Consider the following 46024-nt stretch of genomic DNA (forward strand, 5'->3'; position numbering starts at 1 on the left):
GGGGGAAGCGGGAGGGGGGGGGGGGGGGGGGGGGGGGGGAAGGGGGGGGCCCCCCCCCCCCCCCCCCCTCCCCCCCTCCCCCCCCCACTCCCCGTCGCGGTCCGCGCGTTCAGCGGACGCGGTGCCCGAACGCGTCCTCGCGCGTGTAATAGCGGTAGAAGAACGTGGCGAAGGTGCAGCCCGCGACGATCAGCGACATCAGCACGGACCGCCAGACCGAGTGGCCCGTCTGGATGTAGAGGAAACCGAACGCGATGCCGGCGAACCCCGTCCACAGCAACGCGTGCACCTCCCGCGCCATCCGCGGCGCCAGCGTCAGCAGGGCCATGCACGCCACCGCGAACACCAGCGCGCTGATCCACCCGATCAGCAGGTTCCCGCCGGTGATGCCGCCGCCCTGGCGGGCGTCGGCCGCGACCCAGTAGCCGTAGACGAGGCCCAGGACGACCGGGACGGCGATGTGGGCGACGCGATGGGTGCGCGCGTCGAAGACGTCGGGCGGACGGGTGCGCCCCTCGGACGTCCTGGCCCCGATCGCCCGCCTGTCGCCGGTGCGGGGCGTGCCGGGGCGGGGCATGCCGCCGGGCGCGGGTGCCGCTTGAACCATGGGAGCACTCCTCTCTCTCCTCGCCCCCGCTCTCCAGAGCACACCTGGGGGCATGGCCTGGCAAGTCGGCCAGACCGGTGACGGGTGCCCGGATGCGGCCGTTTGTCTCCCGTGTTTCGCTGGGAGACGCCGAGAAACAGGAGGGCTGCCCGCCGTGACGGAGATCGAGTACGGCCGGCGGCGCAGACCGCTGCGCGTACGCGGCCGGAGCCTCGCCTGGGTGCCACCCCTGCTGCTGTTCGCCGGGATCGTGCTGCTGGACTTCAACACCACCGAACGCTTCCGGATCATCACCTGGATCGTGCTGGTCCCGGGCACGGCCGCCGCCATCTGCGGGGTGTGGACGACGGGCGCCTTCGCCGCGCTGGCCGTGGTGACGTACGTCGTCGTCGACAGCGCCTGGCCCGACCAGTACCAGGCCGGCCTCGGCGACTTCGTCCTGGTCGCCCTCGGCGGCCTGCTGGCCACCGTGGCCTGCGCCGTGCGGATCCGCAAGGAGAAGCAGACCCTGCACATCCAGGACATCGCCGAGACCATCCGTCGCACCGTGCTGCGCCCGCTGCCGCCGCGCTGGGGCGGCCTCGAGCACGCCGGGGTGTACCTGGCGGCCGATGTCGACGCCCGCGTCGGCGGGGACTTCTACGACATCCAGCCCGGCCCGCACGGCACCCGCCTCCTCGTCGGCGACGTGCAGGGCAAGGGGCTCGCGGCGGTGGAGACCGCCGCCGCGCTGCTCGGCACCTTCCGCGAGGCCGGCTACCACGAGAGCGACCTCGCGACCGTCGCCGAACGCCTGGAGACCCGGATGCTGCGGCACCGCTCGCACACCTGCGCGCTCGGCCGGGACGACGGCGACCGTTTCGCCACCGCGGTGCTGGTCGGCTTCCCCGAGGACACCCTCGACGCCGTCGAGATGGTCAACTTCGGTCACGAGGCCCCGCTCGCCGTCGGGCCGCGCGGAGTCCGCGCGCTGCCGAGCGGCGACGGGCTGCCGCTGGGCCTCGGCGACCTCGTGGAGAGCCCGCCGCCCGTGCGCCGGGTGCCGTTGGCGGCCGACGAGACCCTGCTGCTGGTCACCGACGGCGTGACCGAGGCCCGCGACCGCGCGGCCGGTTTCTATCCGCTGGCCCGGGACATCGCCCGCGCCCTCGCCGCCGACGAGCACGCCGCCGAGCCCCGGCGCCTGGTCCGCCGGGTCCGCGACGGTGTGCTCCGGCACAGCGGTGGCCGGCTGGGCGACGACACCACGGTGTTCGCCGTACGGCGGATACCGCAGGCGGGGCGCGAAGACCCCGAACTGGGACGTTTGCGGTTCTGAGACGCGGGTTCGCAGCCGCAGCGGTTACGGTGCTGGCTGGAGAGCCGATCAGGGTGATCAGGGCCGACAGGGGCGACAGGGGAGGACCGATGCCGGGAACCGTGCTGCTGCTCGCGGCCTCGCCGGTGGGCCGGGGGCGCCTGGTGGACGCGGCCGGTGTGCTGCCGGTGCTGGCCGCCGTGGCCCCCGCCGTGCTGTCCGGTACCGACACCGCCAACGTGGTGGAACTCGCCGACCCGCTCGAACCACAGGCCGTGCTGACCCGCTTGCGCGCCGCCGCGGCCGCGCCCGGGCCGCTGACCGTGTACATCGCGGGGCAGCTCCAGCTGGACCGCCGGCAACGGCTGCCGCATCTCGCGCTGGCCCGCACCACGCCGGCCACGGTCCGCTACACCGGGCTGCCCTGGCACTGGGTACGGGAGGAGTTGCGGCTGCGCTCCGCCGCGGACACGGCGCTCGTGGTGGACCTGCACGCGGAGGGCGAGGCCTGGCGGTACGTCGCCGAGCGCGGGCTGGACTGCGGGCCCAACAGCGCCGTCTACGGTCGTGTGGCGGCGGCGGGCGGACGGCGGGGGGTGGCCGAGCCGGCGTACATGAAGGCGGTGGCGACGCTGCTGAGGAGCGGGTACCGGCCACCGCTTCCCGCGCTGCACGAGCAGGCGTCGGCCCGGATCGCGGAGTCGAGTGCCGGGCGTGACCTGGTGCTGGCGCTGCCCGGGGGCTTTGCCGCCAGACCCCCGTTCTCCGCCCCCAGACCCCCGTTCGCCCACCCGCCCGCCACCCCTCTCGCGCGCAGGGAAAGCCGGGCCGACACCCCGCCCGGCACTGCCCAGGACCCCCACACCGCCATCAGTACCGCCGTTCGGGCCGGGCGGCACGGGGATGCCGACGGGCTGGCCGGCCGGTGGGAGCAGCTTGCCGTGGATGCTCATGGTCCCGCCTCCGACGAGGCCCTGCACTGGGCCGAAGTCCGCGCCGATCTCGCGATGTTCGCGGGGGATCCGGTGCGCAGCTGCCGGGCCTGGCTGGCCGTCGCGCAGACCCGGCTGAGCGCGGGACAGGCGGCGGACTCCCCTGCCGTGGAGGCGGCCGTGGACCGGGCCCACCATCAGTGGGGGCGTATCAAGGACCCGGCTCCGGCACGTGAACTCGGGCCCGCGCTCGCCGAGTTGCGGCTGCGCGTGCCGGGCCGCCGCCAGGGCGCGCTGGAGAACGTACGGCGGCAGCTGCGGCAGTTGCAGGCGGCTCCGTAGCCGCCTGGCGCCGCTGAACTTCCTTGCTCATGCCGCCGGCAGCATGGCCAGGGCCCCGGAGACGAGCGTGCGGACGCCCGGGGCGATGGTGGCCGGGTCGGGTGCGAAGTGCGGGCTGTGGTTGCTCGGTACGGCCGCGAACTTCTCCGGCACGGTGTCACCGGGGGCCTGCTCCCACACCTCGGCGGGGGTGGTGGTGACGAACCAGTACGCGTACGGGATCGAGCCGAGCGCCAGCTCGGGGAAGTCCTCGCTGCCCATCGCCGGGCCCGGGTCGAACACCGTGCCCGCGCCGAAGACCTCCCCGTGCACGGCGGCCACCGCGGCGTCGGTGGCCGCGTCGTTCACGGTGACCGGGAAGGTGTTGCCGACGGTCACCTCCGGCTCGCGCGGGCAGCCGGCGGCCAGGCACTCGCCGAGCGCGATGCGCCGGATCGCGGCCAGCATCCGCTGCCGTACCCCTTCGGACTGGCTGCGCAGGTTCAGCGAGACGCGCGCCTCGGACGGGATGATGTTGTGCCGGGTGCCGGCCTCGATCCGGCCCACCGTCAGCACCGCGGACTCGCCCGCCGCCAGTTCCCGCGACACCACCGTCTGCAGCCGGGTGACCAGGTAGGCGGCCGTCACCACCGGGTCCACGGTCGCCTCCGGGCGCGAGCCGTGGCCGCCGCGGCCGTGCACCACGATGTCGACGTCCGTGGACGCCGACATGATCAGGCCCGGGGCGTGCGGATACAGGCCCGCCGGGCCGGGAGCGGGGGGGTGTTTCAGCAGGACACCCGGGTGGGCGAAACCCCCCCGCCCGCCCCCCCCACCCGCGGTGTCGCATTTTTGGGACACAACACGAGCCATTGACGGGCGGGGAGGCCACGGACCCCTGGTGCGGGACGCGGTCCCCCCCCCGACCCCCCCCCCGGGGCGGCCGAACCGCTCGTACAGCCCGTCCGCGACCATGCGCGCCGCGCCCTGCCCGGTCTCCTCGGCCGGCTGGCCCACCACCAGCAGGGTGCCCCGCCAGGTCTCCCGTCCGGCGGCCAGCGCCGCTGCGGCACCGGTGAGCCAGGTGACGTGCAGATCGTGCCCGCAGGCGTGCATCGCCCCGTCCGTCCGGGAGGCGTACGGCAGCCCGGTCGCCTCCTGGACCGGCAGCGCGTCCATGTCGGCGCGCAGCAGCACGGTCGGGCCGTCCCCGTTGCGCAGCCGGCCCACGACGCCGGTGCCGCCGACGCCCTCGGTCGTCTCGTACCCGGCCCGCTTCAGCCGTTCGGCGAGCTTGCCGGCGGTGCGGTGTTCGCGGAGGGAGAGTTCGGGGTGGCGGTGCAGATCGCGGTAGAGGTCCTCCAGGTCCGTCACCGGGAGGTCGGAGGTCAGGTCCAGGGCGGTGCGGGCGGCGGTGGAGATCATGGGGGAAGGCTAGGCACCACCTCGCCGAAACGTAACGGCACACACGTTCGAGTGAACTTCCGAGTCGCCGCGTGGCTTCCCCGCTTACGCTGGGAGCGTCGTGCTGAGCGAAGGAGGTCTGCCATGGCGACGGCTGGGGCCGAGCCGGCCTGACCGTCCCGCTCCCCGTCCCCTTGGGCTTCGGCCCGGACACCGCCGGGTTCTGAGTCCGGTCAGTGGTGCGCGTGCTGGGCCGCCGCCGGTGCGGGAGCGGTGACCGCCGCCCGGGCCGGGCCCGCGTTCGCCGCCGTGATCAGGGCTGCCACGGCGATCACGGCCGCGGCCACCGCCCTGCGTGCGGTGGGGGTTCCGTAGGGTGCGGATGTGCGTCCGAACACGGTGACCTCGCAACACGACAGTGGCGTATTAAACAGGTTTAACTCGCTGTTTAACCTAGGGGCTGTACAACCCGAACGGCAAGGGGTGGCCGGGGAGTTGGGGGACGGGGAATGCTGGAGCGGGACGATCCGCAGGTCATCGGGCGGCGCGTGCAGCGGCTGCGCACCGAGCGCGGGCTGACCCAGCGGCAGCTGGCGGAGCCCGCCTACACGCCCGCCTACATCTCCACCCTGGAGGCGGGCCGGGTGCGCGCCTCCGACGAGGCGTTGCGGCACATCGCCGGCCGGCTCGGCGTGGCCTTCGAGGAACTGGCCGCCGGCAGGCCGACCCACCTCGCCACCGACCTCCGGATGCGGCTCACCGAGGCCCAGCGGGTCCTCGCCGACGGCAGGGCCGAGGAGGCCGCCGTCCAGTACGCGGCGCTGCGCGCGGAGGCGGAGGGGCACGGGCTCGGCCGCGAACAGGCCACCGCGCTGCTTGGCCTTGGCGAATGCGCGCTGGAGACGGGCGAGTTGGCGGGAGCGCGGGAGTTCTTCGAACGCGCCGAGGAGCGCCTCGCGGACCAGTCGCTCCCGGTGCGCGTGCCGGCCCTCCGCGGCCGCGCGGTCGCGCACTACCTCGCCGGTGAACTGCGGTACGCCGTCTACCTCCTGGAGTCCACCCTCGACGAACTGAACCGCGGCGGACTGCACGACCCCGACGCCCTGCTCCTGCTCTACGCCAGCGTCATCGGCCCCTACATGGACATGGGCGCGCACGCCCGCGCCGCGCAGGCCGCCGAGTTCGCCCTCGCGCTCGCGCCGCGGGCCGCCGACCCCGCGCTGATCGCCCGGATGCACCGTTCGGTGGCGCGCACGCTCATCGCCGAGGGCCGGGTCGCCGAGGCAGACGCCTCCCTCGCCAAGGCAGCGGAGCTGTACGGCCAGCTGCGTCTGCGCACCGAACTGGCGAACTGCCACTGGATGCGCGGCTACGTCCGCGCGCAGAACGGCGAACTGGAGCTCGCCGAGGCCGAGTTGCGGCAGGCGCACACCATGCTCGCGCGCAGCAGGGCCGCCCTCTACCGCAGCCAGGCCGCCGTCGAACTGGCCGACGTGCTGCACCGCCGCGGCAAGTCCGCCGAGGCCGCCGACCTCCTCCGGGGCGTCCTCGGCGACTTCTCCTCCGAACGCGGCGCGGTGCACGCCGCCGCGGCCCACCGCCTGCTCGGCATCATCGCCGAGGACGCCCGGGACACCGAGGCCGCCGAGGAGCACTACGTCCGCGCGCTCAGCCTGCTGGAACGCGCCGGTGCCGCGGGCGACCTGGCCGACCTGTGCCGTCTCCTCGGCGATCTGCTGCGCCGCACGGGCCGTATCGACGCGGCCCTGGACGCCTACCGCACCGGCCTCGGCCACCGCACCACCCCGGGCACCACCACCCTGGGCCCGGCCCCGGCACAGCCGCCGTTGTGACCCGTGGCGCAACGCCGACCCTCACCCCCGCACCGGGGCCGCCGCCGCGGCCCCGAAGACGTCCGACCGGACCCCGGCCGCCAGATCGCCGGCCGAAGCCGGCAGGTGGGCCGGTCTGGCCGGGTGGCCCTTGGCGGCCGGGTGCTCGGCGAACAGGGCGGTGGTCAGGGAGAGCAGGGGCGTGTACGCCGACTGCCACAGGGTCCGGGTGCCGGGGCCCGTGCCCGCCCCGCCGGTGAACGTCGGCAGGGGACGCGCGGCGGCGTAGTGCGCCGTGGTCACGGCCGTGCCGGGGTCCATGACCCGGTGGTGGTCCGGGTGGGCCGTGTAGAGGGTGCGGCCGCCCCGGGTGATCCGCTGCACCATGTACGGCGTGGCGTAGACCCCGTGCGCCGCCGTCGACGCGTACGCCGCGGCCACGGTCAGTGGTGTCGGCGCCGGGGTGCCCGCCAGCCCGGCCAGCGGGGCGCCGAGCCGCACCCCGCCGAACGGGCGCAGGGCCGTGCCGGCCTCCACCGCGCCGGACAGGGCATCGTTGAAGGGCTGGTGGGCGTAGTCCGTACCGCCGTACAGGACACGGACGGCTCCGTCGCCGGGGACCGTGGCGATCACGGCGGCGTGCAGCCGGGTGTCCTTCGGCAGGCCCATGGCCCCCGTGCGTTCGCGGACGCGTTCCGAGACCGCGTACTGCGTGCTCAGGTCGAAGGTCGTGCGGATCGTGTAGCCGCCGCGTGCCAGCTGGTCCTGCGAGATGCCCAGGCGGCGGGCGGCCTCCGTGGCGGCCGCGTCGATCAGGTACTGGCGCTGGCCGTCCGTGTCGCCGGGCGGGTAGAAGCGGAAGGCCGGGAAGGCGGCCGAGGAGCGCTGCGCGGCCGTGATGCCGCCGGAGGAACGCATCGCGTCCAGGACCCAGCGCCAGCGCTTCTGGAGGGTCGCGGTGACCTTCGCGTCCGAGCCCGCCCGCTCGTAGTACGTCGGCCGGTTGATGACGGCCGCGAGCGCCGCGCCCTGCGACACCGTGAGCCGGTGGGCGTCCACGCCGAAGTAGTTCCGCGCGGCCGACTCGATGCCCGCCGCGCCGCGCCCGAAGTACACGGTGTTGAGGTAGCCCTCCAGGATCGCGTCCTTGGAGCGGGTGCGGTCCAGCTTGACGGCGATCAGCGCCTCGCGGGCCTTGCGGGTCAGCGACTGCTCGGGGCTGAGCAGGGCGTTCTTCACATACTGCTGGGTGATCGTCGAGCCGCCCTGGCGTTCCCCGCCGGACAGCGTGGACAGCGCCGCGCGGACGATCGCACTGGGCGAGACACCCGAGTCCGTGCGGAAGGAACGATTCTCCGCCGCGATCACCGCCTCCTGGACATGCCGGGGCACCTGCCGGAGGGCCACGTCCTGCCGGTCCACCGGCCCGCGCCGGCCCAGGTACTCCCCCTCCGCGTCCAGGAAGACCGTGCTCTGGCTCACCGTCTCCGGGTGCGGGGCGGGTACGGCCGTCAGCAGGTACGCCACCCAGACCGTGCCGACGAGCGCGAGGACCAGGGCGAGCAGCCCGGCCAGGATGCGCCGGACCCAGCGGCCCCGGCGGCGGCGCAGATGCACGAGAAGACGCTTCACGAGCCCACCCCGCCCCGCGCCAGGACCCTGCCGTCCGCGTCGTACACCGTGACCCGGGTGACCAGCGGCGTCCGCTTGTCCCGGGGGACGACGAACGGCGCTGTCGCGTACCAGACGTCCCACCCGGGGGAGCCCGCCAGCGTGAGCACGGTCCCCCGGACACGGCCCGACGCCGTCTCCACCTCGACGCGGGCGGCCGCTCCGCCGCCGCGGTGGACGCCGGCCAGCAGCAGCCGCCCGTCCAGCACCTCCAGCCGGAGGGTGACCGTCGGCGTGTCCGAGGAGAGCCCCGCGACCGGCAGGACCTCGCCCCCGCCCTTCGGTGCCGACCAGTGCGCCCCGTCCTTCGTCAGCCACAACTCCGCCCCGGACAGCGGCCGTACGCGCTCGCCGGCCGCCACCACCCGCACGGCCCCGGCCGGCCCGGTCCCGGCGGACGTCGCGGACCCGGGCGAGGACCGGCCCGCCAGCCGCAGGCCGGCGTAGCCGAGCGGACCCAGCACCAGCAGACAGCCGGCCAGCAGCGCCGTGATCCGGCGCCGGCGGCGCCGCGCCCGGCCCTCGCGCTCGATGGCCGCGAGCGGCACGGGCGTGCGGGGCGCCGCGTCGCGGACGGAGGCGAAGGCGTCGCTCAACTCGCCGTGCGGTGCGATGGGCTGGCCCCGTTTCATGCGGCCCCCAGGGCCTTCAGGCCCCGTCGTTCGTACCACTTCACCGCTCCGACCGACCAGCCGAGCGTCTCGGCGACCTCCAGCCGGCCCACGTCCTCTCCCAGCCGCAGGACCAGCACCACCCGCTGGCGGGCGGGCAGGGCGGCGAGGGAGCGGGCGAGCGGGACGCCCGGGCCGGGCCGGGTGCCACGCGGCCGTCGGCGCAGGGGGCCGCGCAGGTGGCGGCGCACCAGCAGCCGTCGTACGTAGAAGTCGGCGTCGTTGCCCGGGATGCGCCGCCAGCGGGCGTACGCGTCGGACAGGGCGGCGCGCGCCAGGGCGTCGGCCTCGGCCGGGTCGCCGGTCAGCAGCTGGGCCGTGCGCAGCAGACGCGGCCAGGCCACGGCGGCATAGCCGCCGAACTCGGGCCGGCGGCCGGAACGGTGGGTGCGACGGCGGCTGGCTCTGGTCGTCATCGGTTCCCCTTGCGATGTGCTTCCATGTGCGGCGTACGGGACCTGTACGCACCGCGAAGCGGTCCGGGTTGCACGGTGGTTCGGGGAAGTTGGGGCACCAATGGCGGGGGCGGCATGACCGAGGACGAGTTCGACGCGTTCTACGCCGCCGCGTTCCCCCGGCTGACCGGCCAGCTCTACGCCTTCACCGGGGATCACGGCGAGGCGCAGGACGTCGTGCAGGAGGCCTTCGTACGGGCCTGGGACCGGCGGCGCGACTTCCTCGCCGACGGGGCGCCCGAGGCATGGGTCAGGACCGTCGCGATGCGACTCGCCGTCAGCCGGTGGCGACGGGCCCGGCGGTGGCTGGAACTGGTGCGGCGCACCCCGCCGCCGGAGTACGTCCCCGGCCCCGACCCCGAGCACGCCGCGCTCGTCAGCGCGCTGCGCACACTGCCCGAGGCCCAGCGCAGGGCCGTCGTCCTGCACCATCTGTGCGACCTGAGCGTGGAGCAAGTAGCCTCGGAAACCGGGGCCCCGGTGGGGACCGTCAAGGCCCGCCTGTCCCGTGGCCGCGCGGCACTGGCGCGGGTGCTGGCCCCGGGCGAGGGGGAGAGGGAGGGCGACCGTGTCGGATGACCGCGGCTACGACGCCGGCCGCGACGGCACCGGCCACCCGGCCGGACTGTCCGGTGCCCTGCACACGGTGGCCGGAAGACACCAGTTGTCACCGCCCGTCCCGGGCGCGGAGATCCGCCGCCTCGCCGTACGACGAGGCCGTCGCCGGCGTACGGCCGTCGCACTCGCCGGGGTCGCGACCGCGGCGGCCGTCGCCTTCACGCTGACCGCCGGCCTGGGCCACGACTCCGGATCCGGCGACCGCACCACCCCGGCCACCGGCCCCCGCCCGCGCTCCGAGCCGGCCCCCGCCACGAGCGCGGCCGCCGCCGACGCCGTCGTCGACCTCACCACGATGTCGATGCGTGTCGACGGCCGCATCCTGCCGGTCGCGCCCGGCGTGCCGGACCGGCCCACGCCCACCGGCCGGTTCACGGTCGCCGGCAAGTTCCCGGTCCGTGTGCTGAGGACGCCGGAGGGCCCCAGCAGCGGCGGCGGTGGCAGCGGCGGGGCGGAGCTGAAGGTTCCGTGGGCGATCGAACTGGTCTCCGCCGACACGCACGAGGTCACCTTCGTCATGGCCCTCACCTACGAGCCGAAGGCGCCCGGCAACTACGCCGCGACCAGCGGCTGGATCGGCCTGCGCGCGGCCGACGCGAAGTGGCTGTACGCGCGGCTGGACAAAGGGGCGGTGGTGCTGGTGACGGGGCGGAGACCGCCCGCCACTCCCTCCGCGTCGGCACCGTCCTAGCACTCACACCTGCGCATGACCCTGTCTGCGGACGTCCGCCAGGCGCAGCGCGCCGACCTGGACGGCGGCCTGGGTCGCGTCGTTCGGTACGTCGCCGAGGCCGCCGTTGGTGAGGGTGAACGCGTCCTCGCCGACCCGGACGGCGGCCACGTCCAGTGTGAGCCGGGCCTCCTGCCCGTCGGACGTCATGGCGGCGACGCTGACCCGCAGGCCCTGGCGGGCGTCCCCGATCTCCGGCAGCGGGGCGTCGGTGACCTGGACGTCCTCGACGGTCCCGAGTTCCGTGGTGGCCGTGAACCGCGCGCACCGGGCCGGCATCGTCGCGAGCCATTGCAGGGCCGCGTCGACGTCGGAGGGTCGGCGGGCGGCGATCTGGTAGCGGATCTGGGCGTCGGTGTCGGTGTCGTCCAGGCCGATGGCGGCCCGGGCGGGGCCGCCGAGGAGTTCGTCGGCGTAGAGGGCGTCCAGCAGCGGCTGGCAGTCGCCGGCCTCGGTGGTGGCCTTCAGCAGCGCGTCCCGCCAGGTGGCCGCACCGCTGGTCGGCGCCCAGGGGGCGCCGAGGTCGGTGTCGGTGATGAGCGCGGCCTGTGCCTGCTCGTCGGTGAGCGTGGAGCCGTCGGCCCGCGCGGACGGCTTCGGGGCCGGGGCCTGCTTGTCGACCGTCGGGAGGGGCTGGGGCGCGGTCGCCGGCTGCTTCAGAGCGAGGGCCGCGCAGCCGCCCAGGGCGAGGAGACCGGCGACGGTGAGCCAGAACGGCAGGCCGCGGGGGCGTATCGCGTCGATCATGGAGAGGTGCCTCCTGGGCTGCGGGCCGGTGGGGTGCCTGCTCTCACGGCACCACCGCCCCGCCCGCCCCACCAGCGCTCCGGTCCGTCCGGGTGAGCGGCCGGCTCGGCTGCCCACCGGAAACGGCTCGACCTGTGGCTCCCCGGGCTGCTACGGTCGGCCGTATGCAGCGCGCCCAGCAGTGCCCGAAGAGCACGACGACGCCGGAGACCGTCCCGGCGCGCTGACACCTGACCAGCATCGAAGCCCCGGGGCGAACGCCCCGGGGCTTCTGGCGTGCCACGCGGGTGTTCGCCTCTTCCACCGAGGAGGAACCCCATGAACGAGCTGCTGCCCGACCACCGCCGTCTCGGCCGGGAACTGGACCTGTTCGACACCGACCCGCTGATGGGGGCCGGCCTGCCGTACTGGCTGCCGGACGGCGCGGTCGTACGGCACACCCTGGAGGAGTACGTCCGCGAGGCCGAACGCCGCGCCGGGTACCGGCACGTGTACTCGCCCGTGCTCGGCAAGCGGGAGCTGTACGAGATCTCCGGGCACTGGGACCACTACAGCGACGACATGTACCCGCCGATGAGGCTGGGCGCCGACGAGTCCGAAGAGGTGGTGCTGCGTCCGAGCCTGTGCCCCCACCACGCCCTGATCTACCGCTCCCGCTCCCACAGCTACCGTGAACTGCCGTACCGGATCGCCGAGCTGGGCGGCATGCACCGCGCCGAGCGCTCCGGTGTGCTCGGCGGTCTGACCCGGGTGCGGGCCATCCAGCTCAACGACGCGCACATCTTCTGCACCCTGGAGCAGGCGGTCCAGGAGGCCCGCGGCGCGCTGGAGCTGATCGCCCGCGCCTACGCCGACCTCGGCATCGAGGCCGTACGCCACCGCCTGTCGCTGCCCGGCGAGGGCGGCAAGTACGTCGCCGACCCGGAGCTGTGGCGGCGGGCCACCGATCTGCTGCGGGAGGTGCTGGACGCGTCCGGTCTGGTCTACGAGGAGGCGGAGGGCGAGGCCGCCTTCTACGGGCCGAAGATCGACGTACAGATCGCCGACCCGGCCGGCCGCGAGTCCACCCTGTCCACCGTGCAGATCGACTTCCACCAGCCGGCCCGCTTCGACCTGCACTACATCGGTCCCGACGGTGCGAAACACCGCCCGGTGATGGTGCACCGCAGCGTCATCGGCAGCGTCGAGCGGGCCGTCGCCCACCTCGTCGAGGCGCACGCCGGCGCCTTCCCGGCCTGGCTGGCCCCCATCCAGCTGGTGGTGCTGCCGGTCGGGCAGGAGCAGGAGGAGAGGGCGGCGGCGGTCGTACGCGAGGCCCGGGAGCTGGGTCTGCGGGCCGAGTTCGCCGGTCCCGCCGAGGGCACCCTGGGAGCCCGGATCCGCGCCGCACGCCTGGTGCCCTACCAGGCGGTGATCGGCGCCCGGGAGGCCGAGGCGGGGCTGGCCGCCGTACGCCTGCGTGACGGGCGCCGCCCCGGCGGGCTGCCGGTGCCGGACCTGCTGGCCCGGATCGCCGCCCGGGTGGCCGTGCGCGGCACCGCGCTGTGGGACTGACCGGACAGACCTAGGGTTTGAGGGTCGGTACGACGAAGGAGTCCGCTGTGACCGGTCAGCCCATCCCCGTGATCATCGACTGTGACACCGGCGTCGACGACGCCCTGGCCCTGCTGCTCGCCGTGCGCCACCCCGGCCTCGACCTGCGCGCGGTGACCTGCGTCGCCGGGAACACGGACGTCGACGGCGTGGTGCGCAACACCCTGACCGTGCTGGAGCAGGCGGGCGCCCCGGACATCCCGGTGGGCCGGGGCGCCGAGCGCCCGCTGATCGAGCCCGCCCGCTCGGCCCGGCACGTGCACGGCGCGGACGGCATGGGCGACCTGGGCCTGCCCGCGCCGGAACGCGGCGCGTCCGAGCTGGACGCGGTAGCCCTCCTGCGCCGCGAGATCCTGGCGTCCCCGCGCCCGGTCACCCTCATCCCCACCGCACCGCTCACCAACATCGCCCTGCTGCTGCGCACCCACCCGGAGGTGACCCGCAACATCGAGCGGATCGTCTTCATGGGCGGCGCGGTGTCCGTCGGGAACGCCACACCGGTCGCGGAGTTCAACGTCTGGCACGACCCGGAGGCGGCGGCGATCCTGCTCACGGCCGGGGTGCCGATCACCATGTACGGCCTGGACGTCTTCATGCAGGTGGTCGTGGACGCCCCGGACGTCCACCGGCTGCGTAGGAGCGGCGATCCCGGTACCCGGCTGGCCGGTGAACTCCTCGCGCACCGGCCGACCACGCAGGGCGAGGCCCCGGAGGCGGAGGAGGCGGGCGGCCTCGGTGACGCGGGCGCGGTGTGCGTGGTCGCCGACCCGGCCGGTATCACCACCCGGCTCCTGCCCGTCGAGGTCTGCCTGGCCCCCGGCCCGGGGCGGGGGCAGACGATCGTCGACCGCCGCCCCCGCCCCGGCGAGTCCGAGATCCACGAGGGAAGGCGCCAACAGGCCCTCGTGGACGTGGCCTTGCAGGTCGACGTGGACCGTTACGTGAAGCTGTACCTGGAGACGGTGGAACGGCCGTGAGTCCGTGGACGAACCCCGCCGCCTCCTGATGAAGGTTCCCTTTCCGGGCAATGTGGACAGATTTCCACTGTCGTCCTTCCCGAAGGGATCCCGTATGGCAGACCTCTCGTCCAAGAACCCCGACTGGTGGCGCCAGGCCGTCATCTACCAGGTCTACCCCCGCAGCTTCGCCGACGCGGACGGCGACGGCCTCGGTGATCTGCGCGGCGTCACCCAGCGCCTGGACCACGTCGCCGCCCTCGGCGCCGACGCCCTGTGGCTGAGCCCCTTCTACCCCTCGGAACTGGCCGACGGCGGCTACGACGTCGCCGACCACCGGGACGTCGACCCCCGCCTCGGCACCCTGGACGACTTCGACGCCCTGGTCGAGGAGGCCCACCGGGCCGGCCTGAAGGTCGTCGTCGACCTCGTCCCCAACCACACCTCGCACCTGCACCCGTGGTTCCAGGAGGCCCTGTGCTCCGCCCCCGCGTCCCCGGCCCGTGACCGGTACGTCTTCCGCCCCGGCCGGGGCGCGCACGGCGAACACCCGCCCACCGACTGGCAGTCCGTCTTCGGCGGCAGTGCCTGGCAGCGGACCTGGGACGGCGAGTGGTACCTCCACCTCTTCGCCCCGCAGCAGCCCGACCTCAACTGGGACAACGAGGAGGTCCGCGCCGACTTCCGCACCACCCTGCGCTTCTGGTGCGACCGGGGCGTCGACGGCTTCCGTGTCGACGTCGCCCACGGACTCGCCAAGGACCTCACCGAGCCGCTGCGGGACGTCGGGGACGTCGGCGCCACCGGCGAGACGGCCCTGCCCCTCGTCCCGCCGGGCAGCCACCCGTACTGGGACCGGGACGAGGTCCACGAGATCTACCGCGACTGGCGCAAGATCCTCGACGCCTACAGCCCGCCGCGCACCGCCGTCGCCGAGGCCTGGGTCCCCGGCACCCGCCGCGCCCTGTACGCGGGCCCGGACGAACTCGGCCAGGCCTTCAACTTCGAGTACCTGGAGACCCGCTGGGACGCGGAGGAGCTGCGCGAGGTCATCACCGGATCGCTGGCCACCGCCCGGGCCGCCGGCGCGTCCGCCACCTGGGTGCTGTCCAACCACGACGTCGTACGGCACGCCTCCCGGCTGATGCTGCCGCCGGGCACCGACCCGGCCGCCTGGCTGCTGTCCGGCGGCACCGCGCCCGCGATCGACACCGCGGCGGGCCTGCGCCGGGCCCGCGCCGCGACCCTCCTGATGCTGGCGCTGCCCGGCTCGTCGTACCTCTACCAGGGCGAGGAACTCGGGCTGCCCGAGGTCGCCGATCTGCCCGCCGAGGTCCTGCAGGACCCGATCTGGGAGCAGACCGGCCATGTCCGCAAGGGCCGGGACGGCTGCCGGGTGCCGCTGCCGTGGACGACGAGCGGACCGTCGTACGGCTTCGGGCGCGGCGGGGCCTGGCTGCCGCAGCCGGTGTCCTTCGCGTCGTACGCCGTCGAGGCGCAGACCGGGACGGAGGGCTCGACCCTGGAGCTGTACCGCACCGCCCTGCGTCTGCGCCGCAAGCTGGTGGAGGGCGAGCGGCTGACCTGGACGCCGGACGCCCCCGCCAAAGTCCTGGACTTCAGCCGCTCGGAGGCCTGGCGCTGCGTCACCAACCTCGGCGCGCAAGCGGTGCCGCTGCCCCCGGGGGAGGTGTTGCTGACCAGCACGCCGCTGCCCGGCACCCGGACCCTGCCCCCGGACACGACCGTCTGGCTGGCCTAGCCCACCGTCGGGCTCGGGCTCGCTCCCGAGCCGGTGATGCCGTTGATGTCGACGGGCGTGGACGTCGGGTTCGGCGGCGGAGTGAGGACCACCTCCGGCTGGCCCGGGGCCGGGGGTGGCGGGGTCAGGTCGGAGGCGGGCAGCTTCGGCGGGGTGGTCTGCTGGAACAGGGTCTGGTCGAAGTCGACCAGGCCCGTCTTCTCCATCACCGTCATGTGGTCCAGAACCGTGTTGTTCGCCTGGTCGGCGAGGGCGCGCACCAGCGAGTTCTTGGTGGTGGACCGGATCTTCGAGATGGTGTTGAAGATCGCGCCGTGCGTCATCCGCAGGATGTTGGCGAAGTCGCTGTCGAACTTCTTCCCGCTGTCCGCCTTCAGCTGGCTGACGAAGCCCTGCTGCTGTGGGCTGGCCAGGTCGGGCAGCGTGATGTTCAGCATCGGCGCGATCTTGCGGCAGGTGATGTCCAGCGCCGCGTGCCCGTCGACCAGGTGCTTGCTGGCCGTGATGACTCCCGGCGTGGTGCCCTTCTGCAGCCCCATCTGGCCCACCGGGTACTCCCACAGACCGGCCGCCCGCACCTTCACCACGAAGTCCCGGTCCTGCTCGGTGAGCGGACCCCACTGGGTGTTGGCGATGACGCGGTCCTGAGCGGCGGTGACCGTGTTCAGCCCGAGCATGCTCGGGTAGGCCAGGGCCACGAGGGTCATGGCCATCGCACCGCCCACGAAGAGAGTTCCCGTCGCGTTCCGCGAAAAGCGCACCGTGCCTCCTGCCCGGTCGGGGGTCCCGCCCGCGGTGACGGCGCGGGCGGTTCGGACGCACAGCAGTACGGATGCGGAAGCCGTTCGTATCGGTGCGGCGGGTAAAGATTTCTGTATCCGCGGCAGGTAAAGAAGAGTTGACCATTCCTCGGGAGAGGCGAGACGAAACGCTGGCATAGATTCGCCGCATGCCCCCACAGCCACCGCCCCGCATGCCCGCGGCCCTCCCCGTACTCCCCTACCGCAAGCCCACCAAGGGGCGCGACTACTGGGTCCTGGACGACGCCCTGCCCGACGTGGACGCCGTACGGGAGCGGTGCCTTGCCAAGGACGACTGGGTCAAGGGCTACCCGTACACCTCCGAGACCTGGCCCGGGCTGCGCGCCATGCCCGGCCTCGAACCCGGTGAACTCGCCCGCATCGAGGGCCTGGTGAAGAAGGCCACCGGCGCGAAGGAGCTGTGGGTGCAGCAGGCGCCCGGCGGCGGCACCCTGAACCACAACTGCGTCCAGGTGGTCGGCGAGGGCGAGAGCGAGCCCCGCCCGCACACCGACTCCCGCGCACTGTGCCGGTACGCGGCCGTCCTCTACCTCAACCCGCACGTCCCCAAGGACTGCGGTACCGCCTTCTACCGCCAGTCGCTGCCCGGCGGGCGGCTCGGCGGCAACATCGTCCAGGCCCCGCACAACAACCTCGTCGAGGCCCTGGGCACCCGGTTCGTGCCGGGCGACCACTTCGAGGAGGACGTCCGCGTCCCGCACAGGTACAACCGTCTGCTCCTCTACAACGCCAACCTCGTGCACAGCGCGACCGGTTACCACGGCACCACGCTGGAGGAGAAACGGATGACGGCGGTGTTCTTCTGGATGGCCTGACCGGGTAGGTCCCTGGGGTGCCGGCTGACAGGACCACCGAGGGGAGCCGGGGTTGAGGCGCATCGAGGACCTGGTGCACGGACTGCTGCGGGACGTCGACATCTCGGCCTGGCAGGACGTCGCGCCCGAGCAGTTCGGCGACCGGCCCGAACTGCTCGCGGGATATCTGGAGGAGGCGCCTTTCGACGCCGCGGCGAGGGCCCTGAAGTTCGCCCGGAGCGCCGGGACGCTCTCCTACGACGAGATCGGCTTCCGCTCGCTGAGCGTGACGCCGTTCCAGGGGCCGGTGCCGTTCAAGGGCTTCGCCCAGGCGCGGGCGGACGCCCGGCGACGGGAGCGGTGGCGCGCGTCCGAGCTGCTCGAAACCCTGTTGGAGCAGCAGCCGAAACTCAGACACCGCCCCCTGGACGTGCCGGACGGGCACTGGAACTTCGAGACGGGCGACACCCTCTTCCATCTCGTCCGCAAGGCCGAGGACGGTGAGCCGCAGGACGGCATCGTGTGGTCGTTCCCGCTCAGCGCGCCGCCGCGCATGCTGCTGGACGGAGCGCAGGACCGTGACATGCCGGAGCTGCTGAGCCAGTACGCGCGGTACGAGCCGGCCGGCGGCCGGCGGACGAACTGGTTACCGCTGCCTGTCCTGATCGGCGCCGGCCGTTTCCTGCGGTGCCAGGAGTGGCGTGCGTCGCTGGTCCCCGAGACCCGGCCGGGCCACTACTACTGCTTCCTCTCGCACCGCTGGCTCACGCCCACCGCACCGGACCCCGACGGCGTTCAGGCACAGCTGGCCGCCTGGCAGCTGGTGTCGGCCCTGTGCGAGGCGGTCTACGTGGCGGCGGAGCGCGGCCTGCACACCCCGAGGAAGCACAGCGAGTGGGTCAACGGCCCCGTCGGCGCCTCGGGATCCGACCTGGCCGAGTCCCTGCTCGTCAACGTACTGCGGAAGGCGCTGGACCCGGACGCCCTGGCCGACGTGCACGCGGAGGTGCTGCCGCTCCAGGAGGTCACCGCGGACAACGGCGTGCGGATGGCGCGCTCGGACCCCGGCCTCGCCCGCCTGCGCGCGCTGGTCGGCGCCCGCCCGCTGCTCAGCGGCCTGCTCGCACGGGTCCACGTCTGGTACGACTACAGCTGCGTCCCGCAGTCGCCGCGCACCGCCGAGGAGCAGCTGGAGTTCGAGTTCGCGATGGGACACTTCGGTCTGCTGCAGGCACTGGGCCGGACCGCCGTTCTGCTCGACGACGCCGATGACTATCTGAGCCGGGCGTGGTGCACGCTGGAAGTGCTGACGGCCGACATGCTGCAGAACTTCGACGTGTTGGTGGGGGCCCATCGTCCGACCGTGGTGCAGGGCCGGACCGAACACCATCTGAACATGCTCCTGGAGGACCGGCCGCACGTGGTGTGGCGCGCGGTGCTGGACACCGAGGTGTTCCGGGTCCAGCCGCCTGCCGACTGTCTGCGCAGGCTGGAGGTGGCGGCGACCGACGCCGCGGACCTGCCGGCCATCTACCGGGGGCTGCGTGGGCTGGGCGCCCCGAGAAAGATCCACATCGACGACAGCGAGGTGGTCACCGGCACGTTCCCGCTCCCCGTGGTCGAGCACGGACGCACGATCCTGCTGCCCGCCACCACCGCCAGGGATGTCGAGCAGCCGGAGCCGACCCGGACGACGACGCTGGACTGGACGGGCGCGACCTCGGTGGACTGGATCCCCGACGCGGAGCCGCTCGCGACGCAGTCGCACATCGTCCTCGGACGCAGCCGGTGGCGCAGCTCCTGCCACGTGGCGGTCGTCGGGGCCTGCGAGGGCGAGGCGGTGCTCCACGCCAACTGGGCCGTGGCCCGTGCAGAGGAGCTGCAGCACACGGTGGGAATGCCGGTCGGGTCGGTGAGCTGGCTGGCCACCGACGTGGCGCCGGTCGGTCACTTCGCGCAGGGAACGCTGGGTACGGCCGCGGTGGACGCGCCGTTGTGGGTCCTGGTCGCCGCCGTCATCCGCTTCGTGCGCTGCCCGGTGGTGTCGGGGCTGGTCAACACGCTGCGCGCGGCGGGGTTGCCGTTCGTGACGCTGGCGATCGACGTGCCGGAGGACAACGTCATGCACTTCGCTTCGACAGAAGGCGGAAGCGGAGGAGACGGAAAGGGGAAGGGGAAGGGGAAGGGCGCCGACACCGGAACCGTGGTCCGGGTGGCGGCCCGGCGGACCCCGGCCACCGTGTGGCGGGGCGGGCTCTTCCGGGCCCAGGTGCTCCAGGCGCTGCACGCCTCGGCCTCCGGAGCCGCCCGGTGAACGACGACCGGCTGTTCCTCCGCGACCGTCTCTTCACCGCTGTTCTGCGCGGTGAGGAACGCGTGCTCGCCGACCTGTGCCGGACCCACGCGGACGTGGTCGTCGAGCAGTTCGGCGAGTGGGCCAAGGTGCCGCGGGAGATCCGCGCGGACCAGGGACAGGTCGCCACCTGGGGCCGGATCCTGGTCACGATCGCCGAAGTCATGCAGGACCTCGGACACCCCCAGCCGATGGAGAGGCTCATCCCACGGGGGGTGGCCCACCCGGTCAACAAATGGACGTACCTGTTCAAGAGGGCCCAGGGGTATCACGAGGACGGCGAGTTCGCCGCCGCCTCAGCGGTCCTGCATGAGCTGCTGGCGGACCTGGAAGGCGCTTGGGGACCGTTCGTGGACGACCTGCGGGCCAAGTCCTACGGGATGCTCGGCGCCAACGCGATGCGGACCGGCACCCTTGAGGAAGCGGCTCGGTACACCGAGCGGGCCCTCCAGTGCTGTGTCGAGGCAGGCGACCGCGAAGGGCAGTGGATCTACGCCGAGAACCTCGACGCGTTGTACGCGGCCCGGGAGATCGGGCTCGGCACCCCTCTGGGCCGGCAGCTGACGCGGTACCGGGAACGCATCGCCTACGCACAGGACCTCAGCGACAGCCGACGGCACGTGGCGAGCAACGACGTGCTGCGTGAGCTGCTCGACGCACCCGACGGGGCCCGGGCCGGCGATCAGGCCGGCAGGCGCTACCTGGGCAAGATCTACGGACTGCTCGGCCTGAACCACTTCCGGCTCGGTGACCTCGCCGAGGCCCGGCGGTTCACCGAGCTGGCCCTCGAGGAGTGCCGCAGCCGTCATGACCTCGTGGGCGAGCGCATCTACGCGGCCAACCTGGAAGGCATCGGACGATGAGCCGGGGCGGGTCGCCGGCAGGCGGGTGTCACAGGACCAGCAGCAGGGCGGCCACCGCCGTACAGCCCGCGCACACGGCGAGTGCCACGCCCACACAGCGCCGCCGCAGCTCCTGGTAGCGCTGCTCGTACTCGGCGCGCAGCGACACGCACCGGGCGGCGACCCGTTCCAGGTCCGCCCGGGCCCGCTGCAGGCTGTCGGCGACGTACCGCCGCTCGATCTCCTCGCGCTGCCCGCTCGTCAGCCACTCCAGGGGCCCGGTGAACTGCCGTGCACGCTGCTCCGCCTCGGCGATCCGGGCCTGCCAGAGCAGGTACCCCTCCACCTCGTTGGCCAGCGCGCCGTCGGCCCCCCGCCCGGGCGGTCCGTTCACCCCTGTCCCCGGTCGGTCCTCGCCGGGAGCTGGACCTCTTGCTCACTCACCGCGATGTCGGGGTGGTGCAGGTCGAACGCCGGGGACTCGCTGCGGATCCGCGGCAGGGTGACGAAGTTGTGCCGGGGCGGCGGGCAGGAGGTCGCCCACTCCAGCGAACGGCCGTAACCCCACGGGTCGTCGGTGCCCACCGGCAGGCCGTACCTGGCCGTCTTCCAGACGTTGTAGAGGAACGGCAGCATCGACAGGCCGAGCACGAACGAGCCGATCGTGGAGACCGTGTTCAGGGCGGTGAAGCCGTCGGCGGCCAGGTAGTCGGCGTAGCGGCGCGGCATGCCCTCGGCGCCCAGCCAGTGCTGGATCAGGAACGTGGTGTGGAAGCCGACGAACAGCAGCCAGAAGCACATCTTCCCGAGCCGCTCGTCGAGCAGCTTGCCGGTGAACTTCGGCCACCAGAAGTGGAATCCGGCGAACATGGCGAAGACGACCGTGCCGAAGACCACGTAGTGGAAGTGGGCCACCACGAAGTACGAGTCGGAGACGTGGAAGTCCATCGGCGGCGAGGCCAGGATGACACCGGTCAGGCCGCCGAAGAGGAACGTCACCAGGAAGCCCGCGGCCCAGAGCATCGGCGTCTCGAAGGACACCGAGCCCTTCCACATGGTGCCGATCCAGTTGAAGAACTTCACCCCGGTCGGTACGGCGATGAGGAACGTCATGAAGGAGAAGAACGGCAGCAGGACACCGCCGGTGACGTACATGTGGTGCGCCCACACCGTCACGGACAGACCGGCGATCGCGATGGTCGCGGCGACGAGTCCCATGTAGCCGAAGATCGGCTTGCGGGAGAAGACCGGGATGATCTCGGTGACGATGCCGAAGAACGGCAGGGCGATGATGTACACCTCCGGGTGCCCGAAGAACCAGAAGAGGTGCTGCCACAGCAGCACACCGCCGTTGGCCGCGTCGAAGACATGGGCGCCGAACTGGCGGTCCGCCTCCAGGGCGAACAGCGCGGCGGCCAGCACCGGGAAGGCCAGCAGGACCAGGACGGCGGTCAGCAGCACGTTCCACACGAAGATCGGCATGCGGAACATGGTCAGACCGGGGGCGCGCATGCAGATGATCGTGGTGATGAAGTTGACCGAGCCGAGGATGGTGCCGAACCCGGAGAAGGCCAGCCCCATGATCCACAGGTCGCCGCCGATGCCCGGGCTGCGGACCGCGTCGGTCAGCGGGGAGTAGGCGAACCAGCCGAAGTCGGCCGCCCCGTCCGGGGTGAGGAAGCCGCCGACCGCGATGAGCGAGCCGAACAGGTACAGCCAGTAGGCGAACATGTTCAGCCGCGGGAACGCCACGTCCGGCGCGCCGATCTGCAGCGGCATGATCCAGTTCGTGAAGCCCGCGAACAGCGGCGTCGCGAACATCAGCAGCATCACGGTGCCGTGCATCGTGAACAGCTGGTTGAACTGCTCGTTCGAGATGATCTGCAGCCCCGGCCGGGCCAGCTCGGCGCGCATGATCAGCGCCATCACGCCGCCGGCCAGGAAGAACGCGAAGGACGTCCCCAGATAGAGCGTGCCGATCGTCTTGTGGTCGGTGGTCGTCAGCCACTTCACCACGACGCTGCCGGGCCGCCTGCCCCTGACCGGCACCTCGCTCTCGTACGCCTCCTCCGGCGCGGCGGCACCATGGGGTTCGTTGAGGATGCTCACTGGTCGTCTGTCTCCTGATGCTCGCGGTCCGCGCACGCCCTGACATCGGCTACTCGCCATCCTTGCTGCGCGGCGGCGCGCTCGACGCCCCGAGCGGCCGACGCGCGGCCGATCGCGTGACGGATGCACACGGACGGCGCAACGGCGCCCACGCTGGTGGCCTGCGGCTTCGGTACGACAAGATGGGGCGGTGACCGAACAGAGGGATCAGTCGGCTGCCCGTACGCTCGCGTACCGGCCGGTTCAGGTGACCGGGCAGCTCACTGTCGGGGGACTGCTGCTCGCCGGGCTCGCCTGGGTCGTACGGGGGGTGTGGGAGATCCGGCTCGCCATGGCCGGGGAGCCTGCCGCCGGCCCGCCGGACCAGGGCGACGGGGTGCACCGGCAGCTCACCTCGCTGGAGAACTCGTATCAGCTGGTGACGTCGGCCGGCGGGGTGCTGGTCTTCCTCTGCGCCATGCTCTACCTGTCCTGGCTGCTCAGGCTGCGGGACAACGCGCGGACGCTGTCGGGGGACACGCCGAAGTACGCGGGGATCTGGGTTTTCCTCGGGTGGATCGTGCCGGTGGTCAACCTGTGGTTCCCGCGGGGGATCGTCGTCGACGCGTTCCGCAGCAGCGCGCCCGGGCGGAAGCTTCCCGGCTCCGTCAACGTGTGGTGGGTGCTGTGGCTGGTCGGGATGCTCAGCGGGGTGGGGATCGTGTACCGCGACTCCACGGACCAGATCATCGAGCGTGCCTACACCGAGGGGTGGCCGCTGCTGCTGTCCGACTCGGCCGTCGTGGCCGCCGCCGTCGCCGGGGCCTTCGCCGTCCACGCCGTGACCGCCGCACAGGTGGAGCGGATCCGCGCGGGGTGGACGGCCGGCACCCAGGTGCCCGAGGCCGTGTAGCGGCCGGGCCCGGAGCTGCGGTACGCATGGGTGGTATGAGCTGTATCGCCATCGTGGGTGCCGGGCCGGGGCTCGGGGCCGCCGTCGCGCGGCGCTTCGGGCGGGAGGGGTTCGAGGTCGCTCTCTTCGCCCGGGACCGGGGGCGGCTCGACGAGCTGGTGGAGAACCTCGGCGGCAGCGGGATCGGCGCGCGGGGGTTCGCCGCCGACGTGCGCAGGCCCGAGGAGCTGGCCGCGGCCCTGGAGCGGGCGGCGGGCGAGGTGGGGACCATCGAGGTGCTGCAGTACAGCCCGGTGCCGCACCGGGACTTCATGCGGCCCGTGCTGGAGACCGGGCCCCACGATCTGGTCGGACCCGTCGAGTTCTCGGTGTACGGGCCCGTCGCCGCCGTGCAACAGGTACTGCCGGGCATGCGGCGGCTGGGGCGCGGGACGATTCTGTTCGTCAACGGCGGCACCGCCGTCGTGCCGCACACCGAGCGGGCCGGGACGTCCATCGCGTTCGCCGCCGAGACCGCGTACGGTCATCTGCTGCACGAACGGCTCGCGGGGGAGGGGATCCACGTCGCGCAGCTGGTGATCCCGGGGGCGATCACTCCGGGACACGCGCGCAAGGACCCGGCCGTGCTCGCGGAGACGCTGTGGGGCATGCACCGGGATCGTCAGGGGTTCCGGCACTTCGCCGACGACCTCGACAGCTGACTGGGCACCGTCAACCTGCGGGGCGAGCGTTTGTAGGCCAATATGGTCATATTGGCCGTATTGCTCTCGACAAGGGGGCCTCCATGGCTGTCGAAATCCCTGCGCTCATCAAGCCGTCCCGGCTCAGAAGCCGGGGAGGGCTGCTGGGCGAGTGTCTCGCCGAGTTCCTCGGGACCTTCGTGCTCATCTCCTTCGGCTGCGGTGTGGTCGCGATGGCGGTCGCCGCGCTGCCCGGTTCGGGCCGTGCCGCGACGCCCACCACGATCTTCCTCGCGGCCGGTGACTGGCTGCTGATCACCTGGGGCTGGGCGTTCGCCGTCGTCTTCGGCGTCTACGTCGCCGGCGGCGTGAGCGGTGCCCATCTGAACCCGGCGGTGACGCTGGCCATGGCGGCGCGCCGCGGATTCTCCTGGGCCAAGGTCCTGCCGTACTGGTTCTCGCAGGTCGTGGGCGCGCTCACCGGCGCGGCCCTCGTCTACTTCGTCTACCACCAGGCGATCCACGCCTTCGACGCCGCCGCGCCGGGCCCGAAGGTGAACGGGCACACCAACGCCACCTTCTCCATCTTCGCCACCTTCCCGGCCCCGTACTTCCACGGCGGCATCTGGGGGCCGCTGGTCGACCAGATCGTCGGTACGGCCTTCCTGCTCATGCTGATCGCCGCCGTCATCGACGTGCGCAACCAGGCCGTGAAGGCCAACCTCGGGCCGCTGGTCGTGGGCTTCGTCGTCGCCGCCATCGGCATGTCCTACGGCGCCAACGCCGGCTACGCCATCAACCCGGCCCGTGACTTCGGGCCGCGCCTGTTCACCTACGCGGCGGGCTGGAACAGCCTGGCGTTCCCCGGCAGTGTGCCCGGCTCGTTCAGCGCCTACTGGTGGATCCCGGTCCTCGGGCCGCTGATCGGCGGTGTCGTCGGCATCCTGGTGTACGACCTCTTCGTCGGCGACGTCCTGCTCGTCCGGGCGGAGATGCAGGAGCTGCCGGAGCCGGGCCGGTCGACTCCGGTGCGCACCACCGACGAGGAGTAGGCGGCCGGGTGCAGTGCCGGGCGCCGGCCGTCAGGTGCCGGATGCGCCGGGGGTGTCCGGTGCGTCGGCACCGGTGCTCGCGGACCGGCGGGCCGTCGCCGCGATGTCCTCCAGCGCCGACAGATGGCGGGTGAGCGCCCTGCGGCCGGTGAGCGTGAGCGCGGCCCAGGTGCGCGGGCGCTTGCCGAGGTAGCCCTTGCGGATGCTGACGTAGCCCGTCTTCTCCAACGCGGAAAGGGTCTTGCTCAGCGTGGAGTCGGAGACCTGGCAGTAGTCCCGCAGCACGCCGAACTCCGCCTCGCCGCACGCCGAGAGGTAGGCGGCGAGGGCCAGCCGGGTCGGGTGGTGCAGTTCGCGGTCCAGCGCGGGCGGTGCGTTGCCGGTGGGGTCGGTCATGCGGGGCGGTCCTGCCGGATCGCGCGCAGGACGTACTCCGCGCCGGAGGCCAGGCCGAAGGCGATGAGCCAGCCGGTCCCCCCGTACGCGACGGCGGCCGGCAGGCTGACGGCGAGGGGGATGAAGGGCACCACCCAGGCGTACCAGGCCGGGCGGCCGGGCCCGCCGTCCCGGTTGAACCAGGGTGTCACCCCACCGTGGTGGGCGCCGAGCCAGATCAGCACGAAGAAGCCGGTCAGACTCGCGATGCCGGTGAGGGTCAGCCAGACCCCCCACTGCGGCTCCCGGTCGGCGATGCCCAACGCGGTGAAGCCGACCGCGAAGGCCAGTCCCTGGCCGATCGCGTACCCGCGGGGCCGGTTCCGTTTGTTCGCCTCGCTCGTGCTGCGCGCCGCGGTGCGGGCGGCGCAGGCGGCGGCGAGCGCGGCCTGCGCACCGCGGGCGTCCATCGGTTCCCCCGTGCTGTCCATGTGCGTACCTCCGGTGAGGGCGGGGAGGGGCGGGTGGTCGGGCCGCCTCTCGGTCATAGCGGTAAGCATGGACAGTACTTTCCACAAATGCAAGTACTTTCGGAGGTGCTTAGGAGAGGGCGGAAACCAGTGGAGCAGGGTCACTTGGGCCGTTACCCCCCCGTCCCGGGCGGCGGTCGTCACAGGGGCCGGGCGGGCCAGTCCAGGAGGCGGGCGCCGATCACCGCTGTCTGCAGCGTGTAGCGGTGGGCCGGGTCGGCCGGGTCGGCGCCGGTGAGTTGGTGGATGCGCTCCAGGCGGTACGTCAGCGCGCGGACGCTGAGGGAGAGGCGGCGGGCGGCCTCCGCGGCGACGCAGCCGGCCTCGAAGTACGCCGTCAGGGTGTCCAGGAGGGGTACGGCTCCGCCGCGGGCCCCGGTGAGCGGGCCCAGGGTGTGCAGGACCAGGTCGGCCATCGCCTGCCGGTCCCGGGCCAGCACGGGGTAGACCAGGAGGTCGGCGGCGCGCAGCAGCGGCTCGGCCAGGCGCAGGCGGTCCGCCATCTCCAGGGCGGTGAGCGCCTCCTCGTACGACTGCACCACCCCGCCGGGCCCGTGCTGCGGGCGGCCGATGGCGACCCGGCCGCCGTCCGTCGCCGCGTACGCCTGCTTGGCGAAGTGGATGAGGATCTCGTCGTCGTCACCGGGCGCGACGCACACCAGCCGGCCGTTCTTGGTGGCGAACAGGATGCTGCGGGTGTCGTACCGGGCGAGGACCGCCGCCTCCACCTGGCGGGCCGGCCCGTTGCCCTCGACGTACGCCGCCGGGCCTTCGGCCACGGCCACCGCGTGCGCCCGGGAGAGCCGCAGGCCGAAGCGTTCGGCGCGTTCGGCCAGCCGGCCCAGGTCACTGCGGCCGTAGAGCAGGTCGTCGATGAACTCGCGGCGGGCCGCCTCCTCGCGGCGCACGGTCAGCCGCTGGGCGCGTTCGTAGCCCTCGGCGAACGCGTCGACCGCCTGCTCCACTGCGGCCAGGGCGGCCAGCGTGCTCTCCGCCGAACCAGGACCGACCGGCCAGGCGCCGCGGGCGGCGGCGAGGTGGGCGACGACCAGGGCACGCAGGCCGTGTCCGGTGTCGGCGGCCTGTTCGCCCAGGGCGCGGCGGCCCTGCAACTCCTCCCGGGTCAGCCGGCGGCCGGTGGCCGCGACATCGGCGAGGGCACGGGCGAAGCCGTCCAGATACTGCTCGGGTATCTCCTGCCGGTCCCGCACCCTGCCCCGTCCCCCCGTGGATCTTGACGCGCCGGTGACGCTTTCTTAGCGCATGTCCGGCATGCAGAACCTAGTGAACACTGCCGGAAGTCGGCAATGCGCGGACGGGTGTTCCCCTCGCACCATTGCCGCAGGGGAGCACTACGGGGGGTTCCGGTGCCGGGCATCCACGGGTGTCCGGCACCGGAACTGTTACGAGGGGCTCCGATCCGTCGTCTCAGGCAAGGACGTGTGGCATGGAAGCCCTCGGCGTGCTCGTCGCCGTCTGTCTCGTCGCCGTGGTGCTCGCGGTGTTCGCGTTCTCCCGGCTGTACCGCAAGGTGGACCAGAGCCAGGCCCTGATCGTGTCGAAGACGCGCCAGGTGGACGTGTCCTTCACCGGCCAGGTCGTGCTGCCGATCCTGCACAAGGCCGAGGTCATGGACATCTCGGTGAAGACCATCGAGATCAGCCGCTCGGGGCGGGACGGACTGATCTGCCGGGACAACATCCGCGCCGACATCCGGATCCTGTTCTTCGTGAAGGTCAACAAGACCGTCCCGGACGTCATCAAGGTCGCCCAGACCGTCGGCACCGAGCGCGCCAGCCACCAGGACACGCTCCAGGAGCTGTTCCACGCGAAGTTCTCCGAGGCGCTGAAGACCGTCGGCAAGCAGATGGACTTCACCGACCTCTACACCAAGCGCGAGGAACTCCGGTACCACATCATCGAGTTGATCGGCATCGACCTCAACGGCTACCACCTCGAGGACGCGGCGATCGACTACCTGGAGCAGACCCCGCTCTCCCAGATGGACCCGGCCAACGTCCTCGACGCCGAGGGCATCCGCAAGATCACCGAGCTGACGGCGGTCGAGCACGTGCGCACCAACGAGGCCAGGCGCAACGAGCAGAAGGAGATCACCCGCCAGGACGTCGACGCCCGCGAGGCCATCCTGGAACTGGAGCGCCGCCAGGCGGACGCCGAGATCAAGCAGAAGCGGGAGATCGAGACCTCCCGGGCCCGCGAGGAGGCCGAGACCGCCCGCGTGGTGGAGGAGGAACGGCTGCGCGCGCAGGGCGCCTTCCTGCGGACCGAGGAACAGCTCGGTGTGCAGCGCGAGAACCAGGCCCGCGAGATCGCGGTCGCCGCGAAGAACCGCGAGCGGGTCATCGCCGTCGAGAACGAGCGGATCGAGAAGGACCGGCTCCTCGAGGTCATCGCGCGGGAGCGGGAGACCCAGCTGACCAGGATCGCCGCCGACAAGGAGGTCGAGGCGGAGAAGCGGGAGATCGCCGAGGTCGTCCGGGAGCGGGTCGCGGTGGACCGTACGGTCGCCGAGCAGGAGGAGTCCATCAAGAAGCTCCGCGTGGTGGAGGAGGCCGAGCGCGAGCGGCAGGCCCTCGTCATCGCCGCCGAGGCGGAGGCGCAGGAGAAGCTGGTCAAGGACATCAAGGCCGCCGAGGCCGCCGAGCAGGCCGCCACGCACCGGGCCGCCGAGGAACTCACCCTGGCGGAAGCGCGGTTGAAGACCGCCGACATGGACGCCCGGGCCAAGCTGCGGCTCGCCGAGGGCGTCCAGGCCGAGGCCGCCGCCGAGGGGCTCGCCGCCGTACAGGTCCGCGACAAGGAGGCCGAGGTCACGGTGAAGGCCGGCCGCGCGGAGGCGGAGGCCACCGAGGCACGGCTGCGGGCCGAGGCCGAGGGCACGCAGGCCAAGGCGCTCGCCGAGGCGGAGGGCGCGCGGGCGAAGGGTCTCGCGGAGGCCGAGGGCGCGCGGGCGGCGGCGGAGGCCACCGAGGCGCGGCTCAAGGCGGAGGCGGAGGGCACCCGGGCGAAGGGGCTGGCCGAGGCGGAGGGTGCGAAGGCGAGGGCGCTGGCCGAGGCCACCGCCATCGGCGAGAAGCTGAAGGCGGAGGCCGCGGGTCTGACCGAGAAGGCCGCCGCGATGGCAGCGCTGGACGAGGCCTCGCGCGGGCACGAGGAGTACCGGCTGCGGCTGCAGGCGGAGAAGGAGATCCGGCTGGCCGGCCTGGAGACCCAGCGGCAGGTGGCCGAGGCGCAGGCGACGGTGCTGGCGACCGGTCTGGAGAACGCCGACATCGACATCGTCGGCGGGGAGTCCGTCTTCTTCGACCGCCTGGTGTCCTCCATCTCCCTCGGCAAGGGCGTGGACGGCTTCGTCGAGAACTCCCGCACCGCACAGGCGCTGGCGAAGCCCTGGCTGGACGGCACGGGCAGCTTCACCGACGACCTCTCCCGCGTCCTCGGCTCGCTCGGCTCGGCGGACGTGCGGAACCTGACGGTGTCGGCGCTGCTGGCGAAGCAGATCAGGACCGGCGGCCCGCAGGCGGGGCAGCTCCAGAAGCTCCTCGACCGGGCGAGCGAGCTGGGCCTTTCGGACACACCGGTGACGGCCCTGAACGGGAGCGGTACGGCGAGCTGACAAGCAGCGCCGCTCGTAGCCGCACAGTCCACGAAGGGAAACCCCACCGCCATGGCAACCGACGGTGCCGTAGACGCCGGTACCTACGAGGTCCTCCGTGACCGGCTCGCCGCGCAGGCGACCGAGCTCGCCCGGCGGGCGGAGGCGCTCAACGCCCGCCGTGTCGAGGAGTTCGGCTCGGCGCGGCTGGACCTCGCGGTCACCGCCCGCCTCCGCACCGAGCACGCGTCCACGCCGAGCGACATCGTGGCCGTGGGGAACACCCTGCTCCTCGGCGGAACCGGCGGAACCGGCGGAACCGGCGGAACCGGCGGAACCGGCGGGGTCACGGACGTGCTGGCGCTGTACGACCGTGACGGGCAGCGGGTGCCCGAGGACGCCGTACCGGGGCTGCTCGACGACCCCGCGTTCGTACGGGAGTTCACCGCCCTGCACCGCTACTACCGGCAGGCCCGGCTGCTGCGGCTGCGCCGCCTCGACAGCCGGCTGCTGGCGGTGTTCCGCACCGGGGAGAAGGCCGAGGACGTCCGCGTCCTGCGCTGGAGCGTCGCCGACGACGGCCGGGTGCGGTTCCTCGACGCGCGCGGCGACCGCGACGACGTCTTCCCGCCGGCCCAGGACGTGACCTGGACGGAGACGACGCGCGAGGACCACGTGCTGGGGCGTGCGCCGTACGTCGCCGTCCCCGGTGGCCTCGGCGTGGCGACCGTCGGCGGGAACCTGACCCTGCGCGGCCCGGACGGCGACGAGCTGTTCACGGAACCCGTGCAGGAGCCGCTGCAGGCGCTCGCGGACGCGGCCGTCGCACACGCCCAGGCAGGCCCGCTGACGCTGCTGCGGGTGCGGCCGTACAAGGAGGACGCCGACCGGTACCTGGTCTTCGACACGCTGTCCCGCACGGTGGTGCGGCTCGACGGGATCGGGCAGGCGTGCCGGCGGCTGCCGGAGGACCAGGGCATCGTCTTCCCGGGCGGCTACTGCCTGGCCGGGGGTACGCACAAGACGTACGAACTCGACGCCCGGGGACTGGAGTTCGAGCGGGAGGTGCGCGCGCCGAACGGCGAGGACGTGCTGTACGCCTTCCGGTCCCGCACCGAGGGCCGCACGCTGCTGTTGTCGTACAACACCCTGCGCAAGGAGGTCGCCACCCCGCTGCCGTGCCGGGGCTGGGCGCTGTTCGAGGACGGCGCGCTCGCCGTGCTGCGTGGCGGGGGCGAGGAGCCCGCGCACACGCACCCCGTCCAGTGGTGGACCTCGCCGTACGTCTCCGACACCCACGCGGCCGCCCTGCGCACCGGCACCGGCGCGCTCGCCCGGGTCGGCAACGCGGACCTCGTGCGCGGGCTCGCCGACTGTCTGTCCGTGGCCGGGCTGGTCGCCGACGGCATCGGGACCAGCGAGGGCTACCGGGCGCTGGCCGCAGCCTGTGTGCGGGCCGCCGACACCCACCACTGGTTCGCCGAGCCCGGACTCGGCGACCTGGCAGGCCCGTTGACGGCGGTCCGGGGCACCGCCGAGCAGGTGCTGGCCGAGTTCGAGACCGTACGGGAACTGACCCGTCAGGCGGCCGAGGCGCTGGACGAGGCCGCCGAACGGATCGCCGCCGTCGTGCGCCGGCTGCGCGGCGAGGCGCCGCGCGAGGCCGCCGCGTGGGTGCGCGGACTGACCGAACTGAGGCAGGCGCACGGGCACGTGCTGACGCTGCGGGAGCTGCGGTACGTCGATGCCGCCCGGGTGGCGGCGCTGGCCGCCGAGGCCGAGTCCGACCTCGTGGCCTTCGGCCGGCGTGCGGTGACGTACCTGGCGCGTGCGGACGCCTTCACCGGACAGCAGGAGGAGGTCGAGCGGCTCGTCACCGAGGCGGCCGGGATCGAGACGGTCGCCGCGGCCGGGCCCGTCGCCGACCGGCTCGACGAACTCGCCGCCGGGCTGCGCACGGTCACCGAGGTCGTCACCGGCCTCGACATCGCCGACGCCACCGTCCGTACGGCCGTCCTGGAACGGATCGCCGAGGTGCTGGGCGGGGTCAACCGGGCCCGCGCCACCCTCGACGGCCGCCGCCGCGTCCTCCAGGGGCGGGAGGGCCGGGCCGAGTTCGCCGCCGAGACCGCGCTGCTCGCCCAGGCCGTCACCGCCGCGCTCGCCGTGTCCGGCACGCCGGAGGAGTGCGACGACCAGCTCGCCGCCGTCCTCGCCCGGGTGGAGGACCTGGACGGCCGGTTCGCCGAGTACGACGACTTCCTCACCGAACTCGCCGACCGGCGCGCCGAGATCCACGAGGCGTTCGCCGCCCGCAAGCAGTCCCTGGCCGACGCCCGCGCCCGCCGCGCCGAACAGCTCGCCGTCTCCGCCGGCCGGATGCTGGACACCGTCGGACGGCGTGCGGCCACGCTCGCCGACACCGATGCCGTCACCACCTACTTCGCCTCCGACCCGCTGGTCGCCAAGGTCCGCCGCACCGCCGACGAGCTGCGCGCCCTCGGCGACAGCGTGCGCGCCGAGGAACTCGACGGGCGGCTGAAGGCGGCCCGCCAGGAGGCCGCCCGCGCCCTGCGCGACCGTGCCGACCTGTACACCGAGGACGGCCGCACGCTCCTGCTCGGCGGCCACCGCTTCGCCGTCAACACCCAGCCGCTCGACCTCACCCTCGTCCCGCACGGCGACGGTCTCGCCTTCGCGGTCACGGGCACGGACTACCGCGCCCCGGTCACCGACCCCGGCTTCGCCGCGCACCGCCCCTGCTGGGACCGTCAGCTGCCCTCCGAGTCACCCGAGGTCTACCGCGCCGAGCACCTCGCCGCCCGCCTGCTCGCCGAGCACGGCCCGGCCGCCCTCGCCGCCGCCGACGACCTGCCGGGCCTGGTCCGCCGGGCGGCGCAGGAGGCGTACGACGAGGGCTACGAGCGCGGGGTCCACGACCACGACGCGACGGCCGTGCTCCGTGCCCTGCTGCCCCTGTACGAGGACGCCGGCACCCTGCGCCACGAGCCCGCCGCCCGTGCCGCCGCCCAGCTGTTCTGGGCGCACGGCACCACTGGGGAGGCCCGGACCGCGTGGGCCCGGCGGGCGGTGTCGCTGGCCCGCGCCCGGGACGCCTTCGGTGCCGTACCGGCCATCGGGGAGCTGGAGCGGGAGCTGGCCGGGGCGATCGATGCCTGGGACGCCGAGGCGGCGGGCGGGCCGGCCGCCGCCTACCTCTTCGAGGAGCTGACCCGTGGCCCGGAGGGCTTTGTCCTCGGCGCCACGGCGCGCACCCTGCTGGAGAAGTTCCGGCACACGGACGGGAGTTACCGGGCCGATCTGGAGGGGCTGACGGACCTCGCCGCGCGCCGGCAGGTGGTGCACGCCTGGCTCGCCGCGTACGCCGCCGCCACCGGCACCGAGGCCGGACCGGGCGAACTGGCCGAGGCGGTCGCCGCCGAACTCTGCCCCGCCCTGCCCCGCTACGACGGCGACGCCCCGCTCACCGCGACGGCGGAGGGCCTGCTGGGCACGCACCCGCGCGTCCTCGACGGCCGACTGCGCCTGCGCATCGACGAGTTCCTGGCCCGTACCGCCCGCTTCACGGCCGAGGACGTGCCCGCCTTCCGCGCCTACCAGCGCCACCGTGCGGCCCTCGTGGCCACCGAACGCGACCGGCTCGGCCTGGACGACCACCGGCCGCGCGTCATGTCGGCGTTCGTCCGCAACGGCCTCGTCGACGAGGTCTACCTCCCTCTGATCGGCGACAGCCTGGCCCGCCAGCTGGGCACCACCGGCGCGTCCAAGCGCACCGACACCGGCGGCCTGCTCCTGCTGATCTCCCCGCCCGGCTACGGCAAGACGACCCTGATGGAGTACGTCGCCGACCGGCTCGGCCTGATGCTGGTCAGGGTCAGCGGCCCGGCGCTCGGCCACACCGTCACCTCGCTGGACCCGGCCGACGCACCGAACGCCACCGCACGCCGTGAGATCGAGAAGGTCAACTTCGCGCTGGCGGCGGGCAACAACACCCTGCTGTACCTGGACGACATCCAGCACACCTCCCCCGAACTGCTGCAGAAGTTCATCCCGCTGTGCGACGCCACCCGGCGTGTGGACGGGGTGTGGGACGGCGAGCCGCGCACCTACGACCTGCGCGGCAAGCGGTTCGCCGTGTGCATGGCCGGCAACCCCTACACCGAGTCCGGCGAACGCTTCCGCATCCCCGACATGCTCGCCAACCGGGCCGACGTGTGGAACCTCGGCGACGTCCTCACCGGCAAGGAGGACGTCTTCGCGCTCAGCTTCGTCGAGAACGCCCTGACCGCCAACCCGGTGCTCTCCCCGCTCGCCGCCCGTGACCGCGCCGACCTGGACCTGCTGGTCCGGCTGGCCGCCGCCGACCCCACGGCCCGCCCCGACCGGCTGGCCCGGCCGATGCCGGCGGCCGAACTGGACGGCGTCCTCGCGGTGTTGCGGCATGCGCTGGCGGTCCGCGACACGGTCCTCGAGGTCAACCGGGCCTACATCGCCTCCGCCGCCCAGTCGGCGGCCACCCGCACCGAACCGCCCTTCCGCCTCCAGGGTTCCTACCGCGACATGAACCGGATCGCCCAGCGGCTGCGGCCGGTCATGAACGACGCCGAACGCGAGGCGGTCGTCGACGACCACTACACCGCCGAGGCCCAGACCCTGACCACGGGCGCCGAGGCCAACCTGCTGAAACTGGCCGAACTGCGCGGCACGCTCGACGCCGGACAGGCCGCCCGCTGGGCCGCGGTGAAGACCGCGCACGCACGCGCCCGTGCGCTCGGCGGGCCCGGGGAGGATCCCGTGAGCCGGGCGGTGGCCGCGCTGGGACTGCTCGCGGACCGGATCGCGGCGGTGGAGTCGGCCATCGAGCGCGTGCGGGAGCGTTGAGGGGGAGCGTCCGCGGGGGCGGGTGCGTTGCGTCGCGGCCGGTCAGAAGTCGATGTTCGAGTGCTGGAACCCTTCGCCCAGGGCGTGGATCGCGACCACCCACATCAGCAGCGTCCCCAGGAGCGCACCGGCCGCCGCCCACACCGCGGCCCGGCGCCGGAGCAGCCCACCGGTGGCGCCGAGGACGACCGCACCGCAGACCGGTCCGCCGACGAGCACCAGACCCCAGTTCACCGCCGACATCACGCGCTCCCGCTGCCCCCGGCAGGCGGTCGCCCGGCCGAGGCAGTCGAGGGACTCATGGCTGAAGCGGTACCACGCGTACAGCAGGGGCAGCAGCAGGAACGCGGTCGCCATCAGCAGCGCGACGACCGGGCCACGGTCGGGCGGGCGCGCGGGGGAGGTCTCGGAAGCAGGGTTCATCCCGCGATCGTGGCCGGGCGCCTGCGCGGCGCGCATCCGTTGTCGTACTCACCTCGTTCCGCGCCGGTACGGACGTGCCGTCAGCAGCCGGTGTTCGGGAGCAGGGGGACGAACTGGACGCGGCTGCGGTCGTCGGCGTCCAGGACGCGGTCGTAGTCGACGCGGTCGACGCGGTACCAGACGTCGTTCTGTCCGCGGTCGCCGTTCACGTCGTCCAGGCGGACGCACCAGCGCTCCGGGCGGAGCTCCCTGCGGTAGGTCTCGGTGCCGTGCGCCACCTTGTGACAGGTCTGGTCGTGCTCGGTGGTGTACCAGGTGCGGGTACGGCGGTGGCCGCCGGAGCCGGAGGCCGAGGAGTGGCTGACCCGGTGGGTGCTCGTGGTGCAGCGTCTGACCAGGTGCGGGCGGGTGGCCCGGGTGGTCCTCCGGGTGACGTGGCGGACCGTGTCCTTGAGGCCGCGGACGGGATGCGGGCTCGCGGAGGGCGACGCCTTGTCGCCGCCGCCGCAGGCGGTGAGTGTGGCCAGCAGGACCGCCGCCACCGCGGTCACGGTCAGTCTCAGGTGTGTGCCGAACATGGTTCTCCCCCGCTCATCGGAGGCGCAGCGTAGCCGATCAGTGGAGGCACGGGGTTCAGCCGAGGCACACCAGCACCAGGCAGAGCCGGCCGGACGAGGTCGACGCCGGGTCCGCGGGGGACGCGGAGGAACCGCTGCCGGTGGTGTTGGCGGGGGCCGGCTGTGCGGTCGTACCGGAGCCGCTGGAGCCGCCGGAGCCGCCGGACGTGCCGCCGGTCGTGGTGGAGGTGCCGCCGCTCGTGCCGGACGAGGACGGTGCCGTGTGCTGCGGCTGCGGGGCCGCCGGTGCGGCCGCGTGCGGGGCCACGGCGGTGCTGTGCGTGCGGGCGGCCTGCTGTGCCGTGTGCGGCGTGGCCGCGAGGATCTGCTGGTGCGGCGCGTGCACGGCGGCCGTGCGTGCCGTCGGGGCGGCGGGCGTGTGCCGGTGCTGCGCGGGGGCGGCCGGTGCCGGCGTGGACGCCGGGCGGCTGGGCGCGGCCGACGGCTCGTCGGTGAGGCCCATGCTGCGGTTGTCCGGTGCGCTGGCCGCCTGGGCCCGGTCACCGGAGCCGCGGTCCAGCGAGGCGAGCGTCAGGCCGCCGCCGACCAGCGCGACGGCCGTCGCGACCACGGCCCGGCGCTGGCTCTTCTTCCAGCGGGCCCGCTGCCGGCGCCTGGCGGCGCGGCCCTGCGGGGCGGGCGGGGCGTCCGTGACATCGGCGGACGGCGCGTCGGTGAGCTCGGCGGGCGGCGCGTCCGTGGCGCCGGCGGCCGGTGCTTGGGTGGCAGCGGCGGCCGGTGCGAGGGGCGCTGTCCCGGGGTCGAACCAGTCCTGGCCGGCGGGGCCCTCGGTGCCGAGGCGGCTGGTGCCGAGGCCGTCGGTACCGGGCGGGGCTATGTCGGGGGCGTAGGCACCGCACCCGGGACAGACCAGGGCACCGTTGAGGTGCCGGCGGCACGAGGAGCAATAGTCCATGTGTGGTCTTCCTGAGTCCAGGGGTGCGGGCGATCAGTCACGCTAACGAGCCTTTCGAAAGGCTGTGTGTAGCCCGTGTGGCACTCCTGCACAGATTCGTGGGGTTCTTTTCCCGTGTCCGCGGCGCTCCAGTCCAGACAGGGCCTGCAGCGGACGCACGGTGCCGCGGGACGTCCCGGCCGGGACGCCGCCTACGACCGGGTGGCCGTCCCGCAGGTCGTGTCGCCGGCGTTCCGGTTGCCGGAGTCGATCGGCGCGCTCCGGTCGTACGGGTCGACGGCCGGGCCGTCGTCCGGGCTCGCCGACGCGCCCTCGGCCCCGGACTCGGGGTTCAGATATCCGGTGTACGTGCCGCAGCCGCCGTTGGTGGTGTCCACCTTGTACGACAGGAGCGAGAACGTCCCCTGCTCGGTGACCACCTTCGACGGGTCGTCCCAGCTCATGACGATCTCGCGGCGCACGATGGTGCGTTCGACGTCGTCGCTCCCCGCCGCGGCGCGCACGACCGGATAGACGAACGTGACATCGGCCGTCACCTCGACCGCGCCCCGCTCGCCCTCCCGGTACGTGAGCCGCCCCCGGGTCTTGACCACGTCCCCGACGAGCCGGACCTTCGCCCTGTCGAACCGGCTGAACAGCAGCAGCGGGTCGTCCTTGCGGCTGGGCGTGCGGAACGCGGTCGCCAGGTAGGCCCGGACGTCCTGCTGATGGGGGTTGATCAGCGCGATCGCCTTCTCCGGCCGCTTCCCCTCCAGCACACCGCGGTCCAGGCCGGCCGCGACGAGGAAGTCCCGGCTGCGGGTGAGTGCCTGCGCGACCTGTGCCCTGCTCATCCAGCCGGTCGCCCGTGCCGCGGGCACGCCGATCCCCGCTGCCCCGTCACCCCAGCGAGCCGCCGGTGATCCCCTGAACGGCTGCTCCGGAGTGGGCCGTTGGGTTGCCGCCGCGGTCGGCGGCGGCTGGTCCGGGCGCCTGGACTCCACGGCGAGCGGCGCACCACCGCCGTCCTTGCCGCCGCCCCCGAACCATCCGGTCACCCGCGCCGGGTTCAGCGCCACGGCCAGCACTCCTGCCGCGACCAGCAGACCGACCACGTACCGGGCCTTGCCGCCGCGCCGCCGAGGCGGTTCATGGCTCCGCCACGCGTCCGGCCGGCCGGGTTCCTCCTGCAGCCGCCGCGTCACCATCCGGGCCCTTGCGGACGGCTCCTTGGGCGCGTCCTGGGCCCCGGCCCCGGCCTCCCGCAGGAAGCGCTCCCACTCCTCGTCCGATATGGACTCCCCGCCCTTGCCCATGACGAACCCCCGCCCCTCGCGCCGCTCATCCGCCCCGCATCATCACACAGCCCGGTCCGCCGGCCGGCGCCGCCTGTGCTTGGCGGGCCGACCGCGACCGATGAGGTGACGCCGGATCAGATCAGCCTGTACGGCGGCGGCTGGGCGTGCGGTGAGCCCACGGCGCCGGGAAGGGCGGGCCGGTCCGGGCTAGGATCCCGTCCATGGCCCTGACCGCGAACGACGTGGACCGGTTCGAGGCCTCCAGGCCGCGCCTGGAGGCCATCGCCTACCGCCTGCTCGGCTCGGCGAGCGAAGCCGAGGACGCCGTGCAGGACACGTTCCTGCGCTGGCAGGCGGCCGACGCCGAGCGCGTCGAGGTCCCCGAGGCGTGGCTGACGAAGGTGCTCACCAACCTGTGCCTGAACCAGCTCACCTCGGCCCGCGCGCGGCGCGAGACCTACGTGGGCCAGTGGCTCCCCGAGCCGCTGCTCGCCGGGGACCCGATGCTCGGCCCGGCCGACACCGCCGAACAGCGCGAATCGGTGTCGTACGCGGTCATGGCCGTGCTGGAGCGCCTGTCCCCGGGCGAGCGGGCCGTCTACGTCCTGCGGGAGGCCTTCGCCTACTCGCACCGGGAGATCGCCGAGATCCTCGACCTCACCGAGGCCGCCAGCCAGCAGATCTTCCACCGCGCCAAGAAGCACGTCGCGGACGGCAGGGCCCGCGCCGAGATCGATGGGGCCGCCGCCCGGCGGATCATCGACGAGTTCCTCGCGGCCGCCACCAGCGGCCGGACCGAGCCGCTCGTACGGCTGCTCACCCAGGACGCCGTCTCGATCGGCGACGGCGGCGGCAAGGTCCCGGCCCGCGCGAAGGCGTTCGAGGGCGCGCTCGCGGTCGCGAAGTTCATGCGCGGCCTGTTCAAGCCGAGCAAGGCCAAGCACGACCTGGTCGGCGGCTCACCCGAGATCCATGCCGCGACCGCCAACGGCGGTCCCGCCCTCGTCGCGGTCCTCGACGGCCGGGTCATCGGCGTCATGTGCCTGGAGATCACCCCCGAGGGCATCGCCGCGTTCCGCAACCAGGTCAACCCCGACAAGCTCGAACGCGCGACCCGGCGATGGGCGGCCACCGACCATGGCGCCCCCCTGATCCGCATGTGAGGTGCTTCACACCGCGCTCCTGTCAGGAAACGGCGGGCCGTCCGGTTCAAGGGGCGACCGTCAGACCGGAGCGCCCAGAAGGAGCAAGGAGATGCAGCACCGCATCATCGTCCTCGGAGCCGGATACACCGGAGCCATCGCGGCCGGCCGCCTCGCCAGGCGGCTGCACCGTGACGACGTCGCCATCACCCTCGTCAACGCCGAACCCGACTTCGTCGAGCGGGTCCGCATGCACCAGCTCGCGGTGGGCCACTCCCTCACGCCCCGGCCCTTCAGCGAGATGTTCGCGGGCACGGGTGTCGAACTGAGGACGGCGAAGGTCACCGGCGTCGACGTGGACCGCAGGCTTGTCACCGTCACCGACGTGAACGGCACCGGGGAGCGGGCGGCGGAACTGCCGTACGACACCCTCGTGTACGCGCTCGGCAGTGGCTGGAACGACCAGGGCGTGCCCGGCACCACCGAGCACGCCCACGAGATCGCCGGCCGCCCCGGAGCGCTGCGGCTGCGCGAACGGCTGGCCCGTCTGGACGCCGGGGCGCCCGTGGTCGTGGTCGGCGGCGGCCTCACCGGCCTGGAGGCCGCGACCGAAATCGCCGAGGCCCGCCCGGACCTCGGTGTCGCCCTCGCCACCCGCGCGGGCCTCGGCGACTGGCTCTCGCCCAAGGGCCGCCGGCACCTGCGGAAGGTCTTCGGCAGGCTCGGCATCACCGTGCACGAGCACACCACCGTCACCGCCGTCGAGGCCGACCGCGTCACCACGGCCGACGGCGGCTCCGTCCCGGCCGCGGTCACCGTGTGGACCACCGGCTTCGCCGTCCACCCGATTGCGCGGGCCACCGCCCTGGAGGTCACCGGCACGGGCCAGATCGTGGTCGACCGGACCATGCGCTCGCTCTCGCACCCGGACGTGTACGCCATCGGCGACGCGGCCATGGTGACGGGCCCCGGCGGCAAGCCGCTGCGCATGTCGTGCGCCTCGGGTGTCCCCACCGCATGGCAGGCGGCCGACGCCATCGCGGCCCGTCTGACCGGCGGCACGCCGCCGCGGGTGCCGCTGCGCTACTTCAACCAGTGCATCTCGCTGGGCCGCAGGGAAGGCCTGATCCAGTACGTCACCGCCGACGACCGCGCCGTACGGGCCGCCCTGACGGGACGCCTCGCCGCCCTCTACAAGGAACTGGTCTGCAAGGGCGCGGCCTGGGGCGTCGCCAACCCGACGATGGGACTGCCGGCCCGACGTCACCGCGTCGTGGGGCAGCCGTCCCGGACACCCGCGCAGGCCGAGGCCACGGCCTGAGCGGCCACCTCGGCACCAGGGACGCGGCGGGCAGGTCCTGGGCCGCCGCTGTGGGCGGCCCAGGCGGCGCGGTCACCTCGTGACCGTCACCTGGAGCGGGGTCAGGTCGGGCTCCGGCGCGGGGCGGTTGCCGCCGGCGGACTGTGGCTGCGTGGCCGGGCTCTGCGGGGCGGCTCCCTTGTAGTACGGGGTGTAGGCGTAGTGGTTGCCCACGCCGATGGCCGCACCGATCGCCGGGATGACGGACGCGCCGACCGAGCCGGTGCCGCCGAAGACGGCCACGTGGTGCACGCTCGCCGACATCCGCATCAGGTACCGCTTGGTGTCGTACGACAGTGAGGTGGCGTCGGTCCACAGCAGCGGACCGTAGGTGGTCATCGCCGACGACGCGGAGACACCGTCACGCCAGTTGCCCACGGAGGCCACCGCGGCGTTCGACGGCAGTGACCACCACAGGGCGGCGAGCTGTGTGGCGTTCGTCTGCGGGCTGCCGCCGGCGACCCGGTAGTAGCTGTACCTGCTGGGCCAGTGCGGCATCCGGCCGGCGTTGTACGCCTTGGTCAGCGCCGACTCGGCGTCCGTCCCCACGGTGATGATCCGTGTGGTGGCCGGGCTGTACCTGTCGAGGTAGCCGTAGACGGACGCGGTCATCGTCGAGCCGTCGGTCAGCAGCACGACCGCGTTCCCCGCACCGCCCGACGAGCCCGCGGCGGAACTGGCGGCCAGGGCGTTGTGGTAGTCGGTGCCGGTGGCCAGGAAGACGTACTTCGGGGTGCTGGTGACCGCCTTGGCCACGGCCACCGAGGTGGAGTAGCGCGAGACGTCGGACAGCCGCTTGGCGACGTACCCGAGCGAGGTCACCTTGGACGCCACCGCGCTGCCGAGGACCTTGGTGCCGCCGACCAGGTAGACCGTCTTCCCCTTCGGCAGCATGCGCTTCAGCTCGGTCTGCACCGAGGAGTCCAGGCCCGTGCCGGAGGTCATCAGCACCGGCCCGCGCTTCTTGCCGGCCAGCGAGGCGGCGGTGGTGGCGTACGCCGGGTCCGACTTGCTGATGACGACGGCCGCGCCCGCGTTCGACAGGCCGGGCGTGGACGTGCCGACCGTGTTCCAGGTCCACCGGGACGAGGCGATGTCGGTGTCGTAGCTGTCGGAGCCATAGACCCGGGAGATCGCGTCGTCCCTGAGCGGCTGCCAGGCCACGTCGGTGCCGCTCGCCTGGGGCACCTTCGCCACCGTGCCCGTGCCGAGGTCGAGGATCCGCAGCTGCGGGCCGCTGGGGCCGTTGTCGGGGCTGCCGGTGACGTACACGTCGTACGCGATCCGGTTGCCCTGCGGTGACCAGGCGGGCCGGTTGTGGGCGTAGTCGCCCTGCGTGACCTGGGTCGGCCCGGTGCCGTCGGTCTTCACGGTGAGGATCTGCTTGTGCCCGTCGACGGACCGGGTGAAGGCCACGGAGCCGCCGTCCGGGGAGATGCTCGGCTCGTTCGCGTCGTCGGCGAGCTTCTTGAACGCCCCGGTGCGGCCGTTGTAGACCCACACGGCCGGGGTGCCGGTGGCCGAGCAGCTCGTGCCGGTGCGCACGAAGGCCAGCATGCCGTTCACCGCGCCGCTGGGCTGGGAGTCGCAGCCGTCGACGTCGGTTCCGAACAGCGCCTCCGGGGCGCGGCTGCCGTCGGCCGCGGTCACCCGCAGCCGGCCTCCGGCGGTGAAGACGAGGTCGCCGCCGCCGTACCAGAACGTCGGGTCCTTCGGATGCCAGCCGCTGCCGGCCGGCATGGCGATGTCGACGCCGGTGTCCTCGGAGTCGGCCCATGCCGTGCCGATGTGGTCGTCGTAGGGGTTCACGAAGGCGACCTGGCTGCCGTCGGCGGACCAGGCGCCCTGGTCGCCGGTCGGGTAGAACTGCGTCAGCGAGGACCCGTCCGGGTTGACGAAGCCCATGTGGCCGCTGCCGTCGGTGTACAGCAGTTTGCCGTCGACGGCCGGCCAACTGCCGGTGACGGCTGACGCGGGGCCCGAAAGCCCGGCGACGAGACCGGCCGCGAGCGCGGCGACGGTCGTGAGCGCCGCGGATCTGCGGCGCGCAGGCGTGTTCAATGTGCCCCCACGGGTGAATGGATGGCCACCGCGCCTCTCCCCCGAGGCGAACGGACGGCATCGTGTTCGTCGTCCGTACGGCGGCGGCGAAACACTAATGGCAGGCCAGGGCAGCTGTGAAGGCAGGGGGACATACGGGCGCGGAGCGCGTCCCCGCGTGCCGGGTGAGCCTCGGTGCCCCGGATGGCGCCGCCGATGAGCGCGGTGGGGTATGTCCTATTAGCCTCCGAGATGAGCGCAAAGTGGATCTTTGATGGTGCGCTCCACTCGACCCAAGGAGGAGACATGCGCAAGCTCGCCAAGGCCGCTGTCGCGGCCGCGGTTGTCGCCGGCGTCGGCTTCATATCCGCCGGCCCCGCCACCGCCCAAGGGGCGGAGACCATGCATCGCGGCGGGTGCATCGACATCCTGGGTGAAGTGGGCATCGCCAACGGCCTCGCCGGCAACCTGCTGAACGGCGAAGGCAATCCAGGCGCACAGTTCACCGAGTGTTAGCCGGTCACCCAGCGCACCGAATTGGGTCTCGGCGCCCGGGCCCCGCGCCCGCCGCCCGTCCGGCCGTCAGTGGCCGGTCTTCATGTGAGAAGTGGATGCCAAAGGCCCCGGACCATGACCGGTCCGGGGCCTTTGCGTGGGCTTCTTCGGAAAGGACGTCCGCCGTGCCCGAGTTGCCGGATGTCGAGGGATTCCGCAGGGTGCTCGAGTCCTGCGCGAAGGGACGGGTCGTCCACCGCGTCGACGTGCGCGACGCGGGCGTCCTGCACGGGATCGGCGCGCGGGGGCTGCGCAACGCGCTGGAAGGGCGGCGGTTCACCGCGCCCGAGCGGCACGGGAAGTGGCTGCTCGCCCACACCGACGGCCCCACCGTCATGCTGCACTTCGGTATGACCGGCCATCTGGTCTGCGCCGATTCGGGTGACGCGGCCGAGGCCCATGACCGCGTCCTGTTCACCCTGGACGGCGGCCGCCAGCTGCGCTACCGCGACCAGCGCAAACTCCAGGGCCTCTGGCTGGCCCACGACGACGGCGACGTCGGCCGGCTGCTGGAGCGCCAGGGCCCCGACGCGCTGACGGTGGACCGCGACGACTTCGAGGCCGCGCTCCGCGCCCGCCGCGGCCGGCTCAAGACCGCTCTCACCGATCAGTCCGTCCTCGCCGGCCTCGGCAACCTGCTCGCCGACGAGATCCTGTGGCGTGCCGGGCTGCGCCCCGACAGCCGGGCGCGCGATCTCACCCGGGCCGAGCTGCGGCGCCTGTACACCCACATGCGCCGCACCCTGCGCTCCGCGGTCACCGCCGGCTGCGTCCCGCCGCGTGACTCCTGGCTCACCGGCCACCGCGACGACCCGGACCCGGTCTGCCCCCGCTGCGGCACCCACCTGCGCCGCTCCCGCATGGCGGGCCGCGGCACGGTCTGGTGCCCGCGGTGCCAGCCGGGCGGGACCTGATGCTCACGGAGCCGGTCGTGGCGCGCTCCCCGGCCGCGGCGGTACGGCGACGGCGGTGAGGATGAGGCCCTGGTGGGCCAGCCAGCGGCCGGTGAACGCGGCGGGTGGGTGTGCCTCGGCGAGGACGTGGGCGTGGAAGGTACCCGTGCGGGGCGCGGAGAGGGCCGGTGAGGGGGACGCGGGGGGCGGGGCGTGGAGGTCGACGCGGATGTGCTGGGGCCGCAGGACCCGGTGGGTCAGCGGGAACCAGGCTTTGTAGACCGACTCCTTCGCGCTGAACAGGAGGCGGTCGTGGTGCACGCCCGGGTGGTGTGGGTGCTGCGCGCGCAGCGCGTGGCGTTCCTCGGGCCGGACGAAGGTGTTCACGACGGCCGGGGGCAGCGGCGTGTTGGGTTCGGCGTCGATGCCCAGGGCCAGGAGGTCGGTGGCGAGGGCCACGGCGGCGGCGCAGTAGTCCCGCCGGTGCGTCATGCTCCCGACGGTCCCCGCAGGCCACTGGGGTGCTCCGTGGGGTCCGGGGAGGATCGGGGCGGGTGGCACGCCGAGCGCCCGCAGGGCACGGCGGGCGCAGATCCGGGCGGTGGCGAACTCGCGGCGGCGTTTGGGAAGGGCGTGTTCCAGGTGCGCGGCCTCCTCGGGGTGCAGGGCGGTGGTGGGGTCATCGGGCACGGTGCCGTGGACGGAACCGCAAGGAGCGCCCAGGAGTTCGGCCGCACGGGCCGTGCGGGGCAGCAAGGAGGCGATCACGGGCGGGGCAGGGGCTGTTGCGGGTGGGGGGTGCGCTGCCCCAGGCGGGCGGCGAAGCCTTCGAGGGCGCGCAGGTGGTACGGGCGGGCGGCCCAGCCGAGGCTGAGGTTGTGGCCCGCGTCGGGCTGCCGGTCCACCTGGACGGGGGCACCGGACAGGGCGCCGCGCATCTCGTCGAGGGCCTGGTCGTCGTGGAGCCACCAGCGTTCGTGCTCGGCGAAGGTGAGGCGGACCGGGACGCGGACGCGGGGGGCGAGGTCCAGGAAGACCGAGGGCCAGCTCAGGGCGTCGGCCGTCTCGCGCGGGGGCATCGGCGCGACCAGGGTACGGCTGGTGGCGTGGGTGCGGGCGGGGTAGAGGCGCAGGGGGCCCCAGTGGAGTTGCCAGGCGGCGCGCCCGTCCCGGGAGCCGAGGACCTTGGCGCTGCCGGGGGCGTACCGGTGGCCGCACCCGGAGACGTCCACGCCGAGGAGGTGGCCCTCGGAGCTCTCCGCGGCATGGGTGAGTGCCAGCTTGCCGCCGAAGGAGTGGGCGAGCAGGAAGATGCCCGCGCCGGTCGCGTACCGGACGCGGATGTCGGCGAGGGCGGTGTGCAGGATCGCGGACTGCTCGGGCAGGGACCGGCCGTCGGGGAAGAGGGTGCTGGACAGGCCGTAGCCGGGGCGGTCCAGCGCCAGTACGGAGAAGCCGAGCGCGGCGCCCAGGGTGAGCAGGGAGAGGCTGGGATGGGCGCCTCCGTGGAAGTACCCGGCGCGCATGCCGGCCCCGTGCAGCGCCACGACCATGGCACGGGGCGCCCCGGAGGCGGGTTCGCAGAGCAGACCGGAGAGCCGGACGCCGCCGGCGTGCACGGTGACCGGGCGGACGGGGGCGGCGGGTTCGGGGCAGGAGGGTTCGGGGCAGGGGGGTTCGGCGCCGCGGAGGGGGCCGGGAGAGCGGGCGGGGTCGGGCACGGTCTACTCCTTGATGTCGCAGATCGCGGATCCGGCGGTGACGGCCACACCGACCTCGGCGGTCAGGCCCACGATCGTCCCCGCCTTGTGGGCGGTGACGGGCTGTTCCATCTTCATCGCCTCCAGGACGACGACGACGTCCCCCGCGGCGACCTGCCGGCCGTCCTCGACGGCGACCTTGACGAGGGTGCCCTGCATCGGGGAGACGAGCGTGTCACCGGAGGGCGCCGGGCCCGGACCGGCCGCCCGCGCACGGCGCTTGGCCCTGGGCGCGGTCCCGGCCGGGGCGACGATCGCCGTGGCGCCGAGTGACATGGGCAGGGAGACCTCGATGCGCCTGCCGCCGACCTCGACCACCACGCTCTCGCGGCCGTCCGGTTCCCCGGTGTCGCCGGTGCCGGTGGGAGTGAACGCGGGGATGGTGTTGGTGAACTCGGTCTCGATCCAGCGGGTGTGGACCGTGAAGGGGTCGGTGGAGTCGGTGAGTTCGGGGGCGAACGCCGGGTCCCTGACGACCG

41 protein-coding genes are annotated in these 46024 nt (G+C 73.5%); 20 read left to right on the forward strand and 21 right to left on the reverse strand.

The features are described 5' to 3' along the window. Positions 1–109 precede the first annotated feature (109 nt). Positions 110–607: a hypothetical protein gene (locus ACZ7HQ_RS40295; RefSeq protein ID WP_471001117.1), complete on the reverse strand. Its 498-nt coding sequence runs from the start codon at positions 605–607 to the stop codon at positions 110–112. Positions 608–761: 154 nt separating this feature from the next. Here ACZ7HQ_RS40295 and ACZ7HQ_RS40300 point away from each other — a divergent pair, with 154 nt between their 5' ends. Further along, complete coding sequence (locus ACZ7HQ_RS40300; RefSeq protein WP_471001120.1) at positions 762–1925, forward strand: PP2C family protein-serine/threonine phosphatase; 1164 nt, start codon at positions 762–764, stop codon at positions 1923–1925. A gap of 89 nt (positions 1926–2014) precedes the next feature. Continuing rightward, a complete protein-coding gene (locus ACZ7HQ_RS40305; protein WP_471001123.1) occupies positions 2015–3178 on the forward strand; it encodes a hypothetical protein in 1164 nt (387 codons plus the stop codon). 27 nt (positions 3179–3205) lie between these two features. Here the strand turns inward: ACZ7HQ_RS40305 and ACZ7HQ_RS40310 are convergent, their stop codons facing one another. Together ACZ7HQ_RS40310 and ACZ7HQ_RS40315 are read right to left on the reverse strand one after the other, a co-directional pair. Further along, positions 3206–4582 (reverse strand): M20/M25/M40 family metallo-hydrolase, encoded by a 1377-nt coding sequence (locus tag ACZ7HQ_RS40310; protein WP_471001126.1) that lies wholly within the window; start codon positions 4580–4582, stop codon positions 3206–3208. Positions 4583–4794: 212 nt separating this feature from the next. After that, positions 4795–4959, reverse strand: a complete 165-nt coding sequence (locus ACZ7HQ_RS40315) for a hypothetical protein (RefSeq protein WP_471001129.1) — start codon at positions 4957–4959, stop codon at positions 4795–4797. 111 nt (positions 4960–5070) lie between these two features. Between ACZ7HQ_RS40315 and ACZ7HQ_RS40320 the strand changes: the two genes are divergently transcribed. Beyond that, entirely contained in the window at positions 5071–6414 is a 1344-nt protein-coding gene (locus ACZ7HQ_RS40320) for a helix-turn-helix domain-containing protein (RefSeq protein ID WP_471001132.1), read from the forward strand. Between the two features lie 21 nt (positions 6415–6435). Here the strand turns inward: ACZ7HQ_RS40320 and ACZ7HQ_RS40325 are convergent, their stop codons facing one another. Genes ACZ7HQ_RS40325 through ACZ7HQ_RS40335 form a run of 3 tightly spaced genes read right to left on the reverse strand, consistent with a single transcriptional unit; the run spans position 6436 to position 9151 of the window. Further along, the gene (locus tag ACZ7HQ_RS40325; protein ID WP_471001135.1) at positions 6436–8025 is read right to left on the reverse strand and encodes a transglycosylase domain-containing protein; all 1590 of its coding nucleotides are present in this window, start codon (positions 8023–8025) and stop codon (positions 6436–6438) included. Continuing rightward, complete coding sequence (locus ACZ7HQ_RS40330; protein WP_471001138.1) at positions 8022–8696, reverse strand: hypothetical protein; 675 nt, start codon at positions 8694–8696, stop codon at positions 8022–8024. Before ACZ7HQ_RS40330 ends, ACZ7HQ_RS40325 begins: the two co-directional genes overlap by 4 nt. Beyond that, a complete protein-coding gene (locus tag ACZ7HQ_RS40335) occupies positions 8693–9151 on the reverse strand; it encodes a sigma factor-like helix-turn-helix DNA-binding protein (protein ID WP_471001141.1) in 459 nt (152 codons plus the stop codon). The genes ACZ7HQ_RS40330 and ACZ7HQ_RS40335 overlap by 4 nt, the downstream gene beginning before the upstream one ends. Before the next feature lie 114 nt (positions 9152–9265). Between ACZ7HQ_RS40335 and ACZ7HQ_RS40340 the strand changes: the two genes are divergently transcribed. Both ACZ7HQ_RS40340 and ACZ7HQ_RS40345 read left to right on the forward strand, forming a co-directional pair. Next, on the forward strand, positions 9266–9769 hold the full coding sequence (locus tag ACZ7HQ_RS40340) for a SigE family RNA polymerase sigma factor (protein ID WP_471001144.1): 504 nt from the start codon (positions 9266–9268) through the stop codon (positions 9767–9769). Then, the gene (locus ACZ7HQ_RS40345) at positions 9759–10499 is read left to right on the forward strand and encodes a L,D-transpeptidase (RefSeq protein ID WP_471001147.1); all 741 of its coding nucleotides are present in this window, start codon (positions 9759–9761) and stop codon (positions 10497–10499) included. The genes ACZ7HQ_RS40340 and ACZ7HQ_RS40345 overlap by 11 nt, the downstream gene beginning before the upstream one ends. 3 nt (positions 10500–10502) lie before the next feature. Here the strand turns inward: ACZ7HQ_RS40345 and ACZ7HQ_RS40350 are convergent, their stop codons facing one another. Beyond that, positions 10503–11285 (reverse strand): hypothetical protein, encoded by a 783-nt coding sequence (locus tag ACZ7HQ_RS40350; RefSeq protein WP_471001150.1) that lies wholly within the window; start codon positions 11283–11285, stop codon positions 10503–10505. A gap of 318 nt (positions 11286–11603) precedes the next feature. Here ACZ7HQ_RS40350 and thrS point away from each other — a divergent pair, with 318 nt between their 5' ends. From thrS to ACZ7HQ_RS40365, 3 genes are all read left to right on the forward strand, one after another. Further along, positions 11604–12839: a threonine--tRNA ligase gene (thrS, locus tag ACZ7HQ_RS40355; protein ID WP_471001153.1), complete on the forward strand. Its 1236-nt coding sequence runs from the start codon at positions 11604–11606 to the stop codon at positions 12837–12839. Positions 12840–12886: 47 nt separating this feature from the next. Further along, positions 12887–13855, forward strand: a complete 969-nt coding sequence (locus tag ACZ7HQ_RS40360) for a nucleoside hydrolase (protein WP_471001156.1) — start codon at positions 12887–12889, stop codon at positions 13853–13855. A gap of 94 nt (positions 13856–13949) precedes the next feature. Next, entirely contained in the window at positions 13950–15596 is a 1647-nt protein-coding gene (locus tag ACZ7HQ_RS40365) for a glycoside hydrolase family 13 protein (RefSeq protein WP_471001159.1), read from the forward strand. Here the strand turns inward: ACZ7HQ_RS40365 and ACZ7HQ_RS40370 are convergent. Next, positions 15593–16303, reverse strand: coding sequence for a DUF4142 domain-containing protein (locus ACZ7HQ_RS40370; protein WP_471001238.1), 711 nt, complete (start codon positions 16301–16303; stop codon positions 15593–15595). The two genes, ACZ7HQ_RS40365 and ACZ7HQ_RS40370, sit on opposite strands and share 4 nt — an antisense overlap. Before the next feature lie 242 nt (positions 16304–16545). On the opposite strand from ACZ7HQ_RS40370, the gene ACZ7HQ_RS40375 reads away from it, so the two are divergent. The 3 genes from ACZ7HQ_RS40375 to ACZ7HQ_RS40385 are packed head-to-tail and all read left to right on the forward strand — an operon-like array spanning position 16546 to position 20427. Further along, positions 16546–17232 carry a DUF6445 family protein gene (locus tag ACZ7HQ_RS40375; RefSeq protein WP_471001161.1) on the forward strand — a complete coding sequence of 229 codons (687 nt, stop codon included), beginning with the start codon at positions 16546–16548 and terminating at the stop codon, positions 17230–17232. Between the two features lie 52 nt (positions 17233–17284). Beyond that, complete coding sequence (locus tag ACZ7HQ_RS40380; RefSeq protein WP_471001164.1) at positions 17285–19525, forward strand: hypothetical protein; 2241 nt, start codon at positions 17285–17287, stop codon at positions 19523–19525. Next, a complete protein-coding gene (locus ACZ7HQ_RS40385; protein ID WP_471001167.1) occupies positions 19522–20427 on the forward strand; it encodes a hypothetical protein in 906 nt (301 codons plus the stop codon). The genes ACZ7HQ_RS40380 and ACZ7HQ_RS40385 overlap by 4 nt, the downstream gene beginning before the upstream one ends. Before the next feature lie 28 nt (positions 20428–20455). Here the strand turns inward: ACZ7HQ_RS40385 and ACZ7HQ_RS40390 are convergent, their stop codons facing one another. Together ACZ7HQ_RS40390 and ctaD are read right to left on the reverse strand one after the other, a co-directional pair. Next, on the reverse strand, positions 20456–20800 hold the full coding sequence (locus ACZ7HQ_RS40390; RefSeq protein WP_471001170.1) for a cytochrome C oxidase subunit I: 345 nt from the start codon (positions 20798–20800) through the stop codon (positions 20456–20458). Beyond that, entirely contained in the window at positions 20797–22515 is a 1719-nt protein-coding gene (ctaD, locus tag ACZ7HQ_RS40395; protein WP_471001173.1) for an aa3-type cytochrome oxidase subunit I, read from the reverse strand. Before ctaD ends, ACZ7HQ_RS40390 begins: the two co-directional genes overlap by 4 nt. A gap of 190 nt (positions 22516–22705) precedes the next feature. On the opposite strand from ctaD, the gene ACZ7HQ_RS40400 reads away from it, so the two are divergent. From ACZ7HQ_RS40400 to ACZ7HQ_RS40410, 3 genes are all read left to right on the forward strand, one after another. Further along, entirely contained in the window at positions 22706–23407 is a 702-nt protein-coding gene (locus tag ACZ7HQ_RS40400) for a DUF4328 domain-containing protein (RefSeq protein ID WP_471001176.1), read from the forward strand. A gap of 35 nt (positions 23408–23442) precedes the next feature. Next, entirely contained in the window at positions 23443–24108 is a 666-nt protein-coding gene (locus tag ACZ7HQ_RS40405; protein ID WP_471001179.1) for an SDR family NAD(P)-dependent oxidoreductase, read from the forward strand. A gap of 83 nt (positions 24109–24191) precedes the next feature. Then, the gene (locus tag ACZ7HQ_RS40410) at positions 24192–25139 is read left to right on the forward strand and encodes an MIP/aquaporin family protein (protein WP_471001182.1); all 948 of its coding nucleotides are present in this window, start codon (positions 24192–24194) and stop codon (positions 25137–25139) included. Positions 25140–25169: 30 nt separating this feature from the next. Here ACZ7HQ_RS40410 and ACZ7HQ_RS40415 read toward each other — a convergent pair whose 3' ends face one another. From ACZ7HQ_RS40415 to ACZ7HQ_RS40425, 3 genes are all read right to left on the reverse strand, one after another. After that, the gene (locus ACZ7HQ_RS40415) at positions 25170–25535 is read right to left on the reverse strand and encodes a transcriptional regulator (protein ID WP_471001185.1); all 366 of its coding nucleotides are present in this window, start codon (positions 25533–25535) and stop codon (positions 25170–25172) included. Further along, the gene (locus ACZ7HQ_RS40420; protein ID WP_471001188.1) at positions 25532–26062 is read right to left on the reverse strand and encodes a hypothetical protein; all 531 of its coding nucleotides are present in this window, start codon (positions 26060–26062) and stop codon (positions 25532–25534) included. The genes ACZ7HQ_RS40415 and ACZ7HQ_RS40420 overlap by 4 nt, the downstream gene beginning before the upstream one ends. A 122-nt stretch (positions 26063–26184) precedes the next feature. Beyond that, entirely contained in the window at positions 26185–27255 is a 1071-nt protein-coding gene (locus tag ACZ7HQ_RS40425) for a PucR family transcriptional regulator (protein WP_471001191.1), read from the reverse strand. 236 nt (positions 27256–27491) lie between these two features. Between ACZ7HQ_RS40425 and ACZ7HQ_RS40430 the strand changes: the two genes are divergently transcribed. Both ACZ7HQ_RS40430 and ACZ7HQ_RS40435 read left to right on the forward strand, forming a co-directional pair. Continuing rightward, the gene (locus tag ACZ7HQ_RS40430; RefSeq protein ID WP_471001194.1) at positions 27492–29681 is read left to right on the forward strand and encodes a flotillin family protein; all 2190 of its coding nucleotides are present in this window, start codon (positions 27492–27494) and stop codon (positions 29679–29681) included. A 51-nt stretch (positions 29682–29732) separates the two neighbouring features. Beyond that, positions 29733–34562 carry a DNA repair ATPase gene (locus tag ACZ7HQ_RS40435; protein ID WP_471001198.1) on the forward strand — a complete coding sequence of 1610 codons (4830 nt, stop codon included), beginning with the start codon at positions 29733–29735 and terminating at the stop codon, positions 34560–34562. Between the two features lie 42 nt (positions 34563–34604). On the opposite strand, the gene ACZ7HQ_RS40440 is transcribed toward ACZ7HQ_RS40435, so the two are convergent. From ACZ7HQ_RS40440 to ACZ7HQ_RS40455, 4 genes are all read right to left on the reverse strand, one after another. Beyond that, positions 34605–34985, reverse strand: a complete 381-nt coding sequence (locus ACZ7HQ_RS40440) for a hypothetical protein (RefSeq protein ID WP_471001201.1) — start codon at positions 34983–34985, stop codon at positions 34605–34607. Positions 34986–35065: 80 nt separating this feature from the next. Next, positions 35066–35563 (reverse strand): hypothetical protein, encoded by a 498-nt coding sequence (locus tag ACZ7HQ_RS40445; protein WP_471001204.1) that lies wholly within the window; start codon positions 35561–35563, stop codon positions 35066–35068. 55 nt (positions 35564–35618) lie between these two features. Then, positions 35619–36518 carry an SCO2400 family protein gene (locus ACZ7HQ_RS40450; protein WP_471001207.1) on the reverse strand — a complete coding sequence of 300 codons (900 nt, stop codon included), beginning with the start codon at positions 36516–36518 and terminating at the stop codon, positions 35619–35621. A gap of 191 nt (positions 36519–36709) precedes the next feature. Then, on the reverse strand, positions 36710–37813 hold the full coding sequence (locus ACZ7HQ_RS40455) for a hypothetical protein (protein WP_471001209.1): 1104 nt from the start codon (positions 37811–37813) through the stop codon (positions 36710–36712). Between the two features lie 203 nt (positions 37814–38016). Between ACZ7HQ_RS40455 and sigJ the strand changes: the two genes are divergently transcribed. Both sigJ and ACZ7HQ_RS40465 read left to right on the forward strand, forming a co-directional pair. Then, positions 38017–38958, forward strand: coding sequence for an RNA polymerase sigma factor SigJ (gene sigJ / locus ACZ7HQ_RS40460; protein WP_471001212.1), 942 nt, complete (start codon positions 38017–38019; stop codon positions 38956–38958). 91 nt (positions 38959–39049) lie between these two features. Continuing rightward, positions 39050–40258 (forward strand): NAD(P)/FAD-dependent oxidoreductase, encoded by a 1209-nt coding sequence (locus ACZ7HQ_RS40465; RefSeq protein WP_471001215.1) that lies wholly within the window; start codon positions 39050–39052, stop codon positions 40256–40258. Positions 40259–40330: 72 nt separating this feature from the next. On the opposite strand, the gene ACZ7HQ_RS40470 is transcribed toward ACZ7HQ_RS40465, so the two are convergent. Continuing rightward, the gene (locus ACZ7HQ_RS40470) at positions 40331–42358 is read right to left on the reverse strand and encodes a cell wall-binding repeat-containing protein (RefSeq protein WP_471001218.1); all 2028 of its coding nucleotides are present in this window, start codon (positions 42356–42358) and stop codon (positions 40331–40333) included. Between the two features lie 285 nt (positions 42359–42643). Here ACZ7HQ_RS40470 and ACZ7HQ_RS40475 point away from each other — a divergent pair, with 285 nt between their 5' ends. Beyond that, on the forward strand, positions 42644–42853 hold the full coding sequence (locus ACZ7HQ_RS40475; protein WP_471001222.1) for a hypothetical protein: 210 nt from the start codon (positions 42644–42646) through the stop codon (positions 42851–42853). Positions 42854–43017: 164 nt separating this feature from the next. Then, positions 43018–43806, forward strand: coding sequence for an Fpg/Nei family DNA glycosylase (locus ACZ7HQ_RS40480; protein WP_471001226.1), 789 nt, complete (start codon positions 43018–43020; stop codon positions 43804–43806). A gap of 3 nt (positions 43807–43809) precedes the next feature. Here ACZ7HQ_RS40480 and ACZ7HQ_RS40485 read toward each other — a convergent pair whose 3' ends face one another. The 3 genes from ACZ7HQ_RS40485 to ACZ7HQ_RS40495 all read right to left on the reverse strand — a co-directional run. Continuing rightward, positions 43810–44553 carry a 4'-phosphopantetheinyl transferase family protein gene (locus ACZ7HQ_RS40485; RefSeq protein WP_471001229.1) on the reverse strand — a complete coding sequence of 248 codons (744 nt, stop codon included), beginning with the start codon at positions 44551–44553 and terminating at the stop codon, positions 43810–43812. Next, positions 44550–45506 carry an alpha/beta hydrolase gene (locus tag ACZ7HQ_RS40490; RefSeq protein WP_471001232.1) on the reverse strand — a complete coding sequence of 319 codons (957 nt, stop codon included), beginning with the start codon at positions 45504–45506 and terminating at the stop codon, positions 44550–44552. Before ACZ7HQ_RS40490 ends, ACZ7HQ_RS40485 begins: the two co-directional genes overlap by 4 nt. 3 nt (positions 45507–45509) lie before the next feature. After that, positions 45510–46024 (reverse strand): acyl-CoA carboxylase biotin carboxyl carrier protein subunit (locus tag ACZ7HQ_RS40495; protein ID WP_471001235.1); only part of this gene is annotated, 515 nt, incomplete at its 5' end.

Source organism: Streptomyces sp. NPDC037290 (assembly GCF_055603245.1).

Bases quoted from the DNA above. Each gene is read 5' to 3' on its own strand.
- ACZ7HQ_RS40295 (WP_471001117.1), bottom strand. From the start codon at position 607: ATGGTTCAAGCGGCACCCGCGCCCGGCGGCATGCCCCGCCCCGGCACG.
- ACZ7HQ_RS40305 (WP_471001123.1), top strand. From the start codon at position 2,015: ATGCCGGGAACCGTGCTGCTGCTCGCGGCCTCGCCGGTGGGCCGGGGG.
- ACZ7HQ_RS40310 (WP_471001126.1), bottom strand. From the start codon at position 4,582: ATGATCTCCACCGCCGCCCGCACCGCCCTGGACCTGACCTCCGACCTC.
- ACZ7HQ_RS40320 (WP_471001132.1), top strand. From the start codon at position 5,071: ATGCTGGAGCGGGACGATCCGCAGGTCATCGGGCGGCGCGTGCAGCGG.
- ACZ7HQ_RS40330 (WP_471001138.1), bottom strand. From the start codon at position 8,696: ATGAAACGGGGCCAGCCCATCGCACCGCACGGCGAGTTGAGCGACGCC.
- ACZ7HQ_RS40335 (WP_471001141.1), bottom strand. From the start codon at position 9,151: ATGACGACCAGAGCCAGCCGCCGTCGCACCCACCGTTCCGGCCGCCGG.
- ACZ7HQ_RS40340 (WP_471001144.1), top strand. From the start codon at position 9,266: ATGACCGAGGACGAGTTCGACGCGTTCTACGCCGCCGCGTTCCCCCGG.
- ACZ7HQ_RS40350 (WP_471001150.1), bottom strand. From the start codon at position 11,285: ATGATCGACGCGATACGCCCCCGCGGCCTGCCGTTCTGGCTCACCGTC.
- thrS (WP_471001153.1), top strand. From the start codon at position 11,604: ATGAACGAGCTGCTGCCCGACCACCGCCGTCTCGGCCGGGAACTGGAC.
- ACZ7HQ_RS40365 (WP_471001159.1), top strand. From the start codon at position 13,950: ATGGCAGACCTCTCGTCCAAGAACCCCGACTGGTGGCGCCAGGCCGTC.
- ACZ7HQ_RS40370 (WP_471001238.1), bottom strand. From the start codon at position 16,303: ATGACCCTCGTGGCCCTGGCCTACCCGAGCATGCTCGGGCTGAACACG.
- ACZ7HQ_RS40375 (WP_471001161.1), top strand. From the start codon at position 16,546: ATGCCCCCACAGCCACCGCCCCGCATGCCCGCGGCCCTCCCCGTACTC.
- ACZ7HQ_RS40405 (WP_471001179.1), top strand. From the start codon at position 23,443: ATGAGCTGTATCGCCATCGTGGGTGCCGGGCCGGGGCTCGGGGCCGCC.
- ACZ7HQ_RS40410 (WP_471001182.1), top strand. From the start codon at position 24,192: ATGGCTGTCGAAATCCCTGCGCTCATCAAGCCGTCCCGGCTCAGAAGC.
- ACZ7HQ_RS40415 (WP_471001185.1), bottom strand. From the start codon at position 25,535: ATGACCGACCCCACCGGCAACGCACCGCCCGCGCTGGACCGCGAACTG.
- ACZ7HQ_RS40420 (WP_471001188.1), bottom strand. From the start codon at position 26,062: ATGACCGAGAGGCGGCCCGACCACCCGCCCCTCCCCGCCCTCACCGGA.
- ACZ7HQ_RS40430 (WP_471001194.1), top strand. From the start codon at position 27,492: ATGGAAGCCCTCGGCGTGCTCGTCGCCGTCTGTCTCGTCGCCGTGGTG.
- ACZ7HQ_RS40435 (WP_471001198.1), top strand. From the start codon at position 29,733: ATGGCAACCGACGGTGCCGTAGACGCCGGTACCTACGAGGTCCTCCGT.
- ACZ7HQ_RS40440 (WP_471001201.1), bottom strand. From the start codon at position 34,985: ATGAACCCTGCTTCCGAGACCTCCCCCGCGCGCCCGCCCGACCGTGGC.
- ACZ7HQ_RS40445 (WP_471001204.1), bottom strand. From the start codon at position 35,563: ATGTTCGGCACACACCTGAGACTGACCGTGACCGCGGTGGCGGCGGTC.
- ACZ7HQ_RS40450 (WP_471001207.1), bottom strand. From the start codon at position 36,518: ATGGACTATTGCTCCTCGTGCCGCCGGCACCTCAACGGTGCCCTGGTC.
- ACZ7HQ_RS40455 (WP_471001209.1), bottom strand. From the start codon at position 37,813: ATGGGCAAGGGCGGGGAGTCCATATCGGACGAGGAGTGGGAGCGCTTC.
- sigJ (WP_471001212.1), top strand. From the start codon at position 38,017: ATGGCCCTGACCGCGAACGACGTGGACCGGTTCGAGGCCTCCAGGCCG.
- ACZ7HQ_RS40465 (WP_471001215.1), top strand. From the start codon at position 39,050: ATGCAGCACCGCATCATCGTCCTCGGAGCCGGATACACCGGAGCCATC.
- ACZ7HQ_RS40475 (WP_471001222.1), top strand. From the start codon at position 42,644: ATGCGCAAGCTCGCCAAGGCCGCTGTCGCGGCCGCGGTTGTCGCCGGC.